Annotated in this window: 43 protein-coding genes and 1 pseudogene (1 of these 44 running past the window's edge); 12 read left to right on the top strand and 32 right to left on the bottom strand. The window is 71.6% G+C overall.

The features are described 5' to 3' along the window. The 3 genes and pseudogenes from ACFY93_RS25780 to ACFY93_RS25770 all read left to right on the top strand — a co-directional run. Positions 1-734 (top strand): annotated as a pseudogene (locus tag ACFY93_RS25780) (sucrase ferredoxin) (it extends 210 nt beyond the left edge of the window). Positions 735-958: 224 nt separating this feature from the next. Continuing rightward, a complete protein-coding gene (locus ACFY93_RS25775; protein ID WP_391363261.1) occupies positions 959-2680 on the top strand; it encodes an ATP-binding protein in 1722 nt (573 codons plus the stop codon). Continuing rightward, a complete protein-coding gene (locus ACFY93_RS25770; RefSeq protein ID WP_391363259.1) occupies positions 2677-3357 on the top strand; it encodes a response regulator in 681 nt (226 codons plus the stop codon). Before ACFY93_RS25775 ends, ACFY93_RS25770 begins: the two co-directional genes overlap by 4 nt. Before the next feature lie 93 nt (positions 3358-3450). Here ACFY93_RS25770 and ACFY93_RS25765 read toward each other — a convergent pair whose 3' ends face one another. The 3 genes from ACFY93_RS25765 to ACFY93_RS25755 are packed head-to-tail and all read right to left on the bottom strand — an operon-like array spanning position 3451 to position 6237. Next, positions 3451-4512 carry an ABC transporter substrate-binding protein gene (locus tag ACFY93_RS25765; protein ID WP_391363257.1) on the bottom strand — a complete coding sequence of 354 codons (1062 nt, stop codon included), beginning with the start codon at positions 4510-4512 and terminating at the stop codon, positions 3451-3453. A gap of 56 nt (positions 4513-4568) precedes the next feature. Next, entirely contained in the window at positions 4569-5432 is an 864-nt protein-coding gene (locus tag ACFY93_RS25760; protein WP_391363255.1) for an ABC transporter permease subunit, read from the bottom strand. Further along, complete coding sequence (locus ACFY93_RS25755) at positions 5422-6237, bottom strand: ATP-binding cassette domain-containing protein (protein ID WP_391363253.1); 816 nt, start codon at positions 6235-6237, stop codon at positions 5422-5424. The genes ACFY93_RS25760 and ACFY93_RS25755 overlap by 11 nt, the downstream gene beginning before the upstream one ends. A 161-nt stretch (positions 6238-6398) precedes the next feature. Between ACFY93_RS25755 and ACFY93_RS25750 the strand changes: the two genes are divergently transcribed. Next, entirely contained in the window at positions 6399-7091 is a 693-nt protein-coding gene (locus ACFY93_RS25750; protein WP_391363251.1) for a response regulator, read from the top strand. Between the two features lie 91 nt (positions 7092-7182). On the opposite strand, the gene ACFY93_RS25745 is transcribed toward ACFY93_RS25750, so the two are convergent. The 6 genes from ACFY93_RS25745 to ACFY93_RS25720 all read right to left on the bottom strand — a co-directional run bounded on the left by ACFY93_RS25745 (position 7183) and on the right by ACFY93_RS25720 (position 14041). Further along, a complete protein-coding gene (locus tag ACFY93_RS25745; protein WP_391363249.1) occupies positions 7183-8775 on the bottom strand; it encodes a cation acetate symporter in 1593 nt (530 codons plus the stop codon). After that, positions 8772-9260, bottom strand: coding sequence for a DUF485 domain-containing protein (locus ACFY93_RS25740; protein ID WP_391363248.1), 489 nt, complete (start codon positions 9258-9260; stop codon positions 8772-8774). The genes ACFY93_RS25745 and ACFY93_RS25740 overlap by 4 nt, the downstream gene beginning before the upstream one ends. Positions 9261-9355: 95 nt before the next feature. Continuing rightward, positions 9356-10042: a response regulator gene (locus ACFY93_RS25735; RefSeq protein WP_391363246.1), complete on the bottom strand. Its 687-nt coding sequence runs from the start codon at positions 10040-10042 to the stop codon at positions 9356-9358. Further along, positions 10039-11187: a histidine kinase gene (locus ACFY93_RS25730; protein ID WP_391363244.1), complete on the bottom strand. Its 1149-nt coding sequence runs from the start codon at positions 11185-11187 to the stop codon at positions 10039-10041. Before ACFY93_RS25730 ends, ACFY93_RS25735 begins: the two co-directional genes overlap by 4 nt. Next, positions 11184-11708: a DUF1453 domain-containing protein gene (locus ACFY93_RS25725; RefSeq protein ID WP_391363243.1), complete on the bottom strand. Its 525-nt coding sequence runs from the start codon at positions 11706-11708 to the stop codon at positions 11184-11186. Before ACFY93_RS25725 ends, ACFY93_RS25730 begins: the two co-directional genes overlap by 4 nt. Before the next feature lie 209 nt (positions 11709-11917). Continuing rightward, positions 11918-14041, bottom strand: a complete 2124-nt coding sequence (locus tag ACFY93_RS25720) for a DNA gyrase subunit B (protein WP_391363241.1) — start codon at positions 14039-14041, stop codon at positions 11918-11920. 442 nt (positions 14042-14483) lie between these two features. Between ACFY93_RS25720 and ACFY93_RS25715 the strand changes: the two genes are divergently transcribed. After that, complete coding sequence (locus tag ACFY93_RS25715; protein ID WP_391363239.1) at positions 14484-14714, top strand: hypothetical protein; 231 nt, start codon at positions 14484-14486, stop codon at positions 14712-14714. A 106-nt stretch (positions 14715-14820) separates the two neighbouring features. On the opposite strand, the gene ACFY93_RS25710 is transcribed toward ACFY93_RS25715, so the two are convergent. The 6 genes from ACFY93_RS25710 to ACFY93_RS25685 form a co-directional block, all read right to left on the bottom strand. After that, on the bottom strand, positions 14821-15639 hold the full coding sequence (locus ACFY93_RS25710; protein WP_391363237.1) for a trypsin-like serine protease: 819 nt from the start codon (positions 15637-15639) through the stop codon (positions 14821-14823). A gap of 157 nt (positions 15640-15796) precedes the next feature. Then, complete coding sequence (locus tag ACFY93_RS25705; RefSeq protein WP_391363235.1) at positions 15797-17338, bottom strand: RNA polymerase sigma factor; 1542 nt, start codon at positions 17336-17338, stop codon at positions 15797-15799. Positions 17339-17792: 454 nt separating this feature from the next. Then, positions 17793-18677 carry an FCD domain-containing protein gene (locus tag ACFY93_RS25700; RefSeq protein ID WP_391363233.1) on the bottom strand — a complete coding sequence of 295 codons (885 nt, stop codon included), beginning with the start codon at positions 18675-18677 and terminating at the stop codon, positions 17793-17795. A 163-nt stretch (positions 18678-18840) separates the two neighbouring features. Next, a complete protein-coding gene (locus tag ACFY93_RS25695; protein WP_391363231.1) occupies positions 18841-20802 on the bottom strand; it encodes an ATP-binding cassette domain-containing protein in 1962 nt (653 codons plus the stop codon). A gap of 138 nt (positions 20803-20940) precedes the next feature. After that, positions 20941-21699, bottom strand: coding sequence for an NUDIX domain-containing protein (locus ACFY93_RS25690; RefSeq protein ID WP_391363229.1), 759 nt, complete (start codon positions 21697-21699; stop codon positions 20941-20943). A gap of 468 nt (positions 21700-22167) precedes the next feature. After that, positions 22168-23934, bottom strand: a complete 1767-nt coding sequence (locus tag ACFY93_RS25685) for a DUF4192 family protein (protein ID WP_391363227.1) — start codon at positions 23932-23934, stop codon at positions 22168-22170. A 133-nt stretch (positions 23935-24067) separates the two neighbouring features. Between ACFY93_RS25685 and ACFY93_RS25680 the strand changes: the two genes are divergently transcribed. After that, positions 24068-26248 carry a RecQ family ATP-dependent DNA helicase gene (locus ACFY93_RS25680; protein ID WP_391363225.1) on the top strand — a complete coding sequence of 727 codons (2181 nt, stop codon included), beginning with the start codon at positions 24068-24070 and terminating at the stop codon, positions 26246-26248. Between the two features lie 218 nt (positions 26249-26466). Next, the gene (locus ACFY93_RS25675; RefSeq protein WP_391363224.1) at positions 26467-27102 is read left to right on the top strand and encodes a hypothetical protein; all 636 of its coding nucleotides are present in this window, start codon (positions 26467-26469) and stop codon (positions 27100-27102) included. Between the two features lie 312 nt (positions 27103-27414). Here ACFY93_RS25675 and ACFY93_RS25670 read toward each other — a convergent pair whose 3' ends face one another. The 3 genes from ACFY93_RS25670 to ACFY93_RS25660 all read right to left on the bottom strand — a co-directional run bounded on the left by ACFY93_RS25670 (position 27415) and on the right by ACFY93_RS25660 (position 29528). Then, the gene (locus ACFY93_RS25670) at positions 27415-28029 is read right to left on the bottom strand and encodes a hypothetical protein (RefSeq protein WP_391363223.1); all 615 of its coding nucleotides are present in this window, start codon (positions 28027-28029) and stop codon (positions 27415-27417) included. A 69-nt stretch (positions 28030-28098) separates the two neighbouring features. Next, positions 28099-28800 carry a ribonuclease HII gene (locus tag ACFY93_RS25665; protein WP_391363222.1) on the bottom strand — a complete coding sequence of 234 codons (702 nt, stop codon included), beginning with the start codon at positions 28798-28800 and terminating at the stop codon, positions 28099-28101. 104 nt (positions 28801-28904) lie between these two features. Beyond that, the gene (locus ACFY93_RS25660) at positions 28905-29528 is read right to left on the bottom strand and encodes a TetR/AcrR family transcriptional regulator C-terminal ligand-binding domain-containing protein (RefSeq protein ID WP_391363220.1); all 624 of its coding nucleotides are present in this window, start codon (positions 29526-29528) and stop codon (positions 28905-28907) included. A 176-nt stretch (positions 29529-29704) separates the two neighbouring features. Here ACFY93_RS25660 and ACFY93_RS25655 point away from each other — a divergent pair, with 176 nt between their 5' ends. Then, positions 29705-31261, top strand: coding sequence for a DHA2 family efflux MFS transporter permease subunit (locus tag ACFY93_RS25655; RefSeq protein WP_391363218.1), 1557 nt, complete (start codon positions 29705-29707; stop codon positions 31259-31261). An 89-nt stretch (positions 31262-31350) separates the two neighbouring features. Here ACFY93_RS25655 and ACFY93_RS25650 read toward each other — a convergent pair whose 3' ends face one another. The 4 genes from ACFY93_RS25650 to ACFY93_RS25635 form a co-directional block, all read right to left on the bottom strand. Then, entirely contained in the window at positions 31351-33084 is a 1734-nt protein-coding gene (locus ACFY93_RS25650) for a DUF4153 domain-containing protein (RefSeq protein WP_391363361.1), read from the bottom strand. Between the two features lie 442 nt (positions 33085-33526). After that, positions 33527-34435, bottom strand: coding sequence for an ADP-ribosylglycohydrolase family protein (locus ACFY93_RS25645; RefSeq protein ID WP_391363217.1), 909 nt, complete (start codon positions 34433-34435; stop codon positions 33527-33529). 12 nt (positions 34436-34447) lie between these two features. Then, the gene (locus ACFY93_RS25640) at positions 34448-35107 is read right to left on the bottom strand and encodes a histidine phosphatase family protein (protein WP_391363215.1); all 660 of its coding nucleotides are present in this window, start codon (positions 35105-35107) and stop codon (positions 34448-34450) included. Between the two features lie 324 nt (positions 35108-35431). Beyond that, a complete protein-coding gene (locus ACFY93_RS25635) occupies positions 35432-36037 on the bottom strand; it encodes a DUF4937 domain-containing protein (protein WP_391363213.1) in 606 nt (201 codons plus the stop codon). A 153-nt stretch (positions 36038-36190) separates the two neighbouring features. On the opposite strand from ACFY93_RS25635, the gene ACFY93_RS25630 reads away from it, so the two are divergent. Beyond that, positions 36191-36721, top strand: coding sequence for a TerD family protein (locus ACFY93_RS25630; RefSeq protein ID WP_391363211.1), 531 nt, complete (start codon positions 36191-36193; stop codon positions 36719-36721). Between the two features lie 41 nt (positions 36722-36762). Here the strand turns inward: ACFY93_RS25630 and ACFY93_RS25625 are convergent, their stop codons facing one another. From ACFY93_RS25625 to nrdR, 3 genes are all read right to left on the bottom strand, one after another. Then, positions 36763-37479, bottom strand: coding sequence for a DUF6215 domain-containing protein (locus ACFY93_RS25625; RefSeq protein ID WP_391363209.1), 717 nt, complete (start codon positions 37477-37479; stop codon positions 36763-36765). A 158-nt stretch (positions 37480-37637) separates the two neighbouring features. Next, entirely contained in the window at positions 37638-40544 is a 2907-nt protein-coding gene (locus tag ACFY93_RS25620; protein WP_391363207.1) for a vitamin B12-dependent ribonucleotide reductase, read from the bottom strand. Positions 40545-40706: 162 nt separating this feature from the next. Further along, positions 40707-41270: a transcriptional regulator NrdR gene (gene nrdR, locus ACFY93_RS25615; protein ID WP_391363204.1), complete on the bottom strand. Its 564-nt coding sequence runs from the start codon at positions 41268-41270 to the stop codon at positions 40707-40709. Positions 41271-41804: 534 nt separating this feature from the next. On the opposite strand from nrdR, the gene lexA reads away from it, so the two are divergent. Beyond that, complete coding sequence (gene lexA / locus ACFY93_RS25610) at positions 41805-42581, top strand: transcriptional repressor LexA (protein WP_391363202.1); 777 nt, start codon at positions 41805-41807, stop codon at positions 42579-42581. A 265-nt stretch (positions 42582-42846) separates the two neighbouring features. Here the strand turns inward: lexA and ACFY93_RS25605 are convergent, their stop codons facing one another. The 3 genes from ACFY93_RS25605 to ACFY93_RS25595 form a co-directional block, all read right to left on the bottom strand. Continuing rightward, positions 42847-44847, bottom strand: a complete 2001-nt coding sequence (locus tag ACFY93_RS25605; protein ID WP_391363200.1) for a helicase C-terminal domain-containing protein — start codon at positions 44845-44847, stop codon at positions 42847-42849. A gap of 169 nt (positions 44848-45016) precedes the next feature. Next, the gene (locus ACFY93_RS25600) at positions 45017-45820 is read right to left on the bottom strand and encodes a GNAT family N-acetyltransferase (RefSeq protein ID WP_391363198.1); all 804 of its coding nucleotides are present in this window, start codon (positions 45818-45820) and stop codon (positions 45017-45019) included. Positions 45821-45887: 67 nt separating this feature from the next. Beyond that, entirely contained in the window at positions 45888-47870 is a 1983-nt protein-coding gene (locus ACFY93_RS25595; RefSeq protein ID WP_391363197.1) for an IucA/IucC family protein, read from the bottom strand. Between the two features lie 359 nt (positions 47871-48229). Between ACFY93_RS25595 and ACFY93_RS25590 the strand changes: the two genes are divergently transcribed. After that, positions 48230-49456, top strand: coding sequence for a trypsin-like serine peptidase (locus tag ACFY93_RS25590; RefSeq protein WP_391363196.1), 1227 nt, complete (start codon positions 48230-48232; stop codon positions 49454-49456). A gap of 114 nt (positions 49457-49570) precedes the next feature. Further along, on the top strand, positions 49571-50761 hold the full coding sequence (locus ACFY93_RS25585) for a trypsin-like serine peptidase (RefSeq protein ID WP_391363194.1): 1191 nt from the start codon (positions 49571-49573) through the stop codon (positions 50759-50761). Between the two features lie 73 nt (positions 50762-50834). On the opposite strand, the gene hflX is transcribed toward ACFY93_RS25585, so the two are convergent. The 4 genes from hflX to dapF all read right to left on the bottom strand — a co-directional run bounded on the left by hflX (position 50835) and on the right by dapF (position 57491). After that, on the bottom strand, positions 50835-52328 hold the full coding sequence (gene hflX, locus ACFY93_RS25580) for a GTPase HflX (protein ID WP_391363192.1): 1494 nt from the start codon (positions 52326-52328) through the stop codon (positions 50835-50837). A 249-nt stretch (positions 52329-52577) separates the two neighbouring features. Next, positions 52578-54068 carry a M1 family aminopeptidase gene (locus ACFY93_RS25575; protein ID WP_391363190.1) on the bottom strand — a complete coding sequence of 497 codons (1491 nt, stop codon included), beginning with the start codon at positions 54066-54068 and terminating at the stop codon, positions 52578-52580. A gap of 156 nt (positions 54069-54224) precedes the next feature. Beyond that, entirely contained in the window at positions 54225-56366 is a 2142-nt protein-coding gene (locus ACFY93_RS25570) for an HD domain-containing protein (protein WP_391363188.1), read from the bottom strand. A 255-nt stretch (positions 56367-56621) separates the two neighbouring features. Continuing rightward, entirely contained in the window at positions 56622-57491 is an 870-nt protein-coding gene (gene dapF, locus ACFY93_RS25565; protein WP_391363186.1) for a diaminopimelate epimerase, read from the bottom strand. Between the last annotated feature and the right edge of the window lie 180 nt (positions 57492-57671).

The raw sequence follows: 57671 nt of genomic DNA, 5'->3' as shown, positions 1-57671 counted from the left end.
GGCACGCGGACCGCCGCACACCGGCCGTACGCCGTGTGTACGCGGCCCACACGACCCCCGGGAACGCATGGCTGCACGGGGCCCTCACGTCCGACCCCGGCGAGCTGCTCCGCCTCGACTTCGACGCGCTCGGCAGCGGCTCCCCCCACACCTTCGACGCGGTACTCCGGGGCGAGCCCCACACCGGCGACCCCCTCGCCCTCGTCTGCACCAACGGCAAGCGCGACCGCTGCTGCGCCCTCCTCGGACGCCCCCTGGCCGCCGAGCTCTCCGCCTCCGGGGCTGAGGGCGTGTGGGAGGTGACCCACCTGGGCGGCCACCGCTTCTCCCCGACCCTCCTCGTCCTGCCGCACGGGTACGCGTACGGCAGGGCCGAGGCCCACGCGGTCAAGGAGATCCTCCAGGGCGTGCGGGAGGGGCGCGTCGTCACCGAGGGGTGCCGCGGCCGTTCCGCCTGGGATCGCCCCGGACAGGCGGCGGAACTCGCGGTGCGCGCGGAGACCGGCGAGGACGCCGCGGACGCGCTGCGCGTGGTCCGTACGGACGGGAGCGCGCCGCGCTGGGAGGTGACCGTGGCCCACACCGACGGGCGGGTGTGGCGGGTCACCGTCGCGCGGGGCGCCTCGCTGCCGCCCCGCGAGGAGAGCTGCGGCTCGCCGCTGGGCTCCCCCGCGCGCATGGACGTGGTCGCCGTACGGGAGCTGCCCCGAGCGGCCGTCCCGGCCGTCTGCTGACACCGGGCCGCGTCTCTTCTGTGTGCGGGCGCGCCGTATGCGTCGTACAGGCCGTGCGCGGTGTGTGCGCGTGCGTGCCGATGCGCGGCGTGCGTGCCGATGCGCGGCGAGGTCCGGTCGGCACCGGAGGTACGTACACCGGAGGTCCGTACGGCGGGGAGAAGCGGGAGATCCGCGCCACACCCCCTACGGCGTCGCCCACCCGTCCCCGTACCGTCGTAGCCATGAGCCCCTCTCCCCCCGTACGACGACTGCGCCTCGGTCTGCCGCGGCGGGTGTTCTCGCAGGTGCTGCTGATGCAGGTGGCCATCGCCGCCGGAGTCGCCGTGCTCGCGACCGGGCTGTTCCTCGCACCGCTCAGCGCCCAGCTGGACGACCAGGCGATGCGGCGCGCCCTCGCGATCGCGCAGACCACGGCGGCCCAGCCGCAGATCGCCGAGGACCTGCGGACGACCCGGCCGACCGTGGACGGTCCCGTGCAGACCGAGGCGGAGCGGATCCGCAGGGCGAGCGGCGCCGAGTACGTCGTCGTCATGAACCTGCGAGGCGTCCGCTGGTCACACACCGACGAGAAGCGCATCGGCGGAATCGTCTCGACCGATCCCAGCGAGGCGCTGTCCGGCCGCGCGGTCATGGAGATCGACAGCGGCACCCTGGGCCGCTCGGCCCGCGGCAAGGTCCCGCTGCGGGACGCGGACGGCCGCATCATCGGCGCGGTCTCGGTCGGCATCGAGTACGACAGCGTGCGCGCCCGCCTGATCCACGCGATCCCGGGGCTCTTCGCGTACGCGGGCGGCGCCCTCGCGGCCGGCGCGCTGGCCGCGTACCTGATCTCGAGGAGGGTCCAGCGGCAGACCCGCGACCTGGCCTTCTCCGACATATCGGCGCTTCTGGCGGAGCGCGAGGCGATGCTTCACAGCATCCGGGAGGGCGTCGTCGCGCTGGACCGCTCCGGCCGCGTACGCCTGCTCAACGACGAGGCGCAGCGCCTGCTGGGCCTGGACACGGAGGCCCTCGGGCAGCCGCTCGACGACGCGCTCGGGCCCGGCCGGACGACCGACGTGCTGGCCGGCCGCGTCACCGGCACCGACCTGCTCACCGTCCGCGGCCAGCGCGTCCTGGTGGCCAACCGGATGCCCACCGACGACGGCGGCGCCGTCGCCACCCTGCGCGACCGGACGGAGCTGGAGCAGCTGGGACGCGAACTGGACTCCACGCGCGGCCTGATCGACGCCCTGCGCGCCCAGGACCACGAGCACGCCAACCGGATGCACACCCTGCTGGGGCTACTGGAGCTGGAGATGTACGACGACGCCGTGGAGTTCGTCGGTGAGGTGGTCGGCGACCACAGGGTCACGGCGGAACAGGTCACCGAGAAGATCCACGATCCGCTGCTCGCCGCGCTGCTCGTCGGAAAGGCGACCGTCGCCGCCGAGCGCGGAGTGGCCCTGTGGATCTCCGAGCGGACCCTGTTGCCGGACCGGCTGGTCGACCCGCGCGGACTGGTCACCGTCGTGGGGAACCTGGTCGACAACGCGCTCGACGCGGTCGCGGGCACCCCGCACGCGCGCGTGGAGGTCGAACTGCGCGCCCAGGGACGTACGACGGTGCTGCGGGTCCGGGACACCGGGCCCGGAATCCCGGCCGACCGGCGCGAAGTGATCTTCACCGACGGGTGGTCGACCAAGGAGCCCCCGGCGCACGGCAAACGCGGCATCGGACTGTCCCTGGTGCGCCGGCTGGCCGAGCGACAGGGCGGCAGCGCCCGGGTCACGGAGGCTGACGGCGGCGGCGCGGACTTCGTCGTCGTCCTTCCGGAGAGCCTCACCGACCCGGAGTTCACAGCTGAGCCGGAGACGGAGCCCGGGCCCGGGGTCACGCGGGCCGCGGCGCGGAGCCGGGCACTGCAGCGGACGCGGACGCCGGCGGAGGAGGACTCGCGGTGATCGAGGTACTGGTCGTGGACGACGACACCCGGGTCGCGCGGGTCAACGCCGCCTACGTCGGGAAGGTGCCCGGCTTCCGGGTCGCGGGCGAGGCTCACAACGCGGCGCAGGCGCTGCGCGCGCTGGAGGAGCTGCCCGGTGTGGACCTGGTCCTCATGGACCACTATCTGCCCGACGACACCGGTCTCTCGGTGGTCCAGGAGATGCGGCGGCGCGGGCACCAGACCGACGTGATCATGGTGACCGCGGCCCGGGACGTCTCGACCGTCCAGGCGGCGATGCGCCAGGGGGCATTCCAGTACCTGGTCAAGCCGTTCGCCTTCGCGGGCCTGCGCGCCAAGCTGGAGGCGTACGCCCGGCTGCGCCGCACCCTCGACGGCGGCGGCGAGGCCGAGCAGACCGAGGTGGACCGGATCTTCGGCGCCCTGTCCGCGGACAGTGAGCCCGGCCTGCCCAAGGGGCACTCCCCCACCACCGCGGATCTCGTCCGGCGCGCCCTGATGGACGCGGAGGGCCCGCTGTCGGCCCAGGAGGTCGCCGAGCGGACGGGACTGAGCCGGCAGACCGCCCAGCGCTATCTGAAGCTCCTGGAGCGCACGGGACGGGCACGGCTGAGTCTGCGATACGGCGACGCGGGCCGCCCGGAGCACCGTTACGTCTGGGCGGCCCGCGCCTGAGGCACGGCGGGAGAGGCGGGTGGTCCCCGTCCCGCCGTGCGGCCGGCGGGACCGTTCGGTCAGCGGGCCGGTTCGGTCAGTGGAACCGTTCGGTCAGCGGGCGGCCTTCTCCGCGAACTCCGTGGTGTAGGTCTTGCTCAGGTCGACGTCGGCGTTCTTGATGTTCGGGTTGAACGCCTTGAGGACCCTCTCGACGGTCTCGGGGCCGTTCTCGGGCATCACGCCGTCCTCGGTGAACATCGGCAGGGTGCTCTTGATCGCCCCGGCGTAGATCGTCCGGTCGCCCTGCGAGTAGTCGTCGGGCATCTTGGCCGCGATGGCGGACGCGCTGTGCGTGGACATCCACTTGAGCGTCTTCACGAAGGCGTTGACGAGCTTCTGGACGGTCTTCTTGTGGCCGTTCACCCACTCCGTCTGCATGTAGAGGCTGGACGACGGGTACGGCCCGCCGAGCGCCTCCTGCGACCCCTTCGGCGTCCGCATGTCGAGGAGCACCTTGCCCGCGTTCTTCTTCAGGATCGTGGCGACGGTCGGGTCGGTGGTCATGCCGCTGTCGATGGCGCCCTGCTGGAGGGCCGAGATGAAGGTCGGACCCGCGCCGACGGCGACCGGCGTGAATTCGCTGACCTTCACGCCGTTCTTCACCGCGAGGTACTTCGTGAGGAAGTCGGTCGACGAGCCCAGCCCGGTGATGCCCAGCTTCCTGCCCTTGAAGTCGGCCGGCGACGTGATCTCGTCCGCCTTCCTGGCGGAGACGATCTGCACCTCGCCGGGAGCACGCGAGAACTGCACGACGGACTCCACCGCCTTGCCCTTGGTCTGCAGATCGAGCGTGTGGTCGTAGAAGCCGACGGCGCCCTGGACCTGGCCGGAGACGAGGGCGGTCTCGGCCTGGACACCGGCCGGCTCACTGAGCAGTTCGACGTCGAGGCCCTCGGCGTCGAAGTAGCCGAGCCGCTGGGTGAGCATCGCGGGCAGGTAGATGACCTTGTCCAGGCCGCCCACCATGATCTTGACGTGCTCCCCCTTGCCGTCGCCCTTGTTGGCGCCGCTGTCCGCGGTGGAGCCGGCCGCGTCGTTGGCGCAGGCGGTGAGCGAGGAGAGGGCGAGCAGTCCGGAGGCGGCGAGGGCCGCGTATCTGACGGTGGTGCGCATGGTCGTTCACGTCCTTGTGAGAGGCGGTGCGGGGAAAGGAGGCGAGAGGGGAGCGGTCAGCGTTCGGAGTCCGACGGCTTCCACCGGAAGATGCGGTTCTCCGCGAAGGTGAGAACGCCCTCGGCCAGCAGGGCGACGACGGCGAGGATGACCATCGCGGCGTACACGCCCGCGGCGTTGAAGGTGCCCTGCGACTGCGCGACGAGCAGGCCGATGCCCTTGGTGGCGCCGATGTACTCGCCGACGATGGCGCCGATGAGCGCGAAGCCGAAGCTGACGTGGAGGCTGGTGAAGATCCACGAGGTGGCGGACGGGACGACGACCTGGAGGGTGACCCGGCGGTCGCTCGCGCCGAGGATCCGGGCGTTGGCGACCAGGTCGCGGTCGACCTCGCGGGCCCCCTGGAAGGCGTTGAAGAAGACCGGGAAGAACACCAGGACCACCGCCGAGGCGACCTTGGAGGCCGGTCCGAGTCCGAACCAGATCACGAAGATCGGCGCCAGCACGATCCTCGGGATCGAGTTGAGCACCTTGATGTACGGGCCGAGGACGTCCGCGAGAAAGGCGATCCGTCCGAGGGCGATGCCGAAGACGACGCCGGAGACCACGCCGATCCCCCAGCCGAGCAGGGCTTCGTGCAGCGTGTACCAGACCTGCTCTCCGAGGGAGCCGAGCGCCGTCCCGTGCGTCACCCACACATAGATCTGGTCCCAGATCTTCGACGGCATCGAGAAGTTGAACGGATCGATGACCTCGGCCCGCGAGAGCAGTTCCCACAGCCCGAGGACCACCACGAAGAGTGCCGCCCGGGCGGCCAGGATCACCACCCTGCGTCTGCGGGCGGCACGCGCGCGTGAGTACGCGCGATCCGGCTTGGCCGTGTCGACGGCGGCCGGCAGGGAGACGACCTCAGGCGACATGTGCTGCGCCCCTCTCACGGGTGATGCGGACCTCTTCGCCCAGGGAGTCCCAGATCTCGCGGTAGATCTCGATGAACCGCGGCTCGAGGCGTACCGACTCGACCTTGCGCGGCCGTGGCAGGTCGATGTCGAAGACGTGCTTGACGGTCGCGGGTCCGGCCGTCATGACGACGACCTTGTCGGCCAGGGCGATGGACTCCTCCAGGTCGTGGGTGACGAAGACGACCGAGGCGCCCGTGCCCTCCCACAGCTCCAGCAGTTCGTCCGACATCAGGGCCCTGGTCTGCACGTCGAGTGCCGAGAACGGCTCGTCCATCAGCAGGATCTCGGGGTCGTTGACGAAGGTCGCGGCGAGAGCCACGCGCTTGCGCTGGCCGCCGGAGAGCTGGTGGGGGTAGCGGTCCTCGAACGCCGAGAGCCCGACCCGGGCCAGCCATTCGCGGGCCCTGCGCTTGGCCTCCGCCTTCGGCACACCGCGAAAACGCGGGCCCGCCATGACGTTGGACAGCACCGTCCGCCACGGGAAGGTGGCGTCCTGCTGGAAGACGAAGCCGACCTTGTCACCGACTCCGACGACCGGCTCGCCGGCCACGCGGACGTCACCCTCGGTGGGCTCCTCCAGACCGCTGACGAGGGTCAGCGTGGTCGACTTACCGCAGCCCGTGGGCCCGACGACGGCCACGAACTCACCGCGGCCGACGGTCAGGTCCAGCTGGTTCACGGCCGTGTGCAGACCCCCCGACGGGGTCCTGAAGACCTTGCTCGCGCCCCGCAGCTCGATGGCGGGGCTGTTCTCTGCGCTCATGGGCCGGGACCGTAGGTGTGGTGCGGGCCACAGCGTCAGTCTTCTGGGCGCAAGGCATTCTTCTGCTTGCAAGAGTCTGTTGTGCTCGTTTTGCGCGCGCTACAACAGCGGAGCCGAAACACGGGCCGACGGCTCGACTGGCCTTGACGGAAAGAGGCCCGATGATTGACGTCCTGGTCGTGGACGACGACTTCCGCGTCGCCGAGATCAACGCCAAGTACGTGGGGAAGGTTCCCGGTTTCCGGGTGGCCGCCCGGGCACACAGCGCTGCCCAGGCCCTGGCCGGGCTGGAGCGGGCGCCCATCGACCTGGTCCTTCTCGACCACTACCTTCCGGACGAGACCGGTCTCGAACTGGTCCACCGGATGCGCGAACGCGGCCACGGCACGGACGTCATCATGATCACCGCGGCGAGCGACGTGGTGACCGTCCGGGCCGCGATGCGCCTCGGCGCCCTGCACTACCTGGTCAAGCCGTTCACCTTCGCCGCGCTGCGCACCCGCCTCGACTCCTACGCGGCACTGCGCCGCACCGTCGACCGGGTGGGCGGCCGGGGCGTGGCCGGCCAGGAGCAGGTCGACCGGATCTTCGGGGCCCTGCGGACCACGGCCGCACCCACCTCTCCGGGGCTGCCCAGCGGCCATTCGGAACCGACCACGGATCTCATCTGCGAGGTGCTGCACCGCGCCGACCATCCTCTGTCGGCCCACGAGGTGGCCGCCGAGACGGGCCTCAGCCGCTCGACCGCCCAGCGGTACCTCCGCCACCTCGAACAGGTGGGCCGACTGCGGCTCTCACTCAAGTACGGGGACACCGGGCGGCCCGAGCACCGCTACGCGTGGGTGGCACCGTAGGCCCCCCACCGCCGGGCACCTCTCCAGGAGGCAGCGGGCGGCGGAGTGGAGCGGAAACGCGGCGTGGCGTCCCAATGCCGGTGCTCACGGCTCACACCGCCCCGGCGCCTGTCAGCGACCGCACCTCCGTCTCCGCGTGCTTGGCCTCGTCCGGCGGCTGTGCCGAGGTGAGCGTGCCGAGCCAGCCCGCGACGAAGCCCAACGGGATCGAGACCAGACCCGGATTCTGCAGGGGGAAGTACTGGAAGTCGACGCCGGGGAAGAGTGATGCGGGGCTGCCCGAGACCACCGGGGACAGCAGCACCAGCACCAGCGAGGGCACCAGGCCCCCGTACACCGCCCACACCGCGCCGCGCGTCGTGAATCCGCGCCAGAACAGCGAGTAGAGCAGCACCGGCAGATTCGCGGAGGCCGCGACGGCGAAGGCCAGCCCGACCAGGAACGCCACGTTCAGATCGCGGGCGAGCAGTCCCAGCGCGATCGCCACGACACCGATCCCGACCGCGGCGGCCCGCGCCACGGCCACCTCGCTGCGCGGCTTCGTCCGTCTCCTGCGCAGCGACGCGTAGAGGTCGTGCGCCACGGAGGCCGAGGAGGCCAGGGTGATCCCGGCGACGACCGCGAGAATCGTGGCGAAGGCGATGGCCGCGACGACCGCGAACAGGAGTGTGCCCCCGGTGGAGTCGGCGCCGCCACCCAGGTCGAGCGCCAGCAACGGCACCGCCGTGTTCCCCGCGGCGTTCGACCCGCGCACCGCGTCCGGGCCGACGATGGCGGCCGCGCCGAACCCGAGCACGATCGTCATCAGGTAGAAGCCGCCGATGAGCCCGATCGACCAGACCACCGAACGGCGCGCGGCCCGGGCCGTCGGCACGGTGTAGAAGCGGGACAGGATGTGGGGCAGCCCCGCCGTGCCCAGCACCAGCGCGAGGCCGAGACTGATGAAGTCCAGGCGAGCCGTCCAGTCGCCTCCGTACTTCAGCCCGGGCGCGAGGAACGCGTCGCCGTGACCACTGCGCTGCGCCGCCGAACGCAGCAACGCGTCGAAGTCCCCGTGGAACCGCGCCAGGACGAGCACGGTCAGGGCGATCGCCCCGCCCATCAGCAGGACCGCCTTGACGATCTGGATCCACGTGGTGGCCCGCATCCCTCCCAGCGACACGTAGATCACCATGAGCGCGCCGACGCCGACCACGGTCCACGCCTGCGCCGCCCCGCTCCTGCCGCCCAGCAGCAGGGCGACGAGGCTGCCGGCGCCCACCATCTGCGCCACCAGATACAGGACGGACACGGTCACCGAGGACGTTCCCGCGGCGATCCGCACCGGTCGTTCACTCATCCGCGCGGCGACGACGTCGGCCAGCGTGAACCGTCCGCAGTTGCGCACCAGTTCCGCGACCAGGAACAGGACCACCAGCCAGGCGACGAGGAACCCGACCGAGTACAGCAGCCCGTCGTAGCCGAACAGCGCGATGAGACCGGAGATACCGAGGAAGGACGCCGCCGACATGTAGTCGCCCGCGATGGCAAAACCATTTTCCATCGGGGAGAACAGACGCCCGCCCGCGTAGAACTCCTCCGCCGAACCGTGCCGGTTCCGGCTCACCCACGTCGTGATCCCCAGTGTCACCGCCACGAACGCGCTGAACAGCAACAGCGCCAGTGCCTGATGGTTGCCGGTCACCGCTGCCCCTCTCTGACGTTCCGCGTCAGCTCCTGCGTGTCCCACCGCAGATCGAGCGCCGCCCGGTCCCTTCGCAGCCGCGCGTGACGCGCGTACGCCCAGGTGAACAGGAAGGTGGTGAGGAACTGTCCCAGCCCCGCGATCATCGCCACGTTCAGCTCGCCGGCCACCGGCCTGGCCATGAACGCGTGCGCCGTCGTCGCCGTCACCACGTAGGCCACGTACCAGGTGAAGAAGACGGCGACAGCCGGGATCACGAACCTCCGGTACCGCCGTCGCACCTCCTGGAACGCGGCGCTGCGCTGCACCTCCAGGTAGACATCGGCCGTACCCCTGCCATCCCCGTGCTCCGAGCGCGCGGGCGGCACGGCGAGGGCCGCCGGAGCCCCCGTCCCGTCCAGTTCACCCCAGCCGGAGGCCAGTGCGTCGTACCAGGGGTCGTCGGACCGCACCTTCCCGGTGTCGCGACCGTCGTGCTGTTCCACCGAACTCTCCTTGTCCGCGACCCGTTTCGGCCACGTGCCCAAGGATGGGCAGAACGGGAAGATCTCGGACTTGTTACTCCCCCCTCTTCACCCCATCAGGTGACTCCATCGCCTGGTAGTCGTACAAGACCCTTCCCATAGGCATAACGCACCGCTTGGGCCCGGTCTTTGAGTCCGGTCTTGGCGAAGAGGTTGTTGATGTGTGTCTTCACGGTCGCGGTGGAGACATGCAGTCTCCGGGCGATCTCCTGGTTGGTGAGGCCTTCGGCGATCAGCACCAGCACCTCGGTCTCGCGTGCTGTGAGCCCGTCCGGAGCCTGCGCGGGCGGCTCCCGCCGCGGCTCCGACAGGCGCTCCAGCAGCCGCCGTTGAACGCGCGGCGAGAGTCCCGCCTCCCCCGACAGCACGCTCTCCACGGCCCGCACGATCTCGTCACCGCCCGCGTCCTTGGTGAGGTAGCCGCGAGCCCCCGCCCTGAGCGCGGGGAACAGTGACTCGTCGTCCGCGTACGTCGTCAGCACGACGACCTGCGTGCCCGGATACTCCGTGCGGATGCGCCGGGTCGCCTCCACCCCGTCGCAGCGCGGCATGCGAAGGTCCATCAGCACGACGTCCGGAGCCAGTTTCCCCACGAGTTCCACCGCTTCGAACCCGTCCGCGGCCGCGCCCACCACCTCGACACCGGGCAACAGCCCGAGGAGCATCACGATGCCCTCACGCACCACGGTCTGGTCGTCCGCCACCACCACCCGCGCCGGCTTCTTCCCCTCCTCCTCCGTCACAGCGGCACCCTCAGCGTCACCACGAATCCCTCCTCACCTGGCCCGGCCTCCAGTGAGCCGCCCAGCAGCTCGGCACGCTCCCGCATGCCCAGCAGACCGTACCCGGCTCCCGAGCCGGTCAGTTCCCCCGGCGGTCCGCCCGAGTCCCGGACGTCCAGGGTGACTTCACTCTCCCCGTAGTCCAGGCGCAGACGGACCGCGGCGCCCGAAGCGTGCTTGCGCACGTTCGTCAGGGCCTCCTGCGCCACTCTGCGCACCGCCTGCGACGCCTCGGCCGGCAACGGCCGCCGCTCCCCCGTCACGGTGACGTCCGCCCGGTCGGCGGCGGCGAGTTCGCTCAGTAACTCCTCCACCGGCGACATCTCACCGCGCAGCGCGGACAGCGCCTGACGGGTCTCCGCCAGCCCTTCGCGGGCCATGCCCCGCGCCGCCACCACACGTTCATGGATCTGCTCCCTGTCCGCGCCCCTCTCGATCAACAGCCGGGCGGCCTCCAGGTGTACGAGCTGCGCCGAGAGACTGTGCGCCAGCACGTCGTGGATCTCCCTCGCGATCCGGGACCGCTCGGCGAGCGCCGCCGACTCCGCCTCCGCCGCCCGAGCCGCGCGCTCCTGCGCGAGCAGGCGCAGGGCACTCGCCCGGGCCTCGGCGTCGAGCCGCAGCACATAGCCCGCGAGGCCGAGTCCGCCCACCGTGGCCGCGGTGGCGATCCAGCCGTCGTGGTTCAGGACGGCGAACGCCCCCAGTGCGACGCAGGCGACCGGCAGGGCGGCTGTGAGCGGCAGTCTCTCCATCGCCGTGACGGCGCACCCGCACAGCAGGACGACCGCCGGCAGCCGGAACCCGACACCCTGTGCCACCATCCCGGCGCCGAGCAACGCGGCGAGGAGCGCCAGCGACGGAAGCAGACGGTGCTGAAGTGTGGCTCGGTAGAAGGCCCACACCGCCAGGGCGCACAGCAGGGCGCCGAGACAGGCCGCCGCGGCGCCCCATCCGCTCAGGTCGCCGTCCGTGAAAATGGCCCACAGAAGCACACCGAGCATCACCAGACGCGAGGCCAGGGTGAGCGACCGCCGGGGCTTGGACACTCCCTCGTGGGCGAGCGCCTCCCGCGAGGGCCAGCGCGTCCAGGCGTCCGGTGTCACACGGGCTCCTTCCGCAGAGGCAGGTGCACGGCATCACCGTACGCCGGGCTCGGCGGGTCCAGCGGGCGCAGGAACTGCGACCGCCACGCCAGGACGCCGCCCCGCACGAGCAGGGTGGAGGCCAGCCCGAGCAGCAGGGCCGGGGTGTCCTGGCGCACGCCGAGCAGAACGCCGATGCCGAAGAGGCCGAGACGCAGGGCTATGCCTCCGAACCAGACGGCCGCGCTCGCCCTCGTGCTCGCGCTCCACGCCGTGCCGTCCGGGTCGGTCCACACCCGGGAGGTCCAGGCCCAGCCGGCTCCGATTCCCATGCCTATGAGCAGCTCGGCGCCGAGCAGCGCTGCGGCCGCGGCCTGGTGATGAGGGTCGAGCAGCCCGGGTTCACGCAGGGCGACGAGACCCAGGACCGCGGGACCGGCCCACCACCGCCTGCCCGTGCTGATCCTGCGCGCCCGGAACTGACGGGCGACGACCACCACGACGACGACGAGGATCAACACGGCATCGACAAGCCCTGACATCACGGCCTCCGTGTGCGACGAAGAACGAAAGCCGGCAGCGAGTTCTGCCGACGCCTTCGACGCTACGGAAATGGGCTGGTCAGGAGATCGGCGCGAGGGTGGATGGCGGGTGGATCATCTTCCGGGTGACCGCTCCACCCAGGGGTGGAGCGGCCCTCCGGGCTCCGCTGCGTGCTGCTCCTCGCCTGGGGGAAGGCATGCCCGAGGTGTCACGCGTCGATGCGGGACCGGTCCAGCGTCGCGGCCGAGTTCGAGATGAACTCCTTGCGCGGGGCGACGTCGTTACCCATGAGCAGGTCGAACACCTGCTCGGCGGAGTCGAGGTCGGAGATGTTGATGCGGCGCAGGGTGCGGTGACGCGGGTCCATCGTCGTCTCGGCCAGCTGGTCGGCGTCCATCTCACCGAGGCCCTTGTACCGCTGGATCGAGTCCTTGTACCGGACGTTCTTGCGCTGCAGCTCCAGAAGCGTCTCGCGCAGCTCGCGGTCCGAGTACGTGTAGACGTACTTGTCCTGGCCCTTCTTGGGCTGGCTGAGCTCGATCCGGTGCAGCGGCGGCACCGCCGCGAACACCCGGCCGGCCTCGACCATCGGCCGCATGTACCGCTGGAACAGCGTCAGCAGCAGAATGCGGATGTGCGCGCCGTCGACATCCGCGTCCACCAGCAGAATGATCTTCCCGTAGCGCGCCGCGTCGATGTCGAAGGTCCGCCCCGACCCCGCTCCTATGACCTGGATGATCGCCCCGCACTCGGCGTTCTTGAGCATGTCCGTGACGGACGCCTTCTGCACGTTGAGGATCTTGCCCCGGATCGGCAGCAGCGCCTGGAACTCGGAGTTCCGCGCGAGCTTCGCCGTACCGAGCGCCGAGTCGCCCTCGACGATGAACAACTCGCTGCGCTCCACGTCGTCGCTGCGGCAGTCGGCGAGCTTGGCGGGCAGCGAGGAGGACTCGAGGGCCGTCTTGCGGCGCTGCGCGTCCTTGTGCTGCCGTGCGGCGATGCGCGTGCGGGCCGCGGCGACGGCCTTCTCCAGGACGACGCGGGCCTGTGCGGCCGTGTCCCGCTTCGTCGAGGTGAGGAACGCCTTCAGCTCCTTGGTGACCACGTTCGTCACGATTCGGCGGGCCGCCGAGGTGCCGAGCACCTCCTTGGTCTGGCCCTCGAACTGCGGCTCCGCCAGACGCACCGTGACCACGGTCGTCAGCCCTTCCAGGGCGTCGTCCTTCACGACGTCGTCCTCGGCCACGCGCAGCAGCTTCTTCGTGCGCAGTACTTCGTTGACGGTCTTGGTGACGGCCTGCTCGAAGCCCGCGACGTGGGTGCCGCCCTTGGGAGTGGCGATGATGTTCACGAACGACCTGAGGGTCGTGTCGTAGCCGGTGCCCCAGCGCAGGGCCACGTCGACGCCCAGCTCACGGGTGACCTCGGTGGGCGTCATCTGGCCGTGCTCGTCCAGGACGGGAACCGTCTCCTTGAAGGTCCCCTGCCCGGAGAAACGGAGTACGTCGCAGATGGCCTTGTCGGTGGCGAGGTACTCGCAGAACTCGCTGATGCCCCCGTCGAAGCGGAAGGACTCCTCGCCCTTGCTGCCGCCGTCACCGAGCCCGTACTCGTCGCGCACGACGAGGGTCAGGCCGGGGACCAGGAACGCGGTCTGGCGGGCGCGCTGGTGCAGGTTCTCCAGGGAGAGCTTGGCGTCCTTGAGGAAGATCTGGCGGTCCGCCCAGTAGCGCACGCGCGTGCCGGTGCGGTTCTTCGGGATCTTCTTGAGCTTGCGCAGTCCGGCCGAGGGGTCGAAGGCGGCGTCCGGGCCGTCCGCCTTGAACGCCCCCGCCGTCCCCCGCCGGAAACTCACCGCGTGTGTGTGCCCCCCGCGGTCCACCTGGACGTCCAGCCGGGCGGAGAGCGCGTTCACCACGGAGGCGCCCACACCGTGCAGGCCGCCGGAGGCCGCGTAGGAGCCGCCGCCGAACTTGCCGCCGGCGTGCAGCTTCGTCATCACGACCTCGACGCCGGAAAGGCCGGTCTTGGGCTCCACGTCCACGGGGATGCCGCGGCCGTTGTCCCGCACCTCGACGGAGGCGTCGTCGTGAAGGATGACCTCGATGTGGTCGCAGTAGCCTCCGAGGGCCTCGTCGACGGAGTTGTCGATGATCTCCCAGAGGCAGTGCATCAGACCGCGGCTGTCGGTCGATCCGATGTACATACCGGGGCGCTTGCGTACGGCCTCGAGCCCTTCGAGGACGAGCAGGTGCCGCGCGGTGTAGTTGGAACCGTCCCGGTCTGCTCCGGTCAGCAGCGCTGTGGACGGCACGGACGTCTCGGCGGTCACGCGGTTCGCTCCTCGCTGAATTTCAGATCGCACCCTTTGGGGTAAGGGCTCGGCTTCGGTCGCCGGTCCGAGGGTACCGAGGCCTGGTAGAGCGGTTGTCACGCCACCCTCGTCTTGAACTCAGACTAGTCCAGAGTCGTATACCTGTTCGATCCCTCGTTGGAGTGAAGTACATATCACGTTCCCTTCCAGGCATGAACCATTTAGGCTCCGGGCACGTCCTCATGAACAACCGGCAAGCCAGCCGGGAGGACCGACCACCGACAGACAGCGCGAACCCGTAAGACACAAAGACACGCAATACGGCTCATTCGCCGCCAACCGGTAGCAGACAGCCACCTCGGAAAGAAATTTTCGATGAGAAGCCACGAGCGGGAACGTTTTCGGCCTGGTTGGATGTTGACCCTGGTACGACAGCTCGTCGAGCTAGAGAAGAGGCGACGTGACTACTGTTCTGACCCCCGCGAGCCCGCTGACGGCCGCTGACCGCTGCGACCGTTGCGGCGCCCAGGCATATCTGCGCGTCGTCCTCATCAGCGGCGGTGAACTGCTCTTCTGCGCCCACCATGGCCGCAAGTTCGAGCCGGAACTCAAGAAGATCGCCGCTGAGATACAGGATGAGACGGAGCGGCTCACGACCGTTCCGGCAAGTGACAACGACGAAGAACGCTGACACTTCGCATCAACGACGAGCCTGATCCGGCGACAGGCCGGCGAGCGGGCGGCCACCTCCGCTACAGGAGGTGGCCGCCCGTACTCGTACCGTCCGCCAAGCGGCCTCAGCGGCTCTCGCTCACCGTCCGGATGACGTCCGAAATGCGCGTGTAGACGCCGGGGCTTCCGGCGTTCCCGCATCCACTCCCCCAGGAGACCAGGCCTATCACGCGCCCCAGGGCGACCAGCGGTCCGCCACTGTCCCCCTGGCAGGCGTCCCGGCCGCCCGCGACCTCGCCCGCGCACACCATGGACCCCGCCTGGTACTGCCCTTCCGCACGGCCGGGATACGCCTGCTCACAGACGGAGTCGTCCAGTACCTCGACGCGGGCGGCGCGCAGCGTCCGCGCGTAGTCGCCGATCCCCGTCGTGTCGCCCCAGCCGTAGACCACGGCGGCGGTCCCCGGCGTGTAGGCGGGGTCTCCCGGGCCCGCCATGCCGATGGCAGAGCCTTCGGGAAGCGGCGTGACAAGGGTCAGAACGGCGAAGTCGCCGGCGTTCGTGTCCGGGTCGTACGCCGGGTTGACCCAGGTCTCACGCACCGGGATCTCCTGTCCGCCGGCCCCCAGCAGATCCCCACGGCCCGCTATGACCTTCAGGTCGGGAACGCCCTCGGGCGGCGTCCTCAGTACGTCCTCGCCCATGCAGTGGGCCGCGGTGAGCACGGTCGAGCGGTCGACCGCCACACCCCCGCAGAACTGCCCCGCCCGGGTACCCCCGAACCGGTCACGGCTGGTGAGCGCCACGGTCCAGGGAGCCTGGTCGATGTCGACCGGATAGCCACCGACGACAACGCTGTCGGCGGCCGCGGGACCCGGCGCCGCCAGCGGTATCGCGGCGGTCATGGCCGCGAGGGCCAGCGCTTGGACGAAGGGACGGCGCATGCGCGCTCCTCACTCTGGGACGGGTGTGGGAAACCCAGAGTGATCCCTCGTGCGCAGACCCGCACCCGCACCTCGCGCGCGCACGGCGGAGGGCCCGGCTCCACACGGGAACCGGGCCCTCCGTGACGTACACCCGCGCCGGCGAGGCGGCAGGGGCTCAGTCCAGGTAGTCGCGCAGCACCTGCGAACGCGAAGGGTGGCGCAGCTTCGACATCGTCTTCGATTCGATCTGACGGATGCGCTCGCGCGTCACCCCGTACACCTTGCCGATCTCGTCGAGGGTCTTCGGCTGACCGTCGGTGAGACCGAACCGCATGGAGACGACGCCCGCCTCGCGCTCGGACAGGGTGTCGAGGACCGAGTGCAGCTGCTCCTGGAGGAGGGTGAAGCTGACCGCGTCGGCCGGGACGACGGCCTCGGAGTCCTCGATGAGGTCACCGAACTCGCTGTCCCCGTCCTCACCCAACGGGGTGTGGAGCGAGATGGGCTCGCGGCCGTACTTCTGGACCTCGATGACCTTCTCAGGGGTCATGTCGAGTTCCTTGGCCAGCTCCTCCGGGGTGGGCTCGCGGCCCAGGTCCTGGAGCATCTGACGCTGCACGCGCGCGAGCTTGTTGATGACCTCGACCATGTGCACCGGGATACGGATGGTGCGGGCCTGGTCGGCCATGGCGCGGGTGATCGCCTGACGGATCCACCAGGTGGCGTACGTGGAGAACTTGTAGCCCTTGGTGTAGTCGAACTTCTCGACCGCGCGGATCAGACCGAGGTTGCCCTCCTGGATGAGGTCCAGGAAGAGCATGCCGCGGCCGGTGTAGCGCTTGGCCAGGGAGACCACCAGACGGAGGTTCGCCTCCAGGAGGTGGTTCTTGGCGCGGCGGCCGTCCTCGGCGATGATCTCCAGCTCGCGCTTGAGCTTCGGCGCGAGTTTGTCGGCGTTGGCCAGCTTGTCCTCGGCGAACAGACCGGCCTCGATGCGCTTGGCGAGCTCGACCTCCTGCTCGGCGTTGAGCAGCGGGACCTTGCCGATCTGCTTGAGGTAGTCCTTGACCGGGTCGGCGGTGGCACCGGCGGCGGCGACCTGCTGGGCGGGGGCGTCGTCCTCGTCCTCGTCGGACAGCACGAAGCCGGCGCTCTCGGTGCCCTCGGGCTCGTCGCCCGTCTTGCCCGACGCGGGGGTCTCCTCCGCCGACTCGTCGTCGGCCAGCTCGGCGTCGTCCTTCTTGGCGGCGGTCTTCCTGGCCGTCGCCTTCTTGGCCGTCGCCTTCTTCGCGACAGCCTTCTTGGCCGTCGTCTTCTTGGCGGCTGCCTTCTTGGCGGGCGCGGCGTCCTCGGCGGAATCGTCGGCGGCGGGCTCAGCAGGCGCGGTGGCGGCGGTGGCCTTCTTGGCGGTCACCGTCTTCGCCGCCACGGTCTTGGTGGCGGTGCGCTTGGCCGGACTCTTCGCTGCGACGCTCTTCCGGGTGCGCTTGGGCTCCGCGGCACTGACCATCAGCGTCACACCCTCTTCCTCGAGGATCTGGTTGAGGCTGCGCAGTACGTTCTTCCACTGAGTGGCCGGAATCTGGTCAGCTTCGAAGGCCCGACGCACGTCATCGCCGGCGATCTGCCCCTCAGCCTTTCCCCGCTCAATGAGCGCCATGACAGAGACGGACTCGGCGATCTCCGGCGGGAGCGTACGGGATGTGCTGGCCGACACGAACAACCTCTCGGAACGTTGGAAAACGGCTTCCGGCCCCATGTCCTCCTGTGGACAGGAACCGACGACCGCCGGCTGAGTGATGGGCCGACGGCGCGTGCGGGTGCCGGGACGAGTCACAGCGCCATGAACGGCGTCCGTATTCCCTTCTCGGCTGTCACCTCTTAGGTCATCGCGCTGTTCCGAGGAGCGTTACGCCCAATCCACGTGGCCCGAGTCACACCCCGTAAGCGTGCAAATACTTTCATTTGGTGTCATACCCGGTCAGTATCGGGTGCACCCATCACACCGCCGGGCCCCCGCCGAGCCCCGGAGAGCGGAAAGGGGCCCGACGGAAGGCGCTTCGCCGGGCCCAGGAGGGCCACGGCGGATCATCCACCGGACAGGGCCCCGGGCAACGGGGCCGCGCGGGGCCACGGGGCCGCACCGCGATCGCGCCGCCCGCGGAACGCGCTCAGTGCTCTCGCGGGGCGGGCACCACCCGCTCCGCCTCGGGGTGGATCGTGAGCAGCTGGCGCATGGCCGCCTCCGCGGCCGGGCCGTCGCCGGCGGCGAGCGCCTCCGCGATCCTGGCGTGGTGCGCCACCGACGCGTCGCTCGGACGGTCACAACCGGTGACCGGGCCTCCGGAGACCTGGAGGGCCGCCGACACGATGCCCGACAGGTGTTCGAGCATGCGGTTGCCGGCGACCTGGATGAGCAGCGAGTGGAACTCGGCGTCGGCCCGCGAGAACGTGAGCACGTCTCCCTGCGCCATGGAGTGGCCCATGATCTCGACCATGTCGCCGAGCCGCTGCTGGACATCCTCGCGTCCGTGCCCGGCGGCGAGGCGGGCGGCGAGCGGCTCGATGGTCCACCGCAGCTCGCTCAGCTCACGTCGCTGGCCGTCGCGCTGTGGCCCGTAGGCCCGCCACTCGATGATGTCGGGGTCGAGCAGGTTCCAGTCGCTGACGGGACGCACGCGCGTGCCCACGTTCGGGCGGGCGCTGACCAGCCCCTTGGCCTCCAGGACACGGAGCGACTCCCGGACGACGGTGCGGGAGACCTCGAAGCGCTGGCCGATCTCCTCCGGCACGAGCGGGCGGTCCGCGCCGAGGTCGCCGGAGACGATCATCTGGCCGAGCTGCTGAACGAGTTGGCCGTGCAGGCCGCGGCCGCGGCTGCCCGTGGCGCGTCGGCCCACGCGGCCCAGCTCCGGATCCGCGCTCTCCCACGCGGGGGCACCGACGCGATCGGGGCCGGAGGCCTCGGCGTAGGGGTAGCGGTCGAGTTCGCCCGGGCCGGCGAGGCCGGAGTCCGATCGGGCGGCGGTCATCATGGTGTGCGCAAGGGTACTCACGCATCCTTTTTCGGCGCTGCCCTCAACTGCCTTGAGGGCTTTGGTGAAAAGCACACGAAAGGGTGATCGCTCACCCCGTCGCAATTGACGCCTTATCGGAAAGAAATCGGGCATTCTGCGGGGAGTTGTGCGCACGACCGGAACGGAAGGGTCCGCCCGGTCGTCATCGGACCCTTCCGCGGAGGGTCGTGAACAGATAAGCGCAGAGCAGAGCCGTCAGGGACAACGTCAGCGCGCCTCCCACGGGTTGGGAGATCACCCTCGCCCCGGCCGCCAGATACCGCTCGCCTCCGAACGGCCACTGCATCAGCGGCAGTTCCCACAGCCTATGGGGAAGCCCGGCCGCCGTCCGCACGGACGGTCCCTCCCAGGCCCTCTGTACGAGCGGTACGACGAGGACCGGCACGGAGAGCACCGCCGCGAGCCCGGCCGTCGTGGACCGGAAGAGCCCTGCGGCGAGTACGCCCGCCCAGGCGCAGCCGACCACCAGCCCGACCCAACTCGCCGTGTCCGCGAGCCAGTCCTGGGGGACCCCCACGACCTCCCGTCCGTACACGAGGTAGAGCGCCTCGGCGTCGCACCCCACGGTGAGGAAGGCCAGCATCAACGCGGTGGACGCGGTGACGAGGAGCTTGGCCGCGAGCAGACCCAGGCGGCGCGGGACCGTGCCGCGGTCCACGGCGAGGGCGGGGTGGCGGAACTCGTCGCCGGAGGAGACCGCGCCGAGCAGTCCGGCGCCGAGTGCCGCCGGCGGCAGCGGCAGGTCGGCCGGCCACGCGGCCAGAAGCCGGGACAGAGGGGTGTGGCCGATTCTGGCGAGGAGGACCGACAGGACCGCCGAGGTGACGAGGACCGCCGCGGCCGTGAAGTAACCGGTGCCGATCCCGAGGGCGCGGCGCAGCTCGTAGCGCAGCGGACGCAGCGGGCTGGGCGCCTGGCGTACCGAGATGGCGGGCGGGAGGCGGTACGGAGCGCCCGCGGCCGTCGGCCGCACCGGAGCCGCCGCCTGCGCCGGGGCAGCGGTCCCGTCCGCAGGGCCCGGGGTGCCCGCCGGGCGGGGGGTGCCCGCCGGCCGGTGGGGCTCCGTCGACCCCGGGGCGCCCGCCGGCCTTCGCCGGTCGGTGGCGCCCGGCCCTCCGGCCGGGTCGGGGCCCTCGGTCTCGGCACGCGTCCGTGTGGCGTCAACAGGGCGGGGGGACGCGCGCTCGTCGGCCGCGGGCCTCCCGGAGCGAGCAGGCGACGGGGGCACGGGACCCATGTCTCCGATCTCGTCCGCGATTTGATGGACGAGGATGCCGTGCCGGAAGGCGGTCTCGCCGATGTCCGCACACGTACTGCCGTAGACCGAGAGCCGGTTGCCGTCCTCGCGCACGATCTCGACGGAACGACGCGAGGTGCGCGCCTCCTTGGCCAGTACGGCGCCGAGCCGGGCGGCGTACGGGCTCCGTACGGTGACACGGGGCCGGAGCCTGGTCCTCGCGAACTCGTCGGCGGTCTGGGCGGCGACGACCGCGCCCCGGTCGAGGGTGACGACCCGGTCGGCCGTTCGCGCCGCTTCCTTGGTGTCGTCCGTGGTGAACAGCACGGTGCCGCCCTGGTCGGCGTGCGCGCGCAGAAGCCCGTGCACCCAACGGCCTTCGCCCGCGCTCAGCCCACCGGCGGGGTCGTCGAGGACGAGGGCGTGCGGCCGCGGCAACAGGGCGCAGGCCAGAGCGAGACGGCGGTCCATCCCGCGCGACAGCGTGCCGAGGCGCTCGTCGCGCAGTCCGGCGAGACCCACCGCCTCGAGGACCTCGTCGGCGCGCCGCACGGAGACACCCGCGGCGGCGCACAGCATGCGCAGCTGACCGCGGACCGTGCGCGCCGGATGGCCCGGGACGTCGCCGAGCAGCGCGCCCACCTCCCGCGACGGATGGGCGATCCGGTGCAGTGGCCGGCCTCTGAAATAGGTGATCCCACGCCCCTGTTGCAGTTCGAGCATCAGCCTCAGCACCGTCGTCTTGCCCGCACCCGGGGCACCGACGAGCGCGGTGACATCACCGGCGCGCGCCTCGAAGGAGACGTCGTCGACGGCGGGCAGAGGCTCCTTGCGGGTGCTGCTGGTCAGTCCGATGGCCTGGATCACCCAATGCAAGATAGCGCTGTATGCCCGTTTTGTCGGGCAACGTGAGCCTGGCCGGGCGACAGTCGGCCCGCAGTCGGTCGCGAGGACCGGCTTTCGACGGCCGGCGCCTCGGCCGATCCCGCCTGCCCGCGGAGCCGGTCAGACGTCCGGGCGCAGCATCGGCGGGTTGAGCAGCGTGGCGCCGCCCGCCCGGAAGAGCTGGGCCGGACGGCCGCCCTGTCGTGTCGTCGTGCCCCCTGTGGGCACCAGGAAGCCGGGGGTGCCGGTCACCTTGCGGTGGAAATTGCGCGGATCCAGAGCCACGCCCCACACCGCCTCGTACACGCGACGCAGCTCCCCGACGGTGAACTCGGTCGGGCAGAAGGCGGTGGCGAGCGAGGAGTACTCGATCTTGGACCGGGCGCGCTCCACACCGTCCGAAAGGATCTGCGCGTGATCGAAGGCGAGAGGCGCCATCTGCTCTCCGTCGCGCCCGTGGCCGCCCTGCTGCAACAGCTCCTCGACGGGGGCCCACCGCGCGCTGTGGGCGTCGCCGCCCGCCACGGGCGCGGGCAGGTCGGGGGCCAGCGCGAGGTGGGCGACGCTGACCACCCGCATCCTCGGGTCACGCTTCGGGTCGCCGTACGTCGCGAGTTGTTCCAGGTGCGCGCCCTTGTCCTGGGCGGGCGCGGCAGGCTCATGAGCGCACAGCCCCGTCTCCTCGACGAGCTCCCGCGCGGCGGCCTGCGACAGATCCTCGTCCGGCCGTACGAAGCCGCCGGGCAGCGCCCACCGCCCCTGGAACGGCTGCTCGCCTCGCCGCACCGCCAGCGCGCACAGGGCGTGGCGGCGCACGGTCAGCACGACCAGGTCCACAGTGACAGCGTAGGGCGGGTAGGCCGACGGGTCGTAGGGCATGCCGTGATCATAGTCGTCTTCCTGACGATAAACACTCCCTTCACCGGTCGCATCAGTGACCGATCCACATCGGATGACCGGCCCGCCACGATCTCCGCCCTTCTACGGCCGGAGGGGCGGCCTGTGGGGTCACGCCCCGTCATACCCCCAACTGGAGCCTCTCCGCCTCCTCCACCACCGCCAAGCCCGAGTCTGCCGACGCGAACGGAGAAGGAGGCACCCGCGACCCGGAGACCGGTCAGGCCTATCTCACCGAGCGGTGCGCCGCGGAGCGGACGCAGGGTCACAGTCCCGGCCGGGGCGTCGGCGCGGGAACGGCACCGTCGGTGTCCTGCAGTCGGTTCGGTCCGCTCGCACCCGCGGCGGTGTCCACGGGCCCGTCCGCGGAGGGGACCGCAACGCCCTCACCGATGGCGGGGCGCCGGAGGCCGCCCGCCCCCGGACGGGGCGGGGCGCCGGTCTCGGGGTTCACGTGTCTTCTTCCGTGCGCTTCCCGCCCGTACGAGGCAGCCGGAAACGGCCGCTCGTGTCCTCCGGCGCGCGGCCCGGCCCCCGCTCCCTGCCGCCGCGCCGGTGGGCGCCCGCCCTTCCCGGCGGGCGTCGGTCCCCGCACCCCCTCGCGCTGCCCGCCGGGTGCGTCCTCGACCGGCGGCGACCGGTCCTCGGCGCCGGCGGGAGCTCGGGCGGGACGCCGGTGCCCGGCGCCACCGGAACCTTCTCGGTGGGCGACGACGGTCCGGCCCCCTCGACCGGCTCCGAGGCGCTGCCCGCCGCAGCCCCGCGACCGGTGCGCTCCGCACGCAGGCAGCGGCGGACCGATTCCGGGTCCAGTCCCTCGTTGCACGCCTGATGAAGAAGCCGCGCGAAGAGGTAGTCGGGATCGACGCCGATCGCCATCGCCAGAGCTTCCCTGGCCTCCAACTCGTCGCCGGACGACCAGGCGACCCAGCCCGCGAGGGTGAGCGGAGCGGCGGCGTGCTCGCGGTACGGCCCGACACAGCGGCGGGCCAGGGCTCGCCAGAGCCGCAGGGCCGGACCCGCCTCGTCGCCCTCCATCCACTCCGCCGCACGGTCACGGGTCGTACGGTCCTGAAGGCCGAGGATCACCGTGGCCGCCTCGTCGTGTCCGATGAGCCCGTCGTCGCGACGGTCCGCGCGCAGCGGATCCGGCTCCGGTGGGGCGTCGGCCAGCCTGCCCATGATCCGGTGCGCGAGTCCGAGAGTCTCCCCGGCGACCTCGGCACGGCTGCCGGCCTCCAGGATCCGGGGGACGAGGGCCATGTTCGCGGTGTCGAGCGCCACCTCCTGTGCGAGGGCCGCCGCTGACTCCCACGGCGTGAGCCGGGCCGTCAGTTCCCGCAGGCTCCCGCGCACCCGCAGACCCGCGTAGGTGGCCGCCGCCGCCAGTACCGAGGTCCCGGGCAGCCCCATCGGCTGACCGTCCGCCGAGCAGCACCCCTGGCCCGGGCAGCAGTACGACCAGAAACGGCCGTCGGAGATGCACAGGGCCTCCACCACGGGTACGTCGAGCCGGCCGCAGGCCGTGCGCAGCAGTTGAGCGAGCGGCCGCAGGCGCCTCATGACGTCCCGCCCCGATTCGCCGCTCGCGGGTTCCTGACAGAGGAAGGCGACCATGCTCCCGGGACGGGCGCCACGGCGCTCGCTGCCTGTCACCAGGCCCCGAGCCAGCTGTTCGGCCACGGCGGGCCAGTCGTCGCTCTGGGCGGGGATGCCGAGCCGCGCCCGTCCGCCGAAGCGGCCACGCCTCTGCCCGTCGTGCAGGGCGGCGAGCACGATGCTGTCCTCCGGCCGATATCCGAGCAGGTAGGGAAGGGCGTCGGCCAGCTCGCCCGGAGTGCGCAGGGTGACCTGGTGATGGCCGCACGAGTCGGCGTCCCCGGTGCCCGGGGCGTGGTCCCCGGTGCCTCGGGCGGGGTCGCCGCCGGTTTCCCCGCCCGCCGACGGCCTCTCGCCACCGCCAAGTCGTCCACCGTCGCGTCGTCCACCGTCACGCAGTCCGCCGTCATGCCGTCCGCCGTCGGACTGTGGGTCGTCGAACCTTCCGCCATCGGGCTGCCCGCCGTCGGCCAGTCCCCCGAGCCCGGTGTCTCCCGTCCGCGGGGCCGGGAGCCGGCAGCGGCCGGCGTCCGCCGTGCCCGGGGCGTCCGCACGGCCGTCGATCCCGCTGATGTCACCGGAGCCGGACGGGTCGGCCATTTCGCTGTGATTCGTCATGCCGTGACCTTCTCGCGAATCACGAAATTCCGCTTTGGCCTGTGGATAAGTCGCATCAGGGACATGCCATGAGTTGTCCACAACGTGCTCGGCTCGTTCGCGCGATGTCCGACCCATCGGGTTGCATGGAGCCATGAGCAACGAAGCCCCGCGCCCCACGGCCGAAGAAGACCTGCGCACCGCCGCCGACAAGGTCCTCGCCCGCCTTGTCGGCGCGCCGACCGGCGAGGCGCGACTGCGCGAGGACCAGTGGCGTGCCATCGAGGCGCTGGTGGCCGACAAGCGCAGAGCCCTGGTCGTCCAGCGCACGGGCTGGGGCAAGTCCGCGGTGTACTTCGTCGCGACCGCGCTCCTGCGCGAGCGGGGGGCGGGCCCCACCGTCATCGTCTCGCCGCTCCTGGCCCTCATGCGCAACCAGGTGGACGCCGCCGCCCGCGCCGGGATCCGGGCCAGGACCATCAACTCGTCCAACCCGGAGGAATGGCAGACGATCCAGGCCGAGGTGGCCGCGGGAGAGGTCGACGTCCTCCTGGTGAGTCCCGAGCGGCTCAACAACCCCGACTTCCGCGACCAGGTGCTGCCCGCGCTGGCCGCGGCGACCGGTCTGCTGGTGGTGGACGAGGCGCACTGCATCTCGGACTGGGGCCACGACTTCCGGCCCGACTACCGCCGGCTGCGCACGATGCTCGCCGACCTGCCGCCCGGTGTCCCGGTCCTGGCCACCACGGCGACGGCCAACGCGCGCGTGACCGCCGACGTCGCGGAGCAGCTCGGCACCGGAGGCGGCACCGACGCCCTGGTGCTGCGCGGGCCACTGGACCGGGAGAGCCTGAGCCTCGGTGTGCTGGAGCTGCCGGACGCCGCCCACCGGATGGCCTGGCTCGCCGAGCATCTCGACGAGCTGCCGGGCTCCGGGATCATCTACACGCTCACGGTGGCCGCCGCCGAGGAGGTCACCGCGTACCTGCGCCAGTGCGGACACCCGGTCGCGTCGTACACGGGCAAGACGGAGAACGCGGAGCGTCAGCAGGCCGAGGAGGACCTGCTGGCCAACCGGGTCAAGGCCCTGGTCGCGACCTCCGCGCTCGGCATGGGATTCGACAAGCCCGACCTCGGCTTCGTGGTGCATCTGGGCTCGCCGTCCTCCCCCATCGCCTACTACCAGCAGGTGGGGCGGGCGGGCCGCGGTGTGGAGCATGCCGAGGTGCTGCTGCTGCCGGGCAAGGAGGACCAGGCGATCTGGCAGTACTTCGCCTCCATCGCCTTCCCCCCGGAGGAGCAGGTGCGCCGCACGCTGGACGTCCTGGCCGACGCCGGCCGGCCGCTCTCGCTGCCCGCCCTGGAGCCGCTGGTGGATCTGCGCAGGTCCCGGCTGGAGACGATGCTCAAGGTGCTCGACGTCGACGGCGCCGTGCGTCGCGTCAAGGGCGGCTGGACCTCGACGGGTGCCCCGTGGGTGTACGACACCGAGCGCTACGCCTGGGTGGCCAAGCAACGGGCCGCCGAGCAGCAGGCGATGCGCGACTACGTGACCACGGCGGGCTGCCGGATGGAGTTCCTGCGCCTCCAGCTGGACGACGAGGGAGCGGCTCCCTGCGGACGCTGCGACCGGTGCGCGGGGGCGCGCTTCGCGGCGTCCGTGTCGTCCGCCGCCCTGGACACCGCCCAGGGCGAGCTGGGCCGCGCGGGCGTGGAGGTCGAGCCCCGGAAGATGTGGCCGACGGGCCTGCCCGCTGTGGGAGTGGACCTGAAGGGCCGCATTCCCGCCGGGGAGCAGGCCTCCACGGGCAGGGCTCTGGGCCGCCTCTCCGACATCGGCTGGGGCAACCGGCTGCGTCCGATGCTGGGACCCCAGGCCCCGGACGGTGCCGTACCGGACGATGTCGCGCAGGCCGTGGTGGGTGTACTGGCGGACTGGGCGAAGGGCCCCGGGGGCTGGGCGTCGGGCAGCGCCGACGCCCAGCCCCGCCCGGTCGGCGTCGTCACCATGGCGTCACGCTCGCGCCCTCGGCTCATCGAGTCCCTCGGGGCGCGGATCGCGGAGATCGGCCGACTGCCGCTGCTCGGGTCCGTCGCGTACGTGGGCGAGGTCGCGCACGCCTCCCGCAGCAACAGCGCCCAGCGGCTGAAGGCACTCGACGGGGCTCTGGCAGTCCCCTCCGACCTGGCGGCCTCCCTCAAGGAGGCCGGAGGTCCCGTCCTGCTCGTCGACGACGCGACGGAGACCGGCTGGACACTCGCCGTAGCCGCGCGCCTGCTGCGACGCGCCGGCGCGGAGGGGGTGTTGCCGCTGGTGCTCGCCGTGCAGTCATGACACGCGTCAGCGGGTGCGACTGTGGGCAGGGATATACACGACGCACCGTCAGAAAACGGTCTGCCGGTTCAATTGCTCGTTGCCGCAACCAAGTTCGACAGGAACAATTGGAGTCGCTCCCCGCGCGGCTCATCGGTGGTCCGATAGGGCTCTGCCGCGGTGCGCTCCCCCAAGTCCGTCTCCGCCCTCCGTGTGGGCGCGTAGCCGAAGGGAGGACCGTGACCTTCGGATTCGCTCCGTCCCCGGCGGCATCCGTGCCGACGTCTGCCGATCCGTCCGCCCATGCCACCGACCCACTGGCCCGGATGCTCGAACCCGCGGAGTGGGCAGCCGCGGGAATCCCGCTGCTGCGCAATCCCCGGGAGGTCGTCCGGGGCCTGCACTCCCGGCACCGCCCCGGCCCCGCGACCGCGATCGTCGCGGTGCTCGACCCGGACGAACGGCTGCGGGCGAGCGCCTCGTTCACCCGGCGTCCGGTTCCGGCCGACGGATGGATGTTCCGCAACTCGCTGCTGTCACAGCTGCGCCGAGTGGTCCCGCACGACCTGCGCCGCCGCACCCCGGTGCGCACCGCCGTGCTGCTCTACTGCCGCGAGGGCGACACCCGTTGGACCGAGGAGGACGGTGCGTGGATGTGGGGGCTGCGGGACGCCTGCACCCTGCACGGGCTGCGCTGCGGGGCGTACATCACGCTGACGCGTGACGGCTGGCAGGTGCTCGGCGAGGGCCGCGGCGGGCGCCATCCGACGGCGGACTCGCCCCCGGAGCCGTTCGCCATGACCGAGGCACCGCCGCCGCTGCCGCGCACCGGAGGCGCCGCCTCGGAGGTGCTGCGCCGCGCGGCGGCGCGCTGAGCCGGACACCGCGGGCCATCACCTCGCCGGCAGGAGCGGGCCGATTGCCCGCCGCCAGGAGCGGGCCGTCACCTCACCGCCAGAAGTCGGTGAAGGTGCGGACCCGTCGGTTCCCCGGCGCGCGTACGCGCCCGCGGACGTCGCCTCCCAGCGGCGTACGCGTCCGGACCCACCCCACGAGGACGGCGCGCCGAGCCCGTCTGGGCGGAACGGGGCCCCTGCGAGGCGGGTACGCCACAGGGACCGCAGTGCCGGCGCCGCCGGAGCGGCGCGCGACGACCCGCCGAACCGCCCCGGACCGGCCGGGGTGGCTCAGACGCTCGTGCCCAGCACCGAGTTGATCTGCTGCGGGTCGCCGCAGACGATCAGCAGGGCGCCTGCCCGGCCGAGGGCCAGCGGCAGGGCGGCGGCGACACCGGCGTCGGAGCCGCCGTTGACGGCGACCACGGCGACGGGGCGCGACTTGGCGCGGCCCGCGGCCTCGGCGTCGGTGTAGAAGACGTCGTCGCCCGCGTCGTGCTGCGCCCAGTAGGCGGCCTCGCCGAAGGACAGTTCGTGCGCGGCCCATGGGTGGGGTTCGCCGGTGGTGATCACCAGCACCTCACCGGGGGCGCGGCCCGATTCCAGCAGCAGGTCGACGGCTTCCTCCGCGGCGTCCAGCGCGCCCTCGGCCGAGGCCGGGATCAGCTGGATCTGCACAGGCGCGGCAGCCTGGGCTGACGGCTTGGGAGTGGGCGCGGCCGACTCGTGCGGCGCGCGGGGGGCCGGCATCTGCCGGCCGGGACCCGGCCGACCGGGACGCGGCGGAGCCGCGGGACGGGGACCGGGTACGGGACGAGGGGTCGGCGCGGTACGGCCACTGGCCGGAGTGACGCGGGGACCCTGGGCACTCTCGTGAATCTGAGGCTCCTCGGGAATGAGAGGCATGAGCTGATTTTTATCAAACACCGGTACGACGCGCGTCACCGGGTGGCACATGAGTGCGAGCGGATACGGTCAGAAATCGAAGCCGAGCTGACCCTCGATTTCCGGAACGCTTCCGTCCGCCCAGCTGCGGACCTTCTTGAGGTGCCGCCACTGGGGCAGCGCATCAAGATACGCCCACGACAGCCGGTGATACGGGGTGGGGCCCCGCTCCTCCAGCGCGGCCCGGTGCACCGGTGACGGATACCCGGCGTTGGCCGCAAAACCGAAGTCTGCATGGTCGATGCCCAGTTCGGCCATCATTTTGTCGCGCTGGACCTTGGCCAGCACCGAGGCCGCCGCCACGGAGACGCAGGACTGGTCGCCCTTGATCACCGTACGGACCTGCCAGGGAGTGCCCAGGTAGTCGTGCTTCCCGTCGAGGATGACCGCGTCGGGCCGGACCGGCAGAGCCTCCAGGGCGCGCACCGCGGCCAGGCGCAGGGCGGCCGTCATCCCCCGCTCGTCGATCTCCTCGGGAGAGGCGTGCCCCAGGGCGTAGGAGGTCACCCACTTCTCCAGTTCCGCCGCGAGCGAGGTACGCCGCTTGACGGTCAGGAGCTTGGAGTCGGTGAGGCCCTCGGGCGGACGGCGCAGTCCCGTGACCGCCGCGCAGACGGTGACGGGTCCGGCCCAGGCACCGCGGCCCACCTCGTCGACACCGGCAATGATCTTCACTCCGGTCGTGGCGCGGAGGGAGCGCTCGACGGTGTGAGTAGGGGGTTCGTACGGCATGACGCCCTCAGCCTACGCCGCCCGCGACGGCGGGCGACACCCCGGTCTCCGGAAGCATCTCCCCCACCTCACCGACACGGCGCGCACCGCCCGGCGGGCCCGGCTCACTCCCCCGGCGTCCGCAGCAGCGGAACCATCACGCGGTCGATCATCTGCTCCAGGTCCAGGTCGCTCCATTCGCTGGCGCACACCTTCGAGCGGTACATCATCATCGCCGGGATGACATCGCGGACGTAGGCGTCGTCAGCACCGGCCCGCACCTCTCCGCGCGTGATTCCGCGGCGGATGACCTCCCCGATGAGCCGCACGGTCGGATGCACGAGTCCGTCCAGGATGACGCTGTTGAAGCGCTCGGCCGTGCTTGTGTCGCATTCGTGAAGTACGGAGCGCAGAGCGAATCCGGGCCGGGAGTACATCGCGTCGCGCACCAGCCGGCAGAGCCCCAGCAGGTCCTCGCGCACGCTCCCGTGGTCGGGCACCTCCTGGATCGAGGGCAGTCCGGCCTCGAGCGCGTCGGCGACGAGGTCCTCCTTCGAGGGCCAGCGGCGGTAGACGGCGGCCTTGCCGGTCTGGGCGCCGGCGGCGACGCCCTCCATCGTCAGGCCGTTCCAGCCGACCGTGCTGAGCTGTTCGAGCGCGGCGTCGAGGATCGCGCGTTCGAGCACGGCACCGCGCCGACGCGGGGAGGCCGACGGGGCGGGGTCGGCCGTCCAGCGCGAATCAACCATCTGAATGTCTCCGTTGAGCAAGGGGAAGCGGGGATTCCGGGGGCGGGGGGCGTGCATGCGGGTGACGCCGTCCGACAGCGAGGCCAGTGAACGCTTGCGTTCACTGACGGGGACTCACTACCGTTGGCGCGGTAGTGAACGCGAGCGTTCACTACCGCACTTGTGGGGGACCCATAGTGACAACCTCTCAGTTGATCAAAGACACGACACCGGGAGCGGCCCGCCGGGAGGGGCGTCCCGGAATGGCACTCGCCGTCATCGCGGCCTGCCAACTCATGGTGGTACTCGACACGACGATTGTGAACATCGCACTCCCGCACATTCAAGGCGCGCTCGCATTCAGCACGACCGATCTGACCTGGGTGGTCAGCGCCTACACCCTCACCTTCGGCGGCCTGCTGCTTCTCGGGGGCCGAGCCGGCGACATCCTCGGCCGGCGCCGGGTCTTCATGACCGGCATCCTGCTGTTCACGCTGGCCTCGCTGCTGGGCGGACTCGCACAGGAACCCTGGCAGTTGCTGGCGGCCCGGGCCCTCCAGGGCGTGGGCGGGGCGATAGCGTCGCCCACTTCGCTGGCCCTCATCACCACCACCTTCCCCGAGGGTCCGGAACGGAACCGGGCCTTCGGCGTCTTCGCCGCGGTCTCCGCGGGCGGCGGCGCCATCGGCCTGCTCTCGGGCGGCATGCTCACCGAGTGGCTCGACTGGCGCTGGGTCTTCTTCGTCAACGTGCCCATCGGCGTGCTGATCGCCGTGCTCGCCCCGCTGTACATCAACGAGTCCGAGCGCCACCCCGGCCGTTTCGACCTCGCGGGGGCCTTCACCTCGACGGCCGGCATGGCCCTGCTGGTGTACGGATTCATCCGCGCCTCGGAGGAGGGCTGGCGGGACGGCCTCACCACCGGGTCCTTCGGCGCGGCGGTCGTGCTGCTGGTGGCCTTCGGTTTCATCGAGAAGCGGGCCAGGGAGCCGATCACGCCGCTCCGGATGTTCGCCGACCGCAACCGGTCGGGCACGTACGTGATCATGCTCAGTCTGGCCGCCGCCATGTTCGGCATGTTCTTCTTCATCGTCCTGTTCGTGCAGAACGTGCTGGACTACACGCCGATCGAGGCCGGTCTCGCCTTCCTCCCGGTCACGGTGGCGATCGTTGTCGGAGCGGGTCTGTCGCAGCGGTTCCTTCCGGTGCTCGGCCCCAAGCCGTTCATGGTCTCGGGGTCGACGATCGCCGTGCTCGGCCTCGGCTGGCAGACGTTCATCAGCCCCGACAGCTCCTACCTGGGCGGCGTGCTCGGTCCCATGGTGCTGTTCGGCTTCGGCATGGGCCTGAACTTCGTGACGCTGACCCTGACCGCGGTCTCCGGTGTCGCCGTGCACGAGGCCGGGGCGGCCTCCGGCCTGCTCAACGCCACCCAGCAGGTGGGTGGTTCGCTCGGCCTGTCCATTCTGACGACGGTGTTCGGTACCGCCAGCCGGGACGAGGCCGAGAAGCAGATGCCCGGCTTCCTGGCCGATTCCTCGGCCGAGCAGAAGGCGGAACTGGCCAGGACCCACCAGCTGCCCGCGCCATGGGGTCACGAGGTCCTCGCCGAGGGCATCTCGACCGCCTTCGTCCCGGCCGTCGGCATGGCCCTGCTGGCACTCCTCACGGCCGGGCTGGTGATCAGGGTCCGCAAGAGCGATTTGGAGGCCCTCTCGGGAACCGCCGCCACGGCCGGTCCCGCCGGAGGCTGAGACGTCGCACCACCGGCCCCCGCCTCGCGCCGGGGACCGCGAAGGGCCCGTCATCCGTGTCCCCCACGGCGGACGGGCCCGCTCCGGCCTCAACGCACGCTCAGCTCCGCCTCCACCTGACGGCAGGCCGACCAGTCCGCGTCCGGCGACAGCGGATTCTCGTCGAGCACGTCCCGGGCCCTGGCCTCGCCCCAGCTGGTCGCGTACCAGGGCGGGTCCTTCTCCGCGAGGTCGTCGGCGAGTGACTCCAGCGCACAGGAACGCAGCGGTTCCGGCAGCCTGTCCAGGGCCGGGACGGCGTCGGCGGACAGGTCGCGCGCGTAGGCGAGGTCGAACTTGCCGGTGTCCTCGTACCGCTGGACGTTGCGCTCGGCGATCAGACCGTCGGGGGAGAGCAGCCCGAACGCGAGCACTCCCGCGGCGGCGCCGGCCGCGACGGCGCGCGGCAGCCAGCGGGCCCCCAGAACGCCGGCCGCCATGATGAGCACGATGACCAGGCCGAGCCACAGCTCGACGGCCATCACGGAGATCCGCAGCCGCGTCAGCCCGTACGCGTCCACGTACATGTCCATGCGGCGCACGGCCGAGGCCACGACGACGAGCGCGAGGACGCACAGGGTTCCCAGCACGCCCCGCACCAGCGTCCGGTCACGCGCTCCCCCGCGTGGCGCCCAGCGCAGCGCGACGACGATGACGAGCAGCGTCAGCAGCGTGACGAGGAGCAGCTGCCAGAAGCCCTGGCGCGCGTACTCGGCGTACGTCTGGCCCGTCTCCTCGAGCACCGCGTCGTATCCGCCGAAGAGGACGGCGAGCTGGACGGCGTTGAAGGCGGCGAAGAGGGCGGCGAGCACGACCAGCGGGAGCGTCCACTCGGCGCGGCCCCTGGCCCGGCCCTCGGGGACGTCTACGCGGTCCCACTGCAGCGGCGAGGCCGCGGTGTGAGCGGCCGCGAGGGCTCCGACCACGCCGATCGCGAGGAGCAGCACACGCCAGGGTCCTCCGGAGACGGAGGTGTCGGGGATCAGCTCACCGAGGAGATCCGCGAAGGCGGCGTCGGCGCCCGCGAACAGGGCCCCGAAGACGAGCAGCAGGAGAGCCGTCACGGTGAGGGCCCGCAGCCAGGTGACCATGTTCCCGCGGGCGCCGCCGAAGCGTTCCCGCAGTCCGCGCCAGCCCCATACGGGCCCGGTGGCGAGGGCGTTGAAGACGCCGATCGGGCCGAGCAGCATGGCGGGCCAGGTGCGTCCGCCGTGCAGTGCGAGGGACCCCAGCGCGATCGCTCCGACGACGGCGAGGAACGACGGCCAGCTCGCGTCGCGCAGCGCGGGCACGGCCAGCAGGGCGAGGCCGCCGACGGCCCAGACGAGCGTCCACGGACGCGGGCGGCGGCCCGCCGCGTGAGCGGCGAAGTACGCGGCGAGGGCGGCGGGCAGGGCGACGAGGAGGATGTTGAGGGCGAGGCCGTCGCCCAGGAGCAGCATGCTGAGGAGTCCGGTGGCGAGGGCGGCCCACAGGGTGCCCGGCCGGACGGGTGCCGGTCGCGGGGTGTTCAGCCCGGCGAACAGGGGCGAGGGCGCGGGCGGCTCCGGTACGGCCCACGCGTCCCGGCCGCCGCTTCCGCCGTGGCCCTTCCCGGCCGTCTCCTCGGGCTCGTCGTCGTCGCTTCCGCTCGGCTTCGGCTTCTCCACGGAGGGCTTCTCCATGGAGGTCCGTGAGGCGGGCGGCCTCTCGTCGCCCGAGCCACTGCCGCCCGAGCCACTGCCGCCCGCGTCGGCGCCGGATGCGTTGGCGTCGGCTGCGGCGCTGGAGACGCGGCCGGACACCGCGCCCGCCGGCACGGCGTCGCCGGGTTTCGCGGTGCCGCGGTCGGCGTGTTCCGTCTCCTCGCGGCGGCCGCGCTCGCCGGCGGCGTCGAGCTCCGGCTCCCTCGGCTCGGACGTGGACGGTATGTCGTCGGACACGAGACCCCCTCCCGGCCGGCCCCTGTCCAGCCGACGCGGCGCGGCGCGCCGGCGCGGGGAGGGTGACCGGTGTGATCGGATGCGCGCCCGACATGATCAACAGGCGGCGTGGCGCACAGGGTATCCACGGGCAGGCCGTGGAGCGCCGGGGAGGGCCCGCTGTAGCAAGCCTGTGACGCGGGGGTGCCCGCGATGCCCTGGTCCGTCCCGGTGGACGACCAGGTCATGGGCTTTCCGTGTCACGCTATGTGTGTCGTGTCGTGCCGTGCCGTTCCGGAGAGAGCCGGACGGGAGCCGGACGCCCTCAGACCGGAACCGGCGGCGCCCAGTCCGGCAGGCTCTCGGTCCGCTCCAGCCAGTGAGCGGGCGGTGCCCCGGTTGTTCCGGCGGCGACCACCCCTCCGACGATCGCGCAGGTCGTGTCCATGTCGCCGCCGACACCGGCCGTCGTCCAGAACGCCTGCTCGAAGTCGCCCAGGGAACGCGCCGCCGACCAGAGCGCGAACGGCACCGTGTCATGCGCCGTCGTACGGCGACCACAGCCCAGGACGGCCGCGACCGTCCCGGGGTCCCCGTAGTCGAGCATGTCCCGGGCGCGGCGCAGCCCCGCGCCCACGGCACTGCGCGGAACCAGCGCGATGACGCCGTCGAGCAGCGCCTCGGCGCTCGGCGGGCCCGCCGGGTCGGCCGACAGCGCGGCCGCCGCGGCGACGGCCATGGCGCCGACCACGGCCTCGCGGTGCTGGTGGGTGGGGTAGGCCGAGATCTCCGCCTGGTGGGTCGCCTGCTCGGGGTCGTCCGCGTACCAGGCGCCCAGGGGGGCGATCCGCATCGCCGCGCCGTTCCCCCACGAGCCCTGGCCCTGGAAGAGGGCGGAGGCCAGTTCGCGCCAGTCGCCGCCCTCCCGGATCTGCCGCAGCAGCCGGTTGACCGCGGGTCCGTACCCACGGTCGAAGTCATGGTGGTCGGCGAAGGAGTGCGCCAGCGCGTCCTGGTCGACGCGGGAGTGGGCGGCCAGGACGGCCACCACGGAGCACGCCATCTCGGTGTCGTCCGTCCACTGCCAGGGACCGGGAGGCAGCTCGCGGCGCTTGAGCAGTGGGTAGTTCGCGGGCACGAAGAACTGCGAGCCCAGCGCGTCTCCCACCGCGAGTCCGCGCAGGCAGGCCAGGGCGCGCTCGAGGCGCCTGTCGGGAGAGGAGTCAGCGGTCATCGCCCTGCCACTCTATCCGGTGACTCCGTACGGTTCGGGATCACGCCAGCGTTCGAAAGGCCGGTCAAGGGTGTACTTGCCGTCGTCTCCGAGAACGAGCATCCGCATCTCCGCGTTCCCCGGATTCGACAGCGACTCGAACTCCGCGACCGTCCAGTGGAACCAGCGCATACAGAACAGCCGCATGGCCAGACCGTGGGTCACGAGGAGCACGTTCGGGGGGTGGTCGGGGGCCTCGAAGCTCCTGAACAGGCTCTCCAGGAAGCCGCCGACCCGGTCGTAGACGTCAGCGCCCGACTCGCCCTGCGCGAAGCGGTAGAAGAAGTGCCCGTAGGCGTCCCGGTAGGCCTTCTGGAGACGTACGTCGTCGCGGTCCTGCCAGTTGCCCCAGTCCTGTTCCCGCAGCCGCGGCTCCTCGCGCACCCGTACGAGAGCGGGGTCGAGGTGGAAGGCCCGGAAGGTCTCGTGGGTCCGGCGGTACGGGGAGACGTACACGCTTACGCGCTCGTGCCCGAACACGTCCCGCAGTACCTTCCCCCTCTCCTCCGCCTGCCGCCAGCCCTTCTCGGTGAGGCCCAGGGCGTGATCTGGTTCGCGTTCGTAGACGGTGTCATCGGCATTGCCCTCCGACTCTCCGTGCCGGACAAGGACGATGCGCCGTGGTCGTGCCATGCCGAAACCCTAGATCGGGTGGGGGCCGATCGAGTACGCGTACGGGCTCCATACGGCGTAGGTCACACAGGGCCCCCACATACCGGACCCGATGTGGGCGTACCCGGGCCGGCCGGCCCACCCGCGGTGCACGGCGCGGTGGAAGGCCCGCGCCCGCCGACGCGTCGCGTGCGGGGACCCACCGTGGGCGCGTCGCAGTGAGAGGCCCGTCGTGGGCGTCGCCGTGAAGGCACCCACCGTGGGCGCGTCGCGGTGAAGGGTGCCGCCGAGGGAGCGTCGCCGTGACGAGCCCGCCGTCCCGCCCCGCCCCCCCGGGGGCCCGGGTCACACCGTCCAGCTCGGCTCCAGCTGCACGATGTCCCCCGCGAGTGCGGCCACGTCCGCATCCGTCTGGGCGCGCAGCGCCAGCCGCTCCACCCGCTCGGAGCGGTACTTGCCGTGCTCGGCGGCGGACTGCCACATGGAGAGGATCAGGAACTCGTGGCCCGGCGCCTCCCCGAAGAGGCCCCGCACCATCCCGGGCGAGCCCGCCATCGCCGGGTTCCAGACCTTCTCCTGCATCAGGGAGAAGTGCTCGGCCCGTTCCTCGTGGATCCGGCAGTGCGCGACTCTCACCAGGTCGGCGTCCGTGAACCGGGGCTCGAAGCCCGTCTTCACGTCGAAGCGGTGGTCGAACAGCTTGGCCTGGGCATCCTTGAACGTGCCCGCCTGCGCGGCGGCGAGCCGGTCGTGGGACCGGGCCATGAAGGAGTCGTAGAAGGCACGGCTCTCCCAGAACGCGAAGGTGTGCGCCACGCCCGGACGCCCCCTGCTCCAGCCCCCGCCCTGCCCCCGGAATCCCGGCTCCCCCAGAAGCCCCGCCCACTTCCGCTGCCCCCGCTCGAAACCGCGGCGGTCCACCACGGTGCAGCGAATCCACTTGACCAGCACCGCGCCATCGTACGGCCCAGGAACGTGGCATCGGTCACGCTCGGGAAAGGTGCGTACGAGCGAGCCCGCCGGAGGGCGTGGCACGATGGGCAACCGGCTCCGACCGCACAGCAGTTGGGGCGCCACACCAGGGGAACGGGGAGGTGAGATCTGGTGAACGGGCTCAACAAGGGAATCCGCAAGGTCGAGGTCTCGGTGAAGTGGGATCCGAGTCCGTCCGGCGAACCGGACACCGATCTCGACATCGTCGCGGCGACCTATCTGGTGGACCGGCCGTACGGGGACCCCGACTACGTGGTGCACTTCGACAGCCGCTCACCGGACGGCACCATCTACCTGAACCGCGACAGCAAGGACGGCAAGGGCTTCGGCTGGGACGAGGTCATGACCCTGGAGCTGAGCCGGCTCGGCGACCGGTACGCGCGCGTGGTCGTCGGTGTCGTCATCCAGCAGCGGGGCGGCCCCAGGTCCTTCGCCTGTGTGCGGGGCCCGGGGCTGCGCATGCGGGAGGGCTACACGGTGCTCGCCGAGGACGACTTCGGCCAGGTGCCGGAGGCGACGGCGGCCAAGGTCGGCGAGTTCCTGCGCGACGACTCCGGGGAGTGGACCTTCCATCCGGGCGTCCAGGGTTTCGACACGGACCCCGCGGCCTTCGCCCGCGTGATGGGCGGCGAACAGCCGTGACCACGTGTGAGGGGCGGCACGGCCACCGGCCGCACCGCTCCTCACACGTCGGCCTGCGGCTCCTCGTCACCGGCCGACCAGCCCGGGACCGTCGGCAGCACCTTCTCGGCGACGCGGAGCAGCGCCGTGTCGTCGGGTGCCCGGCCGTCCTGACGCCAGATGACGATCTCGAACGAGTCGCCTCTGTCCTTCTCGTCCATGGCGACCATCAGACGACGCGCGTGGCCGCCGCGGCCGGTACCGGCCTTTTCGCCGTCGAGCGTGATCGAGGCGGTCCGGTCCGAGTACAGCACGGCCGGGTGCCCCAGGACCGTCCTCTTCTGTGCGCTGCCGGTCTCGAATGCCGCCCTCCCTGCGACGGAAGACGCGTCATAGGACGCCGAGAGCTTCACGGAATAGCTCTCGAGAGCGACGTGCGCCTCGCAGTCGGCGACCTTCATGCCGCCGTCCGGAGTGACCCACTCGCGCCTGCCGCCGGCGGTCACCGTCCGCTCCGCCGGCGTCCGGAGCAGGTCCGGCAGGTCCTGGCGGTTGAGCGCCGCACACAGCCGCGCTCCGGAGACGTAGCGGGCCGGCAGATGCCCGTCGGTGGCCGAGCACTCGGCGGGCGCACCGTCACCGGGCGCGTTCCGCAAGACCTTTCCCAGGCCCCACACTCCGGCCGCGAGGACGGCGACGCCCATCACGGCCGCGGCCGCCCGTACCCGCGGACTCGGTCTCTTCGGTTCGGCCCGATCACCGGCCGTGTCGCCGTCCACCTGTTCCCCACCCCTTGATCTCACCCGACGTGCAGTGGGGAGGGTAACCCGGTGGTCGTCCCGCCGGGACACCGGGAAGCGACGGCCGAGGGCGGTGGAGCCGGAATGCCGGCTCCACCGCCCTGAACAGCTACTTCACGCCCGGCGGGCGTCCGGCGTCAGCTGCAGCCGCTGGTCGAGCCGCAGCCCTCGCAGATGTAGCAGGAGCCGGCGCGCTGCATCTTCGTACCGCAGGAGAAGCACAGCGGGGCGTCGGCCTGGATGCCCAGCTGCATCTCCACCAGTTCGGCGCTGGTGTGCGCCTGCTTCGGAGCGGGCTCGGCCACCTCGGCCTCGGCCGTCGGGCCGGCGACGGCCTTCAGCTCCTGCGCGCGGGGCGCGGACTGGGCCAGGGCCTCGATGTCCATCTCGTCGTCGATGGACTGCTCGTACGAGCCGGTCTCCAGGTGACGCTGGCGCTCCTCGGCGGAGTGGATGCCGAGCGCGGAGCGCGTCTCGAAGGGCAGGAAGTCGAGCGCCAGGCGCCGGAAGATGTAGTCGACGATCGACTGCGCCATCCGCACGTCCGGGTCGTCCGTCATACCGGCCGGCTCGAAGCGCATGTTCGTGAACTTCGAGACGTACGTCTCCAGAGGCACGCCGTACTGCAGGCCCACGGAGACCGCGATCGAGAAGGCATCCATCATGCCCGCGAGGGTGGAGCCCTGCTTCGACATCTTCAGGAAGACCTCGCCGAGACCGTCGTCCGGGTAGGAGTTGGCGGTCATGTAGCCCTCGGCGCCGCCGACCGTGAAGGAGGTCGTGATGCCGGGACGGCCCTTGGGGAGGCGCTTGCGGACCGGACGGTACTCGACGACCTTCTCGACCGCGCTGCGGATGGTCTCCTCGGCCTTGGCGGTGACGGCGTCGGTCGCGGACTTCTCCTTCTCCTTGGTCTTGGCGGAGAGGGGCTGGCCGACCTTGCAGTTGTCGCGGTAGATGGCGAGCGCCTTGACGCCCATCGTCCACGCCTCGAAGTAGACCTCCTCGACGTCCTCGACGGTCGCCGTCTCCGGCAGGTTGACCGTCTTCGAGAGCGCGCCGGAGATCCACGGCTGGATGGCCGCCATCATGCGGACGTGGCCCATCGCGGAGATGGAACGCTCGCCCATGGCGCAGTCGAAGACCTCGTAGTGCTCGGTCTTCAGACCGGGAGCGTCGATCACGTTGCCGTGGTCGGCGATGTGGGCGACGATCGCCTCGATCTGCTCCTCCTGGTAGCCCAGGCGGCGCAGGGCCTGCGGCACCGTGCCGTTGACGATCTGCATCGAGCCGCCGCCGACCAGCTTCTTGAACTTGACCAGCGCGAGGTCGGGCTCGAGCCCGGTGGTGTCGCAGGACATCGCGAGTCCGATGGTGCCGGTGGGGGCGATGACCGACGCCTGGGCGTTGCGGAAGCCGTTCCTCTCGCCGAGCCGGACCACGTCCTGCCAGGCCTCCGTGGCGGCGGCCCAGATCGGGCTGTCCAGGTCGTCCATGCGGACGGCCGTGGTGTTGGCGTCGGCGTGCTGCTTCATGACGCGCAGGTGCGGCTGGGCGTTGCGGGCGTAGCCGTCGTACGGGCCGACGACCGCGGCGAGCTCGGCGGAGCGCCTGTACGAGGTACCGGTCATCAGCGACGTGATGGCGCCGGCGAGGGCGCGGCCGCCGTCGGAGTCGTAGGCGTGACCGGTGGCCATCAGCAGGGCGCCGAGGTTGGCGTAGCCGATGCCGAGCTGACGGAAGGCGCGGGTGTTCTCGCCGATCTTCTCGGTGGGGAAGTCCGCGAAGCAGATGGAGATGTCCATCGCCGTGATGACCAGCTCGACGACCTTGGCGAAGCGCTCGATCTCGAAGGACTGGCGGCCCTTGCCGTCGTCCTTCAGGAACTTCATCAGGTTCAGCGAGGCGAGGTTGCAGGACGTGTTGTCCAGGTGCATGTACTCGCTGCACGGGTTCGAGCCGTTGATGCGGCCGGACTCCGGGCACGTGTGCCAGTTGTTGATCGTGTCGTCGTACTGGATGCCCGGGTCGGCGCAGGCCCAGGCGGCCTCGGCCATCTTGCGGAACAGCGCCTTGGCGTCGACCTCCTCGATGACCTCGCCGGTCATGCGGGACGTCAGGCCGAACTTGCCGCCCGACTCGACCGCCTTCATGAAGGTGTCGTTGACGCGGACCGAGTTGTTGGCGTTCTGGTACTGGACGGACGTGATGTCGTCGCCGCCCAGGTCCATGTCGAAGCCCGCGTCGCGCAGGGCGCGGATCTTCTCCTCCTCCTTGACCTTCGTCTCGATGAAGTTCTCGATGTCGGGGTGGTCGACGTCGAGGATGACCATCTTGGCCGCACGCCGCGTGGCGCCGCCCGACTTGATCGTTCCCGCGGAGGCGTCGGCACCACGCATGAAGGAGACGGGGCCCGAGGCGTTGCCGCCGGAGGAGAGCAGTTCCTTGGAGGAGCGGATACGGGAGAGGTTCAGGCCGGCGCCGGAGCCGCCCTTGAAGATCATGCCCTCTTCCTTGTACCAGTCGAGGATCGACTCCATGGAGTCGTCGACGGACAGGATGAAGCAGGCGGAGACCTGCTGGGGCTGCGGCGTGCCGACGTTGAACCACACCGGGCTGTTGAAGCTGAAGATCTGGTGCAGGAGGGCATAGGCCAGCTCGTGCTCGAAGATCTCGGCGTCGGCGGGCGAGGCGAAGTACTTGTGGTCCTCGCCGGCCTTCCGGTAGGTCTTCACGATGCGGTCGATGAGCTGCCTGAGGCTCACCTCGCGCTGCGGGGTGCCGACGGCGCCCCGGAAGTACTTGCTGGTGACGATGTTGACCGCGTTCACCGACCAGAAGCCGGGGAACTCGACGCCACGCTGCTCGAAGTTGACCGAGCCGTCGCGCCAGTTGGTCATGACGACGTCCCGGCGCTCCCACTCCACCTCGTCGTAGGGGTGCACTCCGGGAGTGGTGTGGATGCGCTCGATACGCAGTCCCTTGGTGGCCTTGGTGCCCTTCGCGCGGGAACCTCGTGCCGGACCGCTCGCCGTCTCTGTCATGCCGCCTCCCTGTATCGGGCTAAAACGCCCTGAAGTGCCTCGTTCTTCCCGTGGCACGGTGTGTGTCCGGTGTCGCGCGCGCCGCATGAGCGGCCCCCGCGCGACAGGTCTGTGTGTCGCCGCTCGACCGGGGCCGGACGTCCGTCCGGGCCGGCCCGCCGGTCAGTCGGCGGCGTTGGCGGGCTCGGGGACCTGCGGGGTCCCTCCGGACCCGCGGTCGCCTCCCTGGCGCTTCGCGCCCACGTCCTCGCCGCCCTGGCCGTCCTCGGCGGGGCGTCGGTCCATCCCTTGCCTGAGCTCCACGATGGCGGCCTCGAAGTCCTCGAGCGAGTCGAACGCCCGGTAGACGGACGCGAACCGCAGATAGGCGACGAGGTCGAGTTCCTGCAGTGGTCCGAGTATGGCCAGACCCACGTCATGGGTGGTCAGCTCGGCGCTTCCGGTGGCTCGTACCGCTTCCTCGACCCGCTGGCCGAGTTGCGCGAGCGCGTCCTCGGTGACCGGCCTCCCCTGGCACGCCTTGCGCACTCCGTTGATGACCTTGGTGCGGCTGAACGGTTCGGTGACGCCGGAGCGCTTCACGACCATCAGCGAGCAGGTCTCGACCGTCGTGAAACGACGGGAGCAGTCCGGGCACTGGCGGCGCCGTCGGATGGACGTGCCGTCGTCGGTCGTACGGCTGTCGACGACACGGCTGTCGGGGTGCCTGCAGAAGGGGCAGTGCATGGTTCCCAACCCTCCTCGCGCAGCACGATCCCATAGCCCCGTTAGGCCTCACGGGCCTCTCGAAGCAGCCCCAAGCATAGGCGATGACCGGAGCCCTGGAGCCCCGGGGGGACCCACTCGACCACAACTTCTGGGCGGCGGCCGCAATCCAACCACTAGATGTGGGGATCGACCCGAACATTCGCCCAGGACGCGCGTGTCGCACACATCTCGGCCGGTGCCGCACGGCCGTACCGATCCCGGGCACGCGGCGCTACGGTGGGCGCCACGCGAAGGGGTCCGATTCCCGGCCGGCGGAGTGCCGGATGACAGACTGGGGCAGCGGCCCGGCGGCCTGCCGTCCAGGCAGGAGAAAGCGCGGCGGCACAGGCTACAACAATGAACACTTTTGTCTGCCAGGCGCGGCGTCAGCCATACGCCCGGACACGTGACCACGTCAGGCAAATCGCGGTTTTTCACTCGAACGTGTGTTTGGCGCAACCTTTCGAAAGCAACTACCGTTGTCCAGCAGGGAGACCATCGAGAGGGGCCGACGTGACCACCACCGCAGACAGTGCCACCATCACTGCCCAGGACCGCCCCCAGGGCCGACTCGAGCCGGTGCATGCGATGAGCGAAGCCACGAACCATGAGGGGCCCAAGCGCTCCCTGCCGGGCCGACCTCCAGGCATCAGGGCTGACAGTTCTGGACTCACCGACCGGCAGCGCCGGGTGATCGAGGTCATCAGGGACTCCGTGCAGCGACGGGGTTACCCACCGTCGATGCGGGAGATCGGGCAGGCCGTCGGCCTCTCCAGCACCTCCTCGGTGGCGCACCAGCTGATGGCACTGGAGCGCAAGGGCTTCCTGCGGCGCGACCCGCACCGCCCCCGCGCGTACGAGGTCAGGGGTTCCGACCAGTCCTCGCCGCAGCCCACGGACACGGCGGGCAAGCCCGCCGCGTCGTACGTGCCGCTCGTCGGACGCATCGCCGCCGGTGGGCCGATCCTCGCCGAGGAGTCGGTGGAGGACGTCTTCCCCCTCCCCCGGCAGCTGGTCGGCGACGGTGAGCTCTTCGTCCTCAAGGTCGTCGGCGACTCGATGATCGAGGCCGCCATCTGCGACGGGGACTGGGTGACCGTCCGCCGCCAGCCGGTCGCGGAGAACGGCGACATCGTGGCGGCCATGCTGGACGGCGAGGCCACCGTCAAGCGCTTCAAGCGTGAGGACGGCCATGTCTGGCTGCTCCCGCACAACTCCGCGTACCAGCCGATCGCCGGTGACGAGGCGACGATCCTGGGCAAGGTGGTGGCGGTACTGCGGCGGGTGTGAACCCCCGCGGCGGGCAGGGCCAGCCCCTCCGCCCCGCCCATGACCGGGCCCCGGAACCAACTGCGCCGGTTCCGGGGCCCTGCGATGTCTGGCCGAGGGCTTCTACGGGGTGCCTGCGCCCTCGCGGGGGCCTCTGCTCGGCCCCCGCGTCGCCGGACCCCCGGTGCCCGCGTCGCGCGCCCCCGGGGGCGGCTGGGGGCCGGGGCTGCCCGTCCGGCGGATCACGTCGCAGTGAACCAGCGGCGCCTGACCGGGCGGACAGGCCTCAGGACGTCTCCGTCTTCTGTGCCGCCTCGTTGATGGCCGCGAGGGACTTCCGGACCTGATTGCGGTCCGTCGTGTACCAGAAGTCGGGGAGCGACGCCTTCAGGTAGCTCCCGTAGCGGGCCGTGGCCAGCCTCTGGTCGAGTACGGCGACGACACCGCGGTCCCCCGACGCCCGTACCAGGCGGCCGGCGCCCTGGGCCATCAGCAGTGCCGCGTGCGTGGCGGCGACGGCCATGAAGCCGTTGCCCCCCGCGTCCTCGACCGCCTTCTGGCGGGCGCTCATCAGCGGGTCGTCGGGGCGGGGGAACGGAATCTTGTCCATCACGACCAGCTGGCAGCTCGGCCCCGGGACGTCCACGCCCTGCCAGAGGGAGAGGGTGCCGAAGAGGCACGTCTTCGGGTCGGCCGCGAAGTTCTTGATCAGCTCGCCCAGGGTCTCCTCGCCCTGGAGCAGGATGGGGAACTCCGGGATGCGCGAGCGCAGCTCCTCCGCCGCCAGCTGCGCGGCCCGCATCGACGAGAACAGACCGAGCGTGCGGCCGCCGGCGCACTGGATCAGCTCGGTGAGCTCCTCCAGCATGTCCTTCCGGTCGCCGTCGCGGGCGGGGCGCGACAGGTGCTTGGCGACGTAGAGGATGCCCTGCCTCGGGTAGTCGAACGGCGAACCGACGTCGACACCCTTCCACTGCGGCAGGTCGTCGCCCTCGGTCCCCTCGGGCGCCAGCCCCAGCGAGGCTCCCACGCCGTTGAAGTCCCCGCCGAGCTTGAGCGTCGCCGAGGTCAGCACGACCGAGCGGTCCGTGAAGAGCTTCTCCCGGAGCAGACCGGACACCGACATCGGGGCGACGCGCAGGGACGCTCCGCTGGGCCGGTACGCGGATCCGCCGCGGGGCTCGTGGCGCTCGTACCAGACGACGTCCCACTCCGAGCCGTTCGTGATGCGCTCCGCGACGTCGTGGACGGACTCGACGGAGGCGAGCGCCTGCTTGCGCACCGCGTCCTCGTCCTGGACCGACTTGTCGCGGGTCGTGCCGAGCGCCGAGATCACCGTACGGGCGGCGTCGCGCAGTGCCATCAGGGCGTACCCGAGGTCCTCGGGGATCTCCTCGAGCCGGCCGGGAAGCGCCAGCTCCATCAGCCGCTCGAAGCCCTCGGCGGCGGTCTGGAGCTGGTCGGCGGCCTTCTCGTTGACGAGCTTCGCGGCTCGGCGGACGGCCCGGTTGACCTGGCCGGGGGAGAGCTCGCCGGTCGCGACGCCGGTGACACGGGAGACAAGCTCGTGCGCCTCGTCGACGATGAGCACCTCGTGCTGCGGGAGGACCGGGGCGCCCTCGATGGCGTCGATCGCGAGCAGCGCGTGGTTGGTGACGACGACCTCGGCGAGTTTGGCGCGCTCCCGGGACATCTCGGCGAAGCACTCCGCCCCGTACGCGCACTTGGTGGCGCCCAGGCACTCCCGGGAGGACACGGACACCTGGGCCCAGGCGCGGTCGGAGACGCCGGGCGTGAGGTCGTCGCGGTCACCGGTCTCGGTCTCGTCGGACCAGTCGCGCAGCCGCAGCAGGTCCTGACCCAGCTTGCTGGTGGGCGCGGCGGCCTCGAACTGGTCGAAGAGGCCGTCCTCCTCGTCCTGCGGCATGCCCTCGTGCAAGCGGTGCAGGCACAAATAGTTCGACCGGCCCTTGAGCATCGCGAAGTCGGGGCGCCGCCGCAGCAGCGGGTGCAGCGCGTCGACGGTGCGCGGAAGGTCCCGCTCCACGAGCTGTCGCTGGAGGGCCAGGGTCGCCGTCGCCACGACGACACGCTCTCCCTGGGCGAGTGCGGGCACCAGGTATCCCAGGGATTTTCCGGTGCCGGTACCGGCCTGCACCAGCAGGTGGGAGCTGTCGTCGATGGCCTCCGCGACGGCTTCGGCCATGGTCACCTGACCGGGGCGCTCCGTGCCGCCGACGGCGGTGACGGCGGCGTGCAGGAGTTCGGGGAGTGAGGGCTTCGTCATAGCCCGACCACCCTACGGGGCCGCGCTGACAATCGGGCCGCCGAGACCGCCGGCAGGGACGTGATCACGCCGGCCCGGGCCATGAACGGCCAGGTGGCGGGGGTGTGCGGCACGTGACTCCTCGGAGTGGAACCGGATCGGCGTGAGCGGTGCGGCAGGAGTGACGGCGCTACAGCACCGCGCGCAGGGCCCGGTCGCGGACCATGAGGGCAGCACGCTTGTCCGGCAGGTCGACCTCGGCGGAGAACCGGAATCCGGCGTTGAGGAAGGCGGACACGGAGGGGATGTTGAGAAGGTCGGGTTCCGCGACGACGCGTGCGCACGCGGGCCGTCTGTCGAGTACGAGGTCGGCGACCGCCCTGAGCAGGAGGGAGCCGACGCCCCGTCCGCGGTCGGCGACCGGGCCGACGAGGAGGTGGAGGCCGGTGTCGTGCGGCCGTGCCGGGTAGTGGCGGGCCAGGAGGTCGAGGTCGGCACGGTAGATCTCCCAGTAGCTCGTCGGGGTGCCGTCCAGGACTCCGAGGCAGGGGACGCTGCGTCCGTCACCGTCGAGCTGCCCGCGCAGGTGCTTCTCGGTCACCGTCTCCGGGCCCGCCAGGTTCCAGAAGGCCGCGACGGCCGGGTCGTTCATCCACCGGGTGAGCAGGGGGAGGTCACGCTCGACGCGTACGGGGACGAGGTGCAGCACACCGGCCGAGGTCACCGTCGGCCCCCAGTCGCCCACCTGGTCGAGCAGGTCCCCGCCCGCCCGGCCGGGCGGGGAGAACGGGGCGGCCGGCTGCCCGGACGCCTGCGGCCAGTGGGGCGGCCGGGGCTCCTCGGCGAAGCGCGCGGTGAACTCGTCGGGCAGGCGCAGGTCGAGGGTGTCCTCACTGTCCGCGCTCCGGTCCGGGGCCGCACCGGGGCCGCTCGTGGGGCGGGTGTCGGTGCCGGGGCCGGGGACGGCATCGGTGCTCGCGTCGGCTGAGGGCACGGCGACGCTCCTCTCGAAGGGACTCGGACGGCTCGGAAGACCGATGCGCGGGCTGCGGCGCCGGTCCTCAGGCGTGCAGGGGGTTGGCGAGGGTGACGTAGACGGACTGGGTGTCGACGGGGCCGACGAGCTCGTCCAGTCCGTGCAGCCGGGTCAGCAGGTTGGCCTTGCAGCGCAGGACGGGCGAGTCGAGCAGGTGGCCGGGCAGTGAGCTGCGCAGCCGGGCGGGGCCGGTGGCCGCGTCGGAGAGGAAGCGCCTCAGGGCGGCGAGCAGCAGCGTCTCGTCGGCCAGACGTCCGGAGCCGAACGCGCCGATGAGACCGAGCACGTTGTTGACGCCGAGGTAGTAGGCGAAGCGTTCGTCGGTGACCTCGTCGGAGACGAAGGTGTCGCTCTGCTCACCGATGCCGGGCAGGTGTGCCTCGAGTTCGGCACGCCGGGAGGCGCGGAAGTAGTAGCCCTGGTTGTCGCGGTACCGGCCGCCGGCCGGCCAGCCGTCCGGGTCCAGCAGGAGCACGGTGTTCTGCTGGTGTGCCTCCAGCGCGATGCCGGCCTCGCCGTCCAGCCAGAGCACGGGGCGTACGACCTGCTCCAGGTAGCGCAGGAACCACTCGGCCGCGACGGCGCCACGCGGCCGGCCGGTCCTCGCGGCGAGGCGGGTGATGATCACCGCGAGCCGTGAGCGCATGGCCGGCGTGCCATGGGTGCCGTGAGTGCCGTCCGGCGCGTCGGGCCGGGGCGAGACGAGTCCCGCGAGGCAGGTGGCGTCGTCCGCCGGGGTGAACGGATTGTGGCGGATCATGACGTCGAGCCCGGCCACGGGCCTGCCGTCACGGTCGTCGACGGCGAGCCAGGCGGGGTCACGGACGACGTCGAAGCCCGGGTGGGCGGCCCGCCACCGCCGGCCGAGGCCCGTGCGCAGCAGCCGGTGGACCTCCACACCCCTCGCGAGCTCCTTGCGGAGGTTGTCCCGGCGGGAGTTGGTGATGCGCAGGCCCAGCGACAGTTTCAGCATCGCCGGGGCGCCGGAGCGGTAGAGGGTGCGCACGGAGGAGGTGGGGTGCCACGGGGAGCCGTGGGGGCCGAGGTCCTTGAGGAGCCCGGCGTCGAGCAGGGCCGTGACCTCGGGCCGGTGCCTCATCTGACGCAGCTGCCAGGGGTGCACGGGCAGGGCGGCGTGTCCGTCGGGCAGCGTCAGCGTGTCGCCGGCCAGCCGGGCGGTCAGCCGCTCGGCGGGGACGGCCCGCCCCCGCTCGGTCCACGCCGAGTCGCCCGCGAGGAGGGAGGGGGCGACGGCCATCCAGTGCAGCGGGAACGAGCCGCGCACCTCCGGCGAGTACAGCCTGGCCTCGGCGTCGGACAGCCCCTCCCGGCTCTTCGGGGTGGGGTGCAGCGGGTGGCCGAGCAGCAGGGACTGCTCGGCGGCGAGGAAGAGGTCGGCGCCGGGCTCGTCGGCCGGGCGCTTCCTTCGGTCGGCGACGAACACGGCCGTGCGCCGCACGGAGTCGGCCACCCGGCAGACGAGGTCGGCTTCGTCGGGGACGCGCCCGTACCCGGCCGGGGACCCGGTGCCGGAGCCGGCGGTGGTGCGGGCCGTGCCCCTCGGGGTCTCGCGGGTGAGCAGCGCGGCCAGGGTGACCGCGTCGAGCGGGGGTGCCGCCTCGGGGGCGCCGGACGGCCGAGGCGGGCCGAAGCGGTGCCAGCCCGTCGGGGACCAGTGGCGGACCGGCACCAGGAGGTCGGATCCGGTCGCCGGGAGGGGGATGCGGAGCGTGCCGTTCTCCGGTGCGGCGAGACCGTTCTCGCGTACCCAGCAGCGGAGCAGGTTCTCGACGCCTGCCGCTTGGGCCACCGCGTACGCGTGGGGGTGGTCCAACGGGTCCGGCGGGCCGGGCAGATCCGGTGGGGCGGGCGCCGGGATGCGCCGCGGTTCGGGCTCCCGGGGGCCCTGCGTGGATCCGGGGGCGGCCGGCACGACGTCGTTCGGCGTCGCCCGGGGCACCGGTTCGTGCGTGCGGGAGCGTACGTCGGGTGCGGCGATCGCGTCCAAGGAGCGTTCCTCTTGCAGTCGTTCGGCCGGCCGGTCGCAGGCGGCCGTACGGAATCGGTCGTTCGGGAGGGGTCGTACGGGCTGGGCGGGGCGGGGCGGGCACGGGAGCGTCCGCCGGGCGCGCCGCGGACACCGTCGCCGGCTCGGTCGCGGGCGCAGTCGGCAGGCCACCCCCGTACGTACAACGACCCGGTCCGCGCGGGGAAGCGGGTGGATCGAAGATCCTTGCCGTGACGGAACCGTTGCCGTTCCGTCGGAAGTCCCCCACAGCGACCGCATAGTCTGTGGTGCCGTTCAGTGATACCGGGTGAACAACTACCGGTCGGCGCCAGTTCCTTACGTCCAGGGGGAGTCACACCATGCGATCCATACGTCCGTCCTTCACCGGCCGCCGAGGGGGCGGGCCGCGTCGCAGAACCTCCCCCGTACTGGCGGCCGTCGGCCTCACGGCGGCGCTCGCGCTCACCGCGACCGCGTGCGACTCCGGGGACACCAAGGCGAGCGGCGAGTCGACGGCCTCCGCCCCGGGCGGCGACGGCAAGGTCACCATTCCGGACAGCGTCAAGGACAAGCTGAAGGAACACGGCTTCGACCTCGACAAGTGGAAGAACGGCGCCTGGAAGAACTGGGACAAGGACGACTGGCTCCGCGAGGCCGACGAGTACATCAACCCGATCATCAAGGGTCTGTGGGACCCGGACCGGATGCGCGACGCCGACGACCCGGACAAGGACAAGGGCGTCGACGAGAACGACCTCTCGGGTGACCAGGGCGTCACCGACCCGGCCCCGGTGGCCGTGGACGCGCAGGCCGTGAAGACCGCCTACCACGACTCCGCCCCCGAGGCGGGCAAGGTGTTCTTCGACTCGCCCGAGGGCACGATGGTCTGCTCGGCGACCGTGGTCGAGGACCCGGCGCACCCGGGCAAGTCCAACCTCGTGTGGACCGCGGGCCACTGCGTGCACGCCGGCAAGAAGGGCGGCTGGTACCGCAACATCGCCTTCGTGCCCGCGTACAACAACGAGGGCAGGACGACGGACCAGCTGCAGACCGCCACCAAGCCGCAGATCGCTCCGTACGGAGTCTGGTGGGGCGACTGGGCGCAGACCTCGGACCAGTGGATCGAGCAGGGCGGTTCGACGGGCGGCCAGGGAGCGTCGTACGACTTCGCCGTCATCCATGTGACGCCGGAGAAGGGCGGCAGCGGCAAGTCGCTGGAGGAGACGGTCGGTTCGGCTCTGCCGGTGAACTTCAACGCCCCGGCCGTGCCGAAGGTGGAGAGCATCACGGCGACCGGATACCCGGCGGCGGCTCCGTACGACGGCCAGAAGCTGTTCCAGTGCCAGGACAAGCCCGGGCGGCTCTCGATCGCCGAGTCGGATCCGACGATGTACCGGATCGGCTGCAGCATGACCGGTGGTTCGTCCGGCGGCGGCTGGGTGGCGAGGGGCTCGGACGGCAAGCCCGCGCTGGTCTCCAACACCTCGATCGGCCCGGTCACTTCGGGCTGGCTGGCCGGCCCGCACCTGGGCGACGTGGCCAAGGGCGTCTACGACTCGGTGAGCAAGAAGTTCGCCGCGCGGTGACGCACCGGCTCCGGCGCGTCCCGCCGCGGACGGCCGCCGGCGCCCCACCGAAACACCGGCACACCGGCACACCGGCACACCGCATCACGGACATTCCCACGGGGGTACAGCACCATGATTTCCTCACCACGGCGGCGCGCGCGTCTCGCCGCCGCCGGGCTCGTGGCGGCCCTGGCTCTCACCGCCACCGCCTGCGGATCCGACGACAAGAAGGACGACAAGGCCGACGCCGCCGCTTCCCGGGCGGCCAAGGACAAGGGTTCGGCCGACGGCAGGGTCGAGATTCCCGGCGACATAGCCGACCAGCTCAAGAAGCACGGCATCGACGTCGACGACTGGAAGAACGGCGCCTGGAAGAACTGGGACAAGGACAAGTGGCTCGGTGACGCCAAGGACTTCGTCAACCCGGTGATCGACGGGCTGTGGAAGCCCGAGCGGATGAAGTCCGCCAAGGACCCCGACAAGACGATCTCGGCGAAGGACGCCGCCGCCGACCAGGGCGTCAGCGACCCCGCGCCCGAGCCGGTCGACGCCAAGGCCGAGAAGACCCCGTACCACGAGAACGCCGCGCCGGTCGGGAAGGTCTTCTTCGACTCGCCCGAGGGCTCGATGGTGTGTTCCGGCACGGTCGTCACCGACCCCCGCCACCCGGGCAAGTCCAATCTCGTGTGGACCGCGGGCCACTGCGTGCACGCCGGCGGCAGCGGCGGCTGGTACCGCAACATCGCCTTCGTCCCGGCGTTCAACGACCTCGGCAAGTCCGAGTCGCAGCTGAGTGACGCCGCCTCGTCCGAGATCGCTCCGTACGGTCAGTGGTGGGCCGACTGGGCCTCGACCTCCAACGAGTGGATCGAGGGCGGCTCCGAGACGGGCGGCGCCGGTGCCGCGTACGACTACGCCATCCTCCACGTGAAGCCGGAGCGGGGCACCAAGTCGCTGGAGGAGACGGTCGGCGCCGCGCTCGACGTGGACTTCTCCACCCCGGAGGCCGCCAAGGCCGGGACGATGGGGGCCTGGGGCTACCCGGCCGCTCCGCCGTACAACGGGCTGATCATGTACAAGTGCCTCGACCGGCCGGGCCGCCTGTCGCTGAGCCCGAGCCTGCCGACGATGTACCGCATCGGCTGCACCATGACCGGCGGATCGTCCGGCGGCGGCTGGTTCCGCGTCGTGGACGGGAAGACCAGGCTGGTCTCGAACACGTCGATCGGCCCGACCGACAACACCTGGCTCGCGGGACCGCAGCTGGGCGCGGGCGCCGAGCAGCTCTACAACATGATGAGCAAGGAGTACGGCGGCAAGTAGCCGCCGTCGGACACGGCGAAGGGCCGCCTCTCGCACCGCTGGGTGCGGGAGGCGGCCCTTCGCCGTACGTCGGTCAGGCCAGGGCCGCCGGAACGTACGGCGCGAGATCCGCCGCCAGTTCCTCGTGCACCCGCACCTTGAGGTGGGTGCCCTCCGGGGTGTGCTCCTCGGAGATCACCTCGCCCTCGGTGTGCGCGCGGGCGACCAGCCTGCCCTGCGTGTACGGGACGAGCGCCTCGACCTCGACCGACGGCCGCGGAAGCTCCTGGTCGATGAGCGCGAGCAGCTCGTCGATGTTGAGCCCGGTCCGGGCCGACACCGCGATCGAGCGCTTCTCGATCCGCAGCAGCCGCTGGAGAACCAGGGGGTCCGCCGCGTCCGCCTTGTTGATCACCACGATCTCGGGCACGTCGGTCGCGCCGACCTCGCGGACGACCTCACGCACGGTGGCCAGCTGCTCCTCCGGCGCCGGGTGCGAACCGTCCACCACGTGCAGGATCAGATCGGCGTCGCCGACCTCCTCCATCGTGGAACGGAACGCCTCGACGAGGTCGTGCGGCAGGTGCCGTACGAAGCCGACCGTGTCCGCGAGCGTGTAGAGGCGCCCACTGGGCGTCTCGGCACGGCGCACGGTGGGGTCGAGGGTGGCGAACAGCTCGTTCTGCACCAGGACGCCCGCGCCGGTGAGGCGGTTGAGCAGCGAGGACTTGCCGGCGTTGGTGTATCCGGCGATGGCCACCGAAGGCACCTTGTTGCGACGCCGCTCCTGGCGCTTGATCGTGCGGCCCGTCTTCATGTCCGCGATCTCCCGGCGCATCTTCACCATCTTCTCGCGGATACGGCGCCGGTCCGTCTCGATCTTGGTCTCACCGGGACCACGGGTGGCGAGGCCGCCGCCCTTGCCGCCGCCCATCTGCCGGGACATCGACTGGCCCCAGCCGCGCAGCCTCGGCAGCATGTACTGCATCTGGGCCAGGGCGACCTGCGCCTTGCCCTCCCGGGACTTGGCGTGCTGGGCGAAGATGTCGAGGATCAGGGCGGTCCGGTCGATCACCTTGACCTTGACGACGTCTTCCAGGTGGATGAGCTGGCCGGGGCTCAGCTCACCGTCGCAGATGACGGTGTCGGCGCCGGTCTCCAGGACGATGTCCCGCAGCTCGACCGCCTTGCCCGAGCCGATGTACGTGGCCGCGTCGGGCTTGTCCCGGCGCTGGACGACGCCGTCGAGCACGAGCGCGCCCGCGGTCTCCGCGAGAGCGGCCAGCTCGGCGAGCGAGTTCTCCGCGTCGGTGGCCGAGCCCGTGGTCCACACGCCGACGAGCACCACGCGCTCCAGACGGAGCTGCCGGTACTCGACCTCGGTGACGTCCTCCAGCTCGGTGGAGAGGCCCGCCACGCGGCGCAGGGCCGCGCGCTCGGAGCGGTCGAACTGGTCGCCGTCCCGCTCTGTGTCGATCTCGTGGCTCCAGGCGACGTCCTCTTCCATCAGGGCATCGGCCCGAAGACCTTCGGGGTAGTTCTGCGCGAAGCTCTGCGCGTCCTGGGAAGGGGAAGAAGAGGAGGTCATTGGATCCTTACGTCGTGGGAACACCGATGCGGCGACGGACGTCGTCCGCGTGGGGGGGAAACACCCGTCACGGAGAAGAACGTCCGAGGCGTCCGGGAGATTCCCGGAGTCCACCGCGCGGGCCCCTGGGGGCCGCGCCGCCGACTCGAAGATGGTCGCACGGCACGGCCCGTCTCGTCACCCGGGTTATCGGCGCCCGCGCCGGCGCGCGCCGCACACGGCCCGCCCGCGGCCCGGGCGCGCCACGCGTCAGGGCGCGTCGCTCTTCCAGTCCGGGTGGCCCGGCATCGGCGGCGTCTTCCGCGCGTACAGCCAGTCCTGGAAGAATCCGCCCAGGTCCCGGCCGCTGATCCGCGACGCCAGGCGCTCGAAGTCGGCGCTCGACGCGACCCCGTCACGGCCCTGGCTCACCCAGGCCCGCTCCAGCCGCTCGAAGTCACGGTGGCCGATCTCCTGGCGCAGCGCGTACAGCACCAGGGCGGCTCCCCCGTAGACGCTGGGCCGGAAGATGCTGATCTTCTGGCCGGGTTCGGGCCGCTCGGGCGCTCCTGGCGGGCCTCCGGAGGCCCGCCAGGCGTCCGAGGCCGCATAGGCCTCCTTCATCCCGGCCTCCATGGGCCGGTGCGCCTTCTCCTCGGCGTACAGGACCTCGTACCAGGTCGCGTGCCCCTCGTTCAGCCACAGGTCGGACCAGGTGCGCGGGCTGACGCTGTCGCCGAACCACTGGTGCGACAGCTCGTGCACCATGATCGAGTCGACGTACCACTCGGGGTACGCGGGTTCGGTGAAGACGTCCTTCTCGAAGAGGGAGAGGGTCTGCGTCTCCAGTTCGAAGCCGGTCTGCGCCTCGGCCATGAGCAGCCCGTACGTCTCGAAGGGGTACGGGCCGACCTTGCTCTCCATCCAGGCGATCTGGCCGGGCGTCTTCGCGAGCCAGGGCTCGAGCAGTTTGCGGTCCTTGGCGGGCACCACGTCGCGCACGGGCAGGCCGTGCGGTCCGCGCCGGCGCAGCACGGTGGAGCGGCCGATGGAGACCTGGGCCAGTTCGGTGGCCATGGGGTGCTGCGTCCGGTAGGTCCAGGTGGTGTCCGGGCCGTCCCGGTGCGTGCCCCGGAGAAGGCCGTTGGCCACGACCGTGTACTCCTCGGGGGCGGTGACCCTGATGGTGAACGCGGCCTTGTCCGAGGGGTGGTCGTTGCCCGGGAAGACGCGGTGGGCGGCGTCCGCCTGGTTGGCCATGGCGAGACCGTCCGCGGTCCGCACCCAGCCCCCGTCCTCGTCGTCCGCGCCGACGGGGTCGCTGGTGTGCCGCACGGTGATCCGCAGCGCGCTGTCCCGCGGCAGCGGCTTCGCGGGGGTGATCACCAGGTCCTCGCCCGCGCCGGTGAACCGCGCGGGCGCGCCGTTGACCTCCACGGAGCCGACGGTGCCGTGTGCGAAGTCGAGGTTGACGCGGTCCAGCCGGGTCGTGGTGCGCGCGTCGATGGTGGTGACGGCCTTGAGCGGTTCGCTGTTCGTTCCGGGGTACGTGAAGTCGAGGTCGTACGCCGTGACGTCGTAGCCGGGATTGCCCAGCTCCGGGTAGAGGCGGTCGCCGATACCGAGCGGTACGTCCGGTGACGGGACGCCCGCCGCGATCAGACCGGTGGAGAGGACGGAGGCGAGCAGCGCCGCCCTGACGCGTCGGCGGGGAGGCACGGCCGCGCGGCGGCGTGTGCGGTGGTGGGGGGAGAGCAGCATGGACCACCGCTACCAGCGGGCGCCCGCGCGGTGACGGCGACGCGCACCGGGCCCACCCGAACGGATCACCCCGCCCGGCGCGCCGTTCCGGCGTGTCCCGCGGGGTCCGCCGGGTCCGCGGGGGCTTGCCGGCGGGCGTCCGGCCCCCGGGGCGGGCTACTGCGCGCCCGCCGCCTGGTGCTGGGCCCGGTTGACGTCGTAGACGCCCGGGACGTTGCGCATGGCGCGCATGAGTGCGGGCAGGTGCGCCGCGTCGGGGAGGTGCAGCGTGTACGTGTGCCGTACGCGCTGCTGGCTGGGGGGTTCCACGGTCGCCGAGACGATGGCGACGCCCTCCAGGGCGATGGCCTCGGTGAGATCGGCGAGCAGATGGGGCCGGCCGAACGATTCGGCGACCAGGGTGACGCGGCACTCCGTGGTGTCGCCCCAGCGCACTCCGACCTCCGCGCGCCCCCCGCTCCTCATGTGCTTCACCGCGGCGCACCCGACGCGGTGGACGGTCACCACTCCCCCGCGGACGGCGAAACCGGTCACCTCGTCGGGCGGTACCGGTGTGCAGCAGCCCGCGAGCCGCACGCTCGCCCCGGGACGGTCGACGACGGCGTTCGCGGAGGCGGGCCGTGCGGCGGGGCCGTCGGCGGACGGGCGGGGCGGCGCGCTGGGAGCCTCCTCGTCGGGTGCCTCGGCGCGGGCCGGGTGGGCGGCGAGCCACCGCTGGATGGCGATGCGCGCGACAGGTGTGTGCGCGTGCTCCAGCCACTCCCTGGAGGGCTCGGACGCGGGGTCCTGGCCCATGAGCAGTTCGACGGTGTCCCCGTCCTTCAGGACCGTACTGAGCGTCGCCAGGCGGCCGTTGACGCGCGCGCCGATGCAGGCGTGCGCGTCCTCGCCGTAGTGCGCGTACGCCGCGTCGACACAGCTGGCGCCCTCGGGGAGCCCCAGCGCGCCCCCGTCGGCACGGAAGACGGTGATCTCGCGGTCCTGGGCGAGGTCTTCGCGCAGCGTGGACCAGAAGGTGTCGGGGTCGGGGGCCGCCTCCTGCCAGTCGAGGAGCCGGGAGAGCCAGCCGGGACGGGTGGGGTCGACCCGCTCGCCGTCCCCGGCCGCGCGGTCGGCGCCGTCGCCCTGCTCCTCCGGGGGAGGCGCGTACGGGTTGCCGAGCGCGACCACGCCGGCCTCGGCGACCTTGTGCATCTGGTGGGTACGGATGAGGACTTCGGCGATCTCGCCGTTCTTCCGGGCGACGGCGGTGTGCAGCGACTGGTACAGGTTGAACTTGGGGACGGCGATGAAGTCCTTGAACTCGGAGACCACCGGTGTGAGACAGGTGTGCAGTTCACCGAGCACCCCGTAGCAGTCGGCGTCCTCGTTGACGAGCACGAGGATGCGCCCGAAGTCCGCCCCGCGGAGCCGGCCGCGCTTGCGCGCCACGCGGTGCACGGAGACGAAGTGCCGGGGCCGGATGAGGACTTCGGCCGGCAGGTCCGCCTCGCGCAGTACGGTGCGGACCTCCTCGGCCGTCTCCGTGAGCGGGTCGTCGGCGCGCGAGGCGTTCTCGGCGATCAGTCCCCGGGTGTGCTCGTACTCCTCGGGGTGCAGGATGGCGAAGACCAGGTCCTCCAGCTCCGTCTTGAGGGCCTGCACACCGAGCCGTTCGGCGAGCGGGATCAGCACGTCCCTGGTGACCTTGGCGATGCGGGCCTGTTTCTCGGGGCGCATGACTCCGAGCGTCCGCATGTTGTGCAGCCGGTCGGCGAGTTTGATCGACATCACGCGTACGTCGTTGCCGGTGGCGACGAGCATCTTGCGGAACGTCTCGGGTTCGGCGGCGGCGCCGTAGTCGACCTTCTCCAGCTTGGTGACGCCGTCGACGAGATAGCAGACCTCGTCGCCGAACTCGTCCCTGACCTGGTCCAGCGTCACGTCCGTGTCCTCGACGGTGTCGTGAAGCAGGGACGCGGTCAAGGTCGTGGTCTCGGCACCGAGTTCGGCGAGGATGAGGGTCACGGCGAGCGGATGCGTGATGTAGGGCTCGCCGCTCTTGCGCATCTGGCCGCGGTGGGACGACTCCGCGAGTACGTAGGCCCGGCGCAGCGCGTCGAGTTCGGCGTCGGGGTAGTGGGCGCGGTGGGCCTCGGCGACGTGGCCGATGGCGTCGGGCAGCCGGTCGCGGGTTGTGGGCCCGAGCAGTGCGGCCCGGCCCAGCCTGCGCAGATCGATCCGGGGGCGGCTCTTCCTGCGGTGCGGTCCCGACGGCACTGGGCCTGGCGTCGCGGGATTCGCGGCATCCGCACTCATGGGCACCTCCGGCTGCGTAGACCGGCGGACGGGGCGTCCCAGGGCGGACACGGCTCAGGGGATGACGGTGATCCCCCGTCCGGGCCGGTGCTTGATGCTACCGAGCCCACCACGCGCGCCTGACCGCCTCTCGTCGAGCGTGAAACGGATCACCCATTCGAGGGATGGCGCATCGGCTCACGCTTCGGCCTTCCGTGCTACGGGCAGAGCCTGCGTCCGCCCTCCCGTGCCACCTCGCGCCGGGTGTGCCCCGGGTCACCGGCTCGCGGCCGCGAGCCACTCCGCGTCGATCACGCCCTCCGCGACGATCACGGCGGGGCCCGTCATCTCGATCCCGCCGTCCGGGTGCTCGGTGATCACCAGGCGTCCGCCGGGCACGTCGACGGTGTACGTGGCCGGTGTCCCGGTCACGGCGGGGTCGGCCCCGTCCCGGCGGGCCGCGGCGACGGCCACGGCGCACGCGCCCGTGCCGCACGAACGGGTCTCGCCCGAGCCGCGTTCATGGACACGCAGGGCGACGTGCCGCGGGCCCCGGTCGACCACGAACTCGACGTTCACGCCGTCCGGGTAGGCCGAGGCCGGACTGACGGGCGGCGGGCCGTACAGGGTGCCCGCGTGCGCGAGGTCGTCCACGAAGGCGACGGCATGCGGGTTGCCCATGTTCACGTTGCGCGCGGGCCAGCTGCGCTCGCCGACGCTCACGGTGACGTCCCCCTCGGGGAGGGCCGCCCGGCCCATGCCTACGGTGACGTCGCCGTTCTTGGCGAGGTGCACCGTCTTCACTCCCCCGCGCGTGGCGACGGCGAGGTCGCCCTCGGCCACGTGCCCGGCGTGCAGCAGGTACCGGGCGAACACCCGCACCCCGTTGCCGCACATCTCGGCGATCGAGCCGTCGCCGTTGCGGTAGTCCATGAACCACTCCGCCTCGGCCGCCATCGCCCGGGCCTCGGGATGAGCGGCGGACCGCACGACGTGCAGCACGCCGTCCCCGCCGATCCCCGCCCGGCGGTCGCACAGGGCGGCGACGGCGGCGGCGGGCAGGTCGACGGCGTTCTCCGGGTCGGGGACGATCACGAAGTCGTTCTCGGTCCCGTGCCCCTTGAGGAAGGCGATCCGCGTGCTCATTCCTCGATCGTACGGGGTGGTCACGGGGTGCGGCCTCGCGGGCGGGTACGCCGGTTGCGGGCGGCCGGTGAGCGTCCCGGCCCCCGGGGGGTGCCTCTATGTCCTTCGTCAAGGCACCCCTGTCGGGTTTGGGGTGGTTCAGGGTTGCTGGGGTTATGCGGCGAGCTCGACATCCTTCGG

This window comes from Streptomyces sp. NPDC008313, assembly GCF_042956125.1.
Taxonomy (GTDB): domain Bacteria; phylum Actinomycetota; class Actinomycetes; order Streptomycetales; family Streptomycetaceae; genus Streptomyces.
This window is presented reverse-complemented; position numbering and strand designations above follow the sequence as displayed.

Coding starts and splice junctions, on each gene's coding strand:
- ACFY93_RS25775 (WP_391363261.1), top strand. CDS start 959: ATGAGCCCCTCTCCCCCCGTACGACGACTGCGCCTCGGTCTGCCGCGG.
- ACFY93_RS25765 (WP_391363257.1), bottom strand. CDS start 4,512: ATGCGCACCACCGTCAGATACGCGGCCCTCGCCGCCTCCGGACTGCTC.
- ACFY93_RS25760 (WP_391363255.1), bottom strand. CDS start 5,432: ATGTCGCCTGAGGTCGTCTCCCTGCCGGCCGCCGTCGACACGGCCAAG.
- ACFY93_RS25755 (WP_391363253.1), bottom strand. CDS start 6,237: ATGAGCGCAGAGAACAGCCCCGCCATCGAGCTGCGGGGCGCGAGCAAG.
- ACFY93_RS25750 (WP_391363251.1), top strand. CDS start 6,399: ATGATTGACGTCCTGGTCGTGGACGACGACTTCCGCGTCGCCGAGATC.
- ACFY93_RS25725 (WP_391363243.1), bottom strand. CDS start 11,708: ATGTCAGGGCTTGTCGATGCCGTGTTGATCCTCGTCGTCGTCGTGGTG.
- ACFY93_RS25710 (WP_391363237.1), bottom strand. CDS start 15,639: ATGCGCCGTCCCTTCGTCCAAGCGCTGGCCCTCGCGGCCATGACCGCC.
- ACFY93_RS25690 (WP_391363229.1), bottom strand. CDS start 21,699: ATGCCCTACGACCCGTCGGCCTACCCGCCCTACGCTGTCACTGTGGAC.
- ACFY93_RS25685 (WP_391363227.1), bottom strand. CDS start 23,934: ATGACGAATCACAGCGAAATGGCCGACCCGTCCGGCTCCGGTGACATC.
- ACFY93_RS25680 (WP_391363225.1), top strand. CDS start 24,068: ATGAGCAACGAAGCCCCGCGCCCCACGGCCGAAGAAGACCTGCGCACC.
- ACFY93_RS25670 (WP_391363223.1), bottom strand. CDS start 28,029: ATGCCTCTCATTCCCGAGGAGCCTCAGATTCACGAGAGTGCCCAGGGT.
- ACFY93_RS25665 (WP_391363222.1), bottom strand. CDS start 28,800: ATGCCGTACGAACCCCCTACTCACACCGTCGAGCGCTCCCTCCGCGCC.
- ACFY93_RS25660 (WP_391363220.1), bottom strand. CDS start 29,528: ATGGTTGATTCGCGCTGGACGGCCGACCCCGCCCCGTCGGCCTCCCCG.
- ACFY93_RS25645 (WP_391363217.1), bottom strand. CDS start 34,435: ATGACCGCTGACTCCTCTCCCGACAGGCGCCTCGAGCGCGCCCTGGCC.
- ACFY93_RS25640 (WP_391363215.1), bottom strand. CDS start 35,107: ATGGCACGACCACGGCGCATCGTCCTTGTCCGGCACGGAGAGTCGGAG.
- ACFY93_RS25620 (WP_391363207.1), bottom strand. CDS start 40,544: ATGACAGAGACGGCGAGCGGTCCGGCACGAGGTTCCCGCGCGAAGGGC.
- nrdR (WP_391363204.1), bottom strand. CDS start 41,270: ATGCACTGCCCCTTCTGCAGGCACCCCGACAGCCGTGTCGTCGACAGC.
- ACFY93_RS25605 (WP_391363200.1), bottom strand. CDS start 44,847: ATGACGAAGCCCTCACTCCCCGAACTCCTGCACGCCGCCGTCACCGCC.
- ACFY93_RS25590 (WP_391363196.1), top strand. CDS start 48,230: ATGCGATCCATACGTCCGTCCTTCACCGGCCGCCGAGGGGGCGGGCCG.
- ACFY93_RS25585 (WP_391363194.1), top strand. CDS start 49,571: ATGATTTCCTCACCACGGCGGCGCGCGCGTCTCGCCGCCGCCGGGCTC.
- hflX (WP_391363192.1), bottom strand. CDS start 52,328: ATGACCTCCTCTTCTTCCCCTTCCCAGGACGCGCAGAGCTTCGCGCAG.
- ACFY93_RS25575 (WP_391363190.1), bottom strand. CDS start 54,068: ATGCTGCTCTCCCCCCACCACCGCACACGCCGCCGCGCGGCCGTGCCT.
- ACFY93_RS25570 (WP_391363188.1), bottom strand. CDS start 56,366: ATGAGTGCGGATGCCGCGAATCCCGCGACGCCAGGCCCAGTGCCGTCG.
- dapF (WP_391363186.1), bottom strand. CDS start 57,491: ATGAGCACGCGGATCGCCTTCCTCAAGGGGCACGGGACCGAGAACGAC.